Genomic DNA, 57,671 nt, shown 5'->3' on the forward strand with positions numbered 1-57,671 from the left:
CCGCGTTCTCGACGGCCTCGGCGCCCGAGTTGAACAGCGCGGACTTCTTGGCGTGGTCGCCCGGGGTCAGCTCGGCCAGCGCCTCGCAGACCTCCACGTAACCCTCGTACGGCGTCACCATGAAACAGGTGTGGGTGAAGTCCTGGAGCTGCGCGGACGCGCGGCGCACGACGGCCTCGGCGGAGGCGCCGACCGAGGTCACGGCGATGCCGGAGCCGAAGTCGATCAGGCGGTTGCCGTCGACGTCCTCGATGATGCCGCCGCCGGCCCGCTTGGTGAAGACGGGCAGCGTCGAGCCGACGCCACCGGCGACCGTGTCGAGACGGCGGGCCTGAAGCTCCTGCGACTTCGGGCCGGGGATGGCGGTGACGACGCGCCGCTCCTGCGGGACAGCGTTCATGCGGGGCTCCTGGGGGTGTTCTGGACGCACTTGCGGGTTTCCTCCGCAGGCTAGGCGCGGCGGAGGGGGAGAGGCATGCGCCGATCGGGAGTGGTGGCGGGTGTGTCGTTGTCCGGGATGGACATGACGGCTCCGGTTCCGCACGGCGGCCCGCCCCCGCGCGGGTCGGCCGGCCCTCGGCCGTACGGGTGGTCGAATCCCCTCCGGGGACGGCCGGGCCCACTAGATTGACGGTGGCACAGACGCGGCGACCTGGCTGGTCAGGGGGCAGGGGTTCATGGAGACCGACGGCACGTACGAGTCACGCGACACCAAGGGGGGCGCGGTCCCGCGCCCGGCGGCGCCGCCGACCGACGGCCGGGCCGGCCACCCCGACGGGCCCGCACCCGGACCGGCTTCGCCGGCGGACGGCCGGGGCGCGCGGCCCGGCGTCCCCGCGCACGTGCCGGCTCCGCCGCACGTGCCCGCTCCGCCGCACGTGCCCGCTCCGCCGCACGTGCCCGCTCCGCCGCACGTGCCGCCGCGGCCGACGGGTGCTCCGGGTGCCCCTGGTGCTTCCGGAGCTTCCGGAGCTTCCGGAGAGCCCGGTGCTCCCGGGGCGGCGGCTCCGGGTGCGGCGGCTTCCGGAGCGCCCGGTGGCGGAGGGGCCGCGGGCGGGGGCACCGCCACCTCGGGTTCCGCCCCCGGCGCCCCCGTCGTCGCCTGGCTGGACGCCCCGCGGCCCGAGGCCGCGCCCGGGATCTGGCGGTTCCGGCACGTGCCGCCGCCGCCGCCCCGGGAGGCGCGGAAGCTCGCGCCCGTCACGGTGGCCGGGCTGCTGATCCCGCTCGTCGTGGGGCTGCTGCTCTGGTCCGCCTGGCGGCGCGGCGTCGTCCCCTACGAGTGGATCCCGCTCGCCACCTTCACCCCCGCCGACTGGTGGTACGCCGGGGGCACCTCGCCCCGGGACTGGCACGGCGCCGAGGCCCACGTCGTCTACGACGGCGCCTTCTTCGCCGTCCTGCTCTACGCGATGGCCCGCCTCGGAGCCTGGGCCGAACTCGCCCGCCACCTCCTCGCCGACCGCCGCCCGCCCGCGCGCGCCGCGCTCACCGCCGGCGCCGCGCTGATCGCCCTGACGTTCGTCTGGCCGGACGCCTTCCCCGGCGTCGGCTGGGACCCGCTGCCGGTCGTCGCGCCCCTGCTCTCCCTCGTCGTGCTCATCGGCGGCGGGTACGACGTCCTCGCCTCGCCCGTCCTCGTCTACACCCTGTACGCCCTGATCACGGCCGCCGTGCTCTGGCCCTTCGCGCGCCTGGGCGGCTGGCCCGGCCTGGTCCGCGAGCGGCTGGGGGCCCGCGCCGCCGCCACGACGGGCGGCACCCCGGCGCCCCTCGACCCGGCGGCGCCCGCCCCCCTCTCGCAGTGGCCCGAACTGCGGGCCGCCGGGGAGCGGCGGGCGGCGGACCTGCTCGCCGCCGAGCTGTCCGCCGGACGCATGAACGACGTGGACTGCGCCCGGATCCGCCGGAGCCTGGAGCGGGGGCGGACGCACGAGGGCGGACTCGCCCCCTTCGTCGACACCGTGCTCCGGCAGGGCGCCGCGGCCGGGGCGCACCCCTCCGGCGACCGCGACCTGCCGGGCCGCGCCGCCACCCACGACCTCCTCGTCGGGCAGGTCCGCATCGGCCGCTGCGCGGCCGAGGAGCGGAACCCGGCCGCCTACCGGGGCGCGGGCCTCGCCCTCGAACCGGCCGCGCTCGCCACCTCCCTGCTGGTCGTGGGCCCCTCCGGCGCCGGGAAGACCACCCGCCTGACCGGGCCGGTCGTCGAGTCCCTCACCCTGCAGGCCCTCACCGGCGCCTGCGCGGTCGTCGCCGTGGGCACGGCGGACGCGCCGCTCGGCCCGGACGCCGCGTACGACGTCGTGGTCCGCCCGGGCGACCCGGCCTCGCCGTACGACCTCGACCTCTACGCCGGCCTCGCCGACCCCGACGAGGCGGCGGCGCTGCTCGCGGAGGGCCTGGTGGGCGACGTCGAGAACCTCGACGCCCGACGGGCCGCCACCGTCCTCGCCCAGCTCATCGGCCCCTACCGGGCGGCGCACGGCCGCTTCCCGTCCGTGCCGGTGCTCCGCGAACTCCTCGAAGCCGGCCCGCAGACGCTGACGGCGCTCCTCGACCGGCTCCCCGCCGACGCGGCGGCGATGCGCCGCGAGCTGGAGGCCCGCATCCGGCAGGCCGGCACCGCCGCCGACGCCGGGCCGCTCCTCGCGGACCGCCTGTCGCTGCTCGACCGGCCGGCCTTCGCCGAGTTCTTCGGCGCCGACGGGAGCGACGTTCGGCCCTTCTCGCTGAAGTCCGTCGTCCACCACCCGCTGCGGGTCCGGATCAAGCTGCCCGAGCGCGGCCACGAGGAGGCCTCGCGGCTCCTCGCCCGGCTGGTCCTCGCCCAGTTCCTGGCGGCGGCCCGGACCGGCGCCAAGCGCCCGCACTTCGTCTCCCTCGTCCTCGACGACGCCACCGGGGCGCTCACCACGGGCACCGTCCGCGCCCTCCAGCGGCTGCGCCCGCACCACGCGGGCGTGGTCCTCGGGCTCCGTACCCTCGGCGAGGTGCCCGAGGCGCTGCACGGCCCGCTGCTCGGCGCCGTCGGCTGCCGGGTGGCGCTCTCCGGCATCACCACCTGGGACGGCCGGGGCTTCGCCGAGACCTGGGGCAAGGAGTGGGTGGAGACCACCGAGGTGGCGCACCACACGGTCTTCGCCGACCAGCCGATGACCCGGTTCATCCACGCCCTGCGCAAGAAGGTCACCGGCAAGGCCGTCACCACCGACGCCGTCACGACCCGGAAGGTCGAGCGCGAGCGGTGGTCCGCCTCCGAGCTCGCGCACTCCGTGCCGCCCGGCCACGCCGTGGTGTCCCTGACCACGGCCCGGGGCGCGCACACCCCGCCGGTCCTGGTGGACCTGCGCGGCTGAGCGGGGCCGACCCGCGCCCCCGGCCCGTGCGGGGCCGACCCGCGTCACGACCGCCGACCGGGTCGTGCCCGCCGTCCGTGCGGGGCCGAACCGCGCTGTGCCCCCCGTCCGTGCGGCCGGGCCGTCTCACTCCTCGCACCCCCGAGCGGGCCGTCGGCGGCCCTGGCACAATCGGGGGCGCCGCTCGGCTGAACGGCGCCTCCCCGCTTCCGTGCGCGGCTCCCCCCGCGCGCGGTCCTCGCTCAAAGGTCCGACGGTCTCCCCATGCCGCCCACCCTCGCCTCGCTCGTCCAGCACTCCGCCCTCAAGCTCGTCGTCCGCGCGGGTGAGGACCGCCTCGACACCCCCGTCCGCTGGGCCCACGTCAGCGAGCTCGCCGACCCCGTCCCGTACATGGAGGGCGGCGAACTCCTCCTCACGACCGCGCTCACGCTCGACGCGGAGGACCTGGAGGCGATGCGCCGCTATGTGCGGCGGCTGCTCGGTGCCGGGGTGGTCGGGCTCGGCTTCGCGGTGGGCGTGAACCACGAGGAGATCCCGCCGGCGCTGCTCGAGGCGGCGCGCGAGGAGCACCTGCCGCTCCTGGAGGTGCCGCGCAGGACCCCGTTCCTGGCCATCAGCAAGGCCGTGTCGGCGGCCATCTCCGCCGACCAGTACCGGGCCGTCACGGCCGGCTTCGAGGCCCAGCGCGAGCTGACCCGCGCCGCGCTCGCCGAGGGCCCGGAGGCCGTCGTCGCCCGGCTGGCCGCGCACGTCGACGGCTGGGCCGCGCTGTACGACGCCTCCGGCGCCGTCGTCGCCGTCTCGCCCGAGTGGGCGGCGCGCCGGGCCGCCCGCCTCACCCCGGACGTGGAGCGGCTCCGCGAGCGGCCCGCGCCCGCCAGCGCGGTCGTCGGCGGTACGGACGACCGCGTCGAGCTCCAGTCGCTCGGCACGGGGCGCCGGGTGCGCGGCGCCCTCGCCGTCGGCACGGGCGCGCCCCTCGGCACGGCCGAGCGGTACGCGGTGCACTCGGCGATCGCCCTGCTCACCCTCACGACGGAACGTTCCCGCTCGCTCCAGGAGGCGGAACAGCGGCTCGGCGCGGCGGTGCTGCGCCTGATGCTCGCGGGCCAGCCGGAGGCCGCCCGCGCGGTGGCCGGAGACCTGTACGGAGGGCTGCTCGACGCCCCCTACCGGTTGCTGGTCGCCGAGGCCGCCGGGGGAGAGCCGGCCGGCGAGCCGCCGCTGCCGGTGCTCGCCGAGGCCCTGGAGGCCGCGGCCGCCCGCGCGGGCGAGGCGGTGCTGAGCGTCGCCGAGAGCGGGCAGCGGCTCGTCGTCCTCGCCGGGGACGGCGGCGCGGTCGTCGCCGCCTGCGAGGGGTACGCGGAGCGGGAGGTGGAGGAGACGGGCGTCGTCGTCGGCCTGTCGGCCCCGGCGGGCCCGAGCGCCGCGGCGGCCGCGTACAAGCAGGCCGAGCAGGCCCTCTCGGTCGCCCGGCGGCGGGGGAAGACGCTCGTCGAGCACGAGGACCTGGCGGCGGGCTCGGTGCTCCCGCTCCTCGCCGACGACGCCGTCCGCGCCTTCGCCGACGGGATGCTGCGGGCGCTGCGGGAGCACGACGCGACCGGCCGCGGCGACCTGGTGGCCTCGCTGCGCGCCTGGCTCTCCCGGCACGGCCAGTGGGACGCGGCGGCGGCCGACCTGGGCGTCCACCGGCACACGCTGCGCTACCGGATGCGCCGGGTGGAGGAGATCCTCGGCCGCTCGCTGGACGACCCGGACGTCCGGATGGAGCTGTGGCTGGCCCTGAAGGCGACGGGCGAGGACGGGCAGTGAGCGGGGCCTCCCCGGGGCTTCGTCCGTCGGACCGGGCCCCGGGGACCTAGTCCGAGCCGCCGCCGTCGTCGTCCCCGCCGCCGCGGCTCACGCTCCGGCGCCGTCCGGCGCGGACCAGCTCGCCGCCCAGCAGGGTCGCGGTGGCCACCGCGCGGACCCAACGGGGGCCGCCGCGCGCCGCCCAGACCACGCAGGCGCAGCCCGCGGCGACGAGGACGACGACACCGATCAGTACGTAAAGGACCATGCTTACCCCCGAGGTCGTGCGGTCCCGGACATCCTCCCACCCGTCCGTCCCGCCCCCGGGAGACTTCCGCCGTCCGAATTCCGCTGGTCCTGCCCGAATTCGGGCAGCTTTCTTGGCTTCGAGGGTGCGCGCTCCCTACTCTCCTGTCCATGACAAGCCCCGCCGCCGATCCGGCCCCCGAGACCCGTCCGGCCGTCCCCGGCCCCCCTGCCGCCGCCGACCCCCGCACCCCCGCCCCCGCCCGCCGGATCACCGGCGCCGTCTGGGCCGCGCTCGGCATCGTGTACGTCGTCTGGGGATCCACCTACCTCGGGATCCGGATCGTCGTCGAGACCCTCCCGCCGTTCCTCTCCGGCGGCGCCCGCTTCGTCACCGCCGGCCTGCTCCTCACCGCGATCGTCGCCTGGCGGCAGGGCCCCGCCGCCCTCCGGGTCACCCGCCGGGAACTCGGCTCCGCCGTCCTCGTCGGCCTGCTCCTGATCCTCGGCGGCAACGGCCTCGTCGTCCTCGCCGAGACCTCCGTCCCCTCCGGCCTCGCCGCCCTCCTCGTCGCCGCCGTCCCCGTCTGGGTCGTCCTGCTCCGCACGGTCTTCGGCGACCGCCCCGGCCCCGGCGCCCACGGCGGCGTCCTGCTCGGCTTCGCCGGCCTCGGCGTCCTCACCGTCCCCGGCCTCAGCGGCGAGGTGAAGATCGGCGGCGTCCTGCTGGTCCTCGTCGCCGCCCTGCTGTGGTCCGTCGGCTCCGTCTCCTCCGCCCGGCTGCCCATGCCCGCCAACCCCTTCACGGCGAGCGCGTACGAGATGCTGGCCGGCGGCCTCGCCGCGCTCGCCCTCGGCCTCCTGCGCGGCGAGCACCACGGCCTCGACCTCGGCGCCGTCTCCGGCCGGTCCTGGGCCGCCCTCGCGTACCTGATCGTCTTCGGCTCGCTCGTCGCCTTCACCGCGTACGCCTGGCTCCTCCAGACCGCCCCCGTCTCCCTCGCCGCCACCTACGCCTACGTGAACCCGGTCGTCGCCGTCCTGCTCGGCGCCCTCGTCCTCGACGAGGCCCTGACCTGGCCGATCCTCCTCGGCGGCGCGATCGTCGTCGGCGGCGTCTGCCTGATCGTCTCGACCGAGCGGCGCGGCTGACGCTCCGGAGCGCGGGCACTGTCGGCCGTCCGCTTCGGCCGAAGCGGACAGAGCCGCCACCCCCACTACTCCATACCGGACAAGCACGCGCCCGGCACCCCGGCCCTAACGTGTCACCAGAGCAACCGCTCGCACCCCGAAACGGAAAGGGCCGGGACGCAATGACGACCACCCACGCCTTCTGGCTCGCCGGCCGCGAGGCCACCGGCGACGCCACCTTCGACGTCACGAACTCGTACGACGGACGTCTGGTCGGCAAGGTCAGCGTGCCCACCGAGGCCCAGGTCGAGGAGGCCGTCGCCGCCGCGCACGCCGTCGTCGACGAGTTCGCCGCGACCCCGGCGCACGTCCGCGCCGCCGCCCTCGACCACGTGTCGAAGCGGCTCGCCGAGCGCACCGAGGAGATCGCCCAGCTGATCTCCGCCGAGAACGGCAAGCCCATCAAGTGGGCCCGCGGCGAGGTCGGCCGCGCCGTCTCCGTCTTCCGTTTCGCCGCCGAGGAGGCCCGCCGCTGGAACGCCGGCGAGGCCCAGCGCCTGGACACCGAGGCCGGCGGCGCGGGCCGCCTCGCCCTGACCCGCCGCATCCCCAAGGGCGTCGTCCTCGGCATCGCGCCGTTCAACTTCCCGCTGAACCTCAGCGCCCACAAGGTCGCCCCGGCCATCGCCGTCGGCGCCCCGATCATCCTCAAGCCGGCTCCGTCGACCCCGATCTCCTCCCTGGTCCTGGGCGAGATCCTGGCCGAGACCGACCTGCCGGCCGGCTCCTGGTCGATCCTGACCGTGCCGAACGACCGCATGCCCGCCCTCGTCCAGGACGAGCGCCTCCCGGTCATCTCCTTCACCGGCTCCGACAAGGTCGGCTACGCCATCCAGCAGTCGGTGCCGCACAAGCACTGCACCCTGGAGCTCGGCGGCAACGCCGCGGCCGTCGTCCTGCCCGACTGGTCCTCCGAGGCCGACCTGGACTGGGCCGCGAGCCGCATCGCGACCTTCTCCAACTACCAGGGCGGCCAGTCCTGCATCTCCGTGCAGCGCGTGATCGCCGACGCCTCGGTCTACGACCGCCTGGTGCCGAAGATCGTCGCCGCCGTCGAGGCGCAGGTCACCGGTGACCCGGCGGACGACGCCACCGACGTCGGCCCGCTGGTCGACGAGGCCGCCGCCCGGCGCGTCGAGTCCTGGGTCGACGAGGCCGTCGCGGCCGGCGCCAAGCTCCTCGCCGGCGGCAAGCGCGAGGGCGCGACCTACGCCCCGACCGTCCTCGCCGACCTCCCGGCCGACGTCACGCTGGCCCGCGCCGAGGTCTTCGGCCCGGTCCTGACCCTCGCCAAGGTCGACGGCGAGGCCGAGGCCTTCGCCGCGGTCAACGACTCGGACTTCGGCCTCCAGGCCGGCGTCTTCACCCGCGACCTGCAGACCGCCTTCCGCGCCCACCGCGCCCTGGAGGTCGGCGGCGTGATCGTCGGCGACGTCCCCTCGTACCGCGCCGACCAGATGCCGTACGGCGGCGCCAAGCGCTCCGGCGTCGGCCGCGAGGGCGTCAAGTACGCGATGGACGACTACACCTACGAGCGCGTGCTCGTCCTGACGGGCCTCGCCCTCTAAGGGGTACGCCCCACCCGGACCAGGCGGTCCGAGCCCACTGTGCGGGGGCTCGGGCCGCCTTTCCGCGTACGGCCTCCGCCCGGGCGACCGGGGCGCCCCACCCGGAGGACGCACCCGGAGGGGATCCCTCCTCTTTCGGTACCCACCGATATCGGGTACGACGGACAGAAGCCCCAGGAGGTGTCCATGTCCGCACCCACCCAGCCGCCCAAGGTCACCGAGCGCGAGGCCCGGCAGGTCGCCGAGGCCGCGCGCGAGCGGGACTGGCACAGACCCAGCTTCGCCAAGGAGCTGTTCCTCGGCCGTTTCCGCCTCGACCTCATCCACCCGCACCCGCTCCCCGCCGCCGAGGACGTCCGGCGCGGAGAGGCCTTCCTCGCCGCCCTCCGCACCTTCTGCGAGACCCGGATCGACGGCGCCCGCATCGAGCGCGAGGCCCGCATCCCCGACGAGACGATCACCGGACTCAAGGAGATCGGCGCCCTCGGGATGAAGATCGACCCGAAGTACGGCGGGCTCGGCCTCACCCAGCTGTACTACAACCGCGCCCTCGCCCTCGTCGGCTCCGCCAGCCCCGCCGTCGGCGCCCTGCTCTCCGCGCATCAGTCGATCGGCGTACCGCAGCCGCTGAAACTCTTCGGCACCCAGGAGCAGAAGGACGCCTTCCTGCCCCGGCTCGCCCGCACCGACCTCTCCGCCTTCCTGCTCACCGAGCCCGACGTCGGCTCCGACCCGGCGCGGCTCGCCACCACCGCCGTGCCCGAGGGGGACGCGTACGTCCTCGACGGCGTGAAGCTCTGGACCACCAACGGCGTCGTCGCCGACCTGCTCGTCGTCATGGCCCGCGTCCCCGTCTCCGAAGGACACCCCGGAGGCATCACCGCCTTCGTCGTCGAGGCCGACGCGCCCGGCATCACCGTCGAGCACCGCAACGCCTTCATGGGCCTGCGCGGCCTGGAGAACGGCGTCACCCGCTTCCACCGCGTCCGGGTCCCCGCCGGCAACCGCATCGGCCCCGAGGGAGCCGGCCTCAAGATCGCCCTCACCACCCTCAACACCGGCCGCCTCTCCCTCCCCGCCGCCTGCGCGGGCGCCGCCAAGTGGTGCCTGAAGATCGCCCGCGAGTGGTCCGGCGTCCGCGAGCAGTGGGGCAGGCCCGTCGGCCGCCACGAGGCCGTCGGCACCAAGATCTCCTTCATCGCGGCCACCGCCTTCGCCCTGGAGGCCGTCGTCGACCTCGCCTCCCAGATGGCCGACGAGAACCGCAACGACATCCGCATCGAGGCCGCCCTCGCCAAGCTGTACGGATCCGAGAAGGCCTGGCTCATCGCCGACGAACTCGTCCAGATCCGGGGCGGCCGAGGCTACGAGACCGCCGAATCCCTCGCCGCCCGCGGCGAACGGGCCGTCCCCGCCGAGCAGTTGCTCCGCGACCTCCGCATCAACCGCATCTTCGAGGGCTCCACCGAGATCATGCACCTGCTGATCGCCCGCGAGGCCGTCGACGCCCACCTCTCCGTCGCCGGCGACCTCATCGACCCCGACAAGACCCTCGCCGACAAGGCGAGGGCCGGCGCCCGGGCCGGCGGTTTCTACGCCCGCTGGCTGCCGGGGCTCGTCACCGGACCGGGGCAGCGGCCGGGGGCGTACGGCGAGTTCGGCGCCCTCGCGGGCCACCTCCGGTACGTCGAGCGGACCTCCCGCAAGCTCGCCCGGTCCACCTTCTACGCGATGTCCCGCTGGCAGGGCCGCATGGAGCTCAAGCAGGCCTTCCTCGGGCGGATCGTCGACATCGGCGCGGAGCTCTTCGCGATGAGCGCGGCGTGCGTACGGGCCGAGCTCCTCCGCACCACGACCGACCACGGCCGGGAGGCCCGGCAACTCGCCGACGCCTTCTGCCGACAGGCCCGCCTCCGCGTCGAGGAGCTCTTCGACCGCCTCTGGTCCAACACGGACGACCTCGACCGGCGGATCGTCGACGCGGTCCTCGACGGGGCCTACACCTGGCTGGAGGAGGGCGTCATCGACCCGAGCGGCCCGGGTCCCTGGATCGCGGACACCGCGCCGGGCCCCTCCTCGGAAACGAACGTCCACCGCAAACTCCCCTGACCCCCGCTGCGGGCTGCGCCCCCCGCCCACCCCCGTTGTGGGCTGCGCCCGCCGGTCCCCGTTGTGGGCAGTCGTTCCGCTGGGGCGGAACGGGTGGGCACAACGGAACGGCGCCCTTGCCGGGCCGAGGCTCCCGCGCCCTGACCCGCACCACGTGGTGCGCCGCGCGAAGTGGTGCGGGTCCAGGCGCGGAACGCGGAGGCGCCGCCAGGGGCGCCGTCCCGTGTGCCCGCCCTCCCCCAAGCTCTCGGCTCCGCTCGAGCAGGGGGGACCCCCTCGCCCAGCGGGACGATTGCCCACACGGGCGGGGGCGGGGGCACCGCCCCATAAGGCGCGGGCCCATGCGGAGGCGACGGGTGGGCACCGCCCGGACGGTGGGGGCGCCGGCCCCGGGGTCCACGTGGCGGACCGGGTCGCCGTCCGGGCGGGGCGCGCGGCAGGATGGCCCCGTGACCGTCATCGACATCCCCGGCTCCAAGTCCGTCACCGCCCGCGCGCTCTTCCTCGCCGCCGCCGCGGAGGGCACCACCACCCTCCTGCGCCCGCTCGTCTCCGACGACACCGAAGGCTTCGCCGAGGGCCTCACCGCCCTCGGCCACGGCGTCCGCCGCGAGCCGGACGCCTGGCACATCGAGGGCCGCCCCGCCGGCCCGGGGGTCGCGGAGGCCGACGTGTACTGCCGGGACGGCGCCACCACCGCCCGCTTCCTGCCGACCCTCGCCGCCGCCGGCCACGGCACGTACCGCTTCGACGCCTCCGCGCAGATGCGACGACGGCCCCTCGGCCCCCTGACGACCGCGTTGCGCACCCTGGGCGTCGATCTGCGGCACGGGGAGAGGGAGGGCCACCACCCGCTCACCGTCCACGCCGCCGGCGTGAAGGGCGGCGCGCTCACCCTCGACGCCGGGCAGTCCTCCCAGTACCTGACCGCCCTGCTCATGCTGGGCCCGCTCACCGCCGAGGGCCTCGACATCACCGCCACGGACCTCGTCTCGGAGCCGTACGTCGAGATCACGCTCGCGATGATGCGGGCCTTCGGGGCCGAGGTCCGGCAGGAAGGCCGCACCTACCGGGTCGCCCCCACCGGGTACCGCGCGCGGACGTACGGCATCGAGCCCGACGCCTCCACCGCGAGCTACTTCTTCGCCGCGGCCGCCCTCCGACCCGGCGGCTCCGTCACCGTCCCCGGTCTCGGGACCGGCGCCCTCCAGGGCGACCTGGCCTTCGTCGACGTGCTGCGCCGGATGGGCGCCGACGTCGAGGTCACGGACACCGCCACCACCGTCCGCTCCACCGGCACCCTGCGCGGCCTCACCGTCAACATGCGGGACATCTCGGACACGATGCCGACCCTCGCCGCGATCGCGCCGTTCGCCGACGGGCCCGTCCGCATCGAGGACGTCGCCAACACCCGGGTCAAGGAGTGCGACCGCCTCGACGCCTGCGCCGAGAACCTCCGCCGCCTCGGCGTCACCGTCACCACCGGCCCCGACTGGATCGAGATCCGGCCGGGCACCCCCGCCGGGCCCGTAGAGATCGCCACCCACGGCGACCACCGGATCGTCATGTCCTTCGCGGTCACCGCCCTGCGCACCCCCGGGATCACCTTCGACGACCCCGGTTGCGTGAAGAAGACCTTCCCCGACTTCCACCGGGCCTTCGGGGCGTTCGCACGCACCCCGTGAAGGCCGCACGGTCTTTGCGGCGAGAATGGGGGGCATGAGCGACCGCCCCTCTCCTCTCGCCGACCCGCACATCGCCTTCGACGTCTCCGAAGGACGCCGGGACATCGTCGTCCTCGGCTCGACCGGGTCCATCGGCACCCAGGCCATCGACCTGGTGCTGCGCAACCCCGACCGCTTCCGGGTCACCGCCCTGGCCGCCTCCGGCGGTCGGATCGGGCTGCTCGCCGAGCAGGCGCACCGGCTCCGGGTCGCCGCGGTCGCCGTGGCCCGCGAGGAGGCGCTGCCCGAGCTCCGGGAGGCGCTGAGGGCGCTGTACGGCTCCGAGCCCCTGCCCGAGCTGCTGACGGGCCCGGACGCCGCCACGCGGCTGGCCGCGTCGCCGTGCCACACCGTCCTCAACGGCATCACCGGCTCCATCGGCCTCGCGCCGACCCTCGCCGCCCTCGAAGCGGGCCGCACCCTCGCCCTCGCCAACAAGGAGTCGCTGATCGTCGGCGGCCCCCTGGTGAAGGCGCTCGCCAAGCCCGGGCAGATCATCCCGGTCGACTCCGAGCACGCGGCCCTCTTCCAGGCGCTCGCCGCCGGCACCCGCGCCGACGTCCGCAAGCTGGTCGTCACGGCCTCCGGCGGCCCCTTCCGGGGGCGTACGCGCGAGCAGCTGGCCCACGTCACCCGCGAGGACGCGCTCGCCCACCCCACCTGGGCCATGGGCCCGGTGATCACGGTGAACAGCGCGACCCTGGTGAACAAGGGCCTGGAGGTCATCGAGGCCCACCTGCTCTACGACATCCCCTTCGACCGCATCGAGGTCGTCGTCCACCCGCAGTCGTACGTCCACTCGATGGTCGAGTTCACGGACGGCTCCACGCTCGCCCAGGCCACCCCCCCGGACATGCGCGGCCCGATCGCCATCGGCATCGGCTGGCCCGAGCGGGTCCCGGACGCGGCCCCCGCCTTCGACTGGACCAAGGCCTCCACCTGGGAGTTCTTCCCGCTCGACACCGAGGCCTTCCCGTCCGTCGGCCTGGCCCGGCACGTGGGCGAGCTGGGCGGCACCGCCCCCGCCGTCTTCAACGCCGCGAACGAGGAGTGCGTCGAGGCGTTTCTCGCCGGACGGCTGCCGTTCAACGGAATCATGGATACGGTCACTGCGGTCGTCACGGAGCACGGCACCCCCGCCCGGGGAACCTCACTGACCGTGTCGGACGTCCTCGAAGCGGAGACCTGGGCACGGGCCCGGGCCCGAGAGCTCGCAGCGAAGGCAACAGCGGAGGCCCGCGCATGACCGAAATGCTCCTGTACGCCCTGGGCATCGTGCTGTTCGCCCTCGGCCTCCTCGTGTCCATCGCGTGGCACGAACTCGGCCACCTCTCCACGGCCAAGCTCTTCGGCATCCGCGTGCCGCAGTACATGGTCGGCTTCGGTCCCACCATCTGGTCGAGGAAGCGCGGCGAGACCGAGTACGGCATCAAGGCCATCCCGGCCGGCGGCTACATCCGCATGATCGGCATGTTCCCGCCGGGCACGGACGGCAGGATCGAGGCCCGCTCCACCTCGCCCTGGCGCTCCATGATCGAGGACGCCCGCGAGGCCTCGTACGAGGAGATCGAGCCGGGCGACGAGACGCGGCTCTTCTACACGCGCAAGCCGTGGAAGCGCGTGATCGTGATGTTCGCCGGACCGTTCATGAACCTGGTCCTGGCGGCGGTGCTGTTCTTCGGCTCGATGATGACGCTGGGGATCGCCGGCCCGACGACCGAGGTCGCGGGCGTCCAGAAGTGCGTCATCGAGCTCAGCGAGAAGCGCGAGAAGTGCGCGGCGGGGGACCCCGTCTCCCCGGCGTTCGCGGCCGGCCTCGAGGACGGGGACAGGATCCTCGCCCTGAACGGGAAGGCGGTGGGCGACTGGGACGCCCTCTCCGACGGCATCCGCGCCGCCGGCGCCGGCCCCGCCACGCTCACCGTCGAGCGGAACGGGCAGCGGACCGAGCTGCACCCCACCCTCGTCTCCAACGAGGTCGAGAAGAAGGACGCCGACGGCAACGCCGTCCGGCCCGTCCAGTACGTCAAGGCCGGCTACCTCGGCTTCCAGCCGAAGTCCGAGGTCGCGCCGCTCAGCTTCGGCGAGACCACCGAGCGGATGACCGACCTCCTGGAGAACGGCGTCCACTCGGTCGTCGCCCTCCCCGGCAAGATCCCCGGCCTCTGGGACGCCACCTTCGGGGACGGCAAGCGCGCCGAGGACTCGCCCGTCGGCGTCCTCGGCGCCGCCCGGATCACCGGCGAACTGATGACCGTCGAGGCCCCGCCGACGACGATCCTCGTCACGTTCATGAACCTGCTCGTGTACTTCAACGTCTCGCTGTTCCTGTTCAACATGCTCCCGCTGCTGCCGCTCGACGGCGGTCACATCGCGGGCGCCCTGTGGGAGTCCGTCCGCCGCCACACGGCCCGGATCTTCAGGCGCCCCGACCCGGGCCCGTTCGACGTGGCCAAGCTGATGCCCGCCGCCTACGTGGTGGCCGGCGTCTTCGTCTGCTTCACGCTGCTCGTCCTCGCCGCCGACATCGTCAATCCGGTGAAACTGACGTAGCGCCCAGGGGGGCCGCACCCGGTGGTGTCCGGCCCCCCGCTCCCGGGGCGGTAACCTCGGAACCCTGAGCCCGCCGACGCACAACCTTGAGGTTGCACTTCAGATGACCGCGATTTCTCTCGGTATCCCGACCGTTCCGACCCGGCTCGCCGAGCGGCGCAAGAGCCGCCAGATCCAGGTCGGCAGCGTGGCCGTCGGCGGTGACGCGCCCGTCTCCGTCCAGTCGATGACGACGACCCGCACCTCCGACATCGGCGCCACGCTCCAGCAGATCGCCGAGCTGACCGCCTCCGGCTGTCAGATCGTCCGCGTGGCCTGCCCCACCCAGGACGACGCCGACGCGCTCGCCACGATCGCCCGGAAGTCCTCCATCCCGGTCATCGCCGACATCCACTTCCAGCCGAAGTACGTCTTCGCCGCGATCGACGCCGGCTGCGCCGCCGTCCGCGTCAACCCGGGCAACATCAAGCAGTTCGACGACAAGGTCAAGGAGATCGCCAAGGCGGCGAACGACGCGGGCACCCCGATCCGCATCGGCGTCAACGCCGGCTCGCTCGACGCCCGCCTGCTGAAGAAGTACGGCAAGGCCACCCCCGAGGCGCTCGTCGAGTCCGCCCTCTGGGAGGCCTCCCTCTTCGAGGAGCACGACTTCCGCGACATCAAGATCTCGGTCAAGCACAACGACCCGGTCGTCATGGTCGAGGCCTACCGCCAGCTCGCCGCCCAGTGCGACTACCCGCTGCACCTCGGCGTCACCGAGGCGGGCCCGGCCTTCCAGGGCACCATCAAGTCGGCCGTCGCCTTCGGCGCCCTGCTCTCCCAGGGCATCGGCGACACCATCCGCGTCTCGCTCTCCGCGCCGCCGGTCGAGGAGATCAAGGTCGGCATCCAGATCCTGGAGTCGCTGAACCTGCGCCAGCGCCGCCTGGAGATCGTCTCCTGCCCGTCCTGCGGCCGCGCCCAGGTCGACGTCTACAAGCTCGCCGAGGAGGTCACCGCCGGCCTCGACGGCATGACCGTCCCGCTGCGCGTCGCCGTCATGGGCTGCGTCGTCAACGGCCCCGGCGAGGCCCGCGAGGCCGACCTCGGCGTCGCCTCCGGCAACGGCAAGGGCCAGATCTTCGTCAAGGGCGAGGTCATCAAGACCGTCCCCGAGTCGAAGATCGTCGAGACCCTCATCGAAGAGGCCCTCAAGATCGCCGAGCAGATGGAGAAGGACGGCGTCGCCAGCGGCGAGCCGACGGTCGCCATCGCCGGCTGACCCCTTCCGGCGCCCTTGCCGGAACCACGCGCGAAGCCCCTCCGCCCCTCCCGGCGGAGGGGCTTCGCGCGTGCGGGGACGGCCGCCCCGGGACCGGCGGGCACGGTCGGCCCGTTCCCCCCGCTCCGGCGTCCCGGAGGCGAACCGAGCCCCGCAAAGGAGCACGGGGGTACAGTGCGGAGACCAGCAGACCCGTCCCGTGAGGCCCCCTCGTGCTGACAGAGACCACCACTCGGGTCCTCGAACCCGCCGACCTCGGCGCCGCCCTCGCCGTCCTGGAGAGCGCCCCCGTCGAGAACGCCTTCGTGGCCGCCCGCGTCCAGGTCGCCGGACTCGACCCCTGGCGCCTCGGCGGCGAGATGTGGGGCTGGTACACCGAGGGCAGACTGCGCTCGCTCTGCTACTCCGGCGCCAACCTGGTCCCCATCTGCGCCACCCCCCAGGCCGTCCGCGCCTTCGCCGACCGGGCCCGCAGGATCGGCCGCCGCTGCTCCTCGATCGTCGGCCCCGCCGAGGCCACCGGCGAGCTGTGGCGGCTCCTGGAGCCCAGCTGGGGCCCCGCGAGGGACGTCAGGGCCCGCCAGCCGCTGATGGTCGCCGAGGAGCCCTCCACCACGGTCGTGCCCGATCCGCTGGTCCGCCGCGTCCGCAAGGACGAGATGGAGGCGATCATGCCCGCCTGCGTGGCCATGTTCACCGAGGAGGTCGGCATCTCCCCGCTCGCCAACGACGGCGGGCTGCTCTACCAGGCCCGCGTCGCCGAACTCGTCGGCTCCGGCCGCTCCTTCGCCCGCATCGAGGACGGCAAGGTCGTCTTCAAGGCCGAGATCGGCGCCGCCACCCGCCAGGCCTGCCAGATCCAGGGCGTCTGGGTCGCCCCCGAACACCGCGGCAAGGGCCTCTCCGAGACGGGCATGGCCGCCGTCCTCCGGTACGCCCTGGCCGACGTCGCCCCCGTCGTCAGCCTGTACGTCAACGACTACAACACCCCGGCGAGGGCCGCGTACCGCCGCGTCGGCTTCCGCGAGACCGGCGCCTTCATGAGCGTCCTGTTCTGACGCGCTGTCCCGGGACGGGCGGGCACTTGTAGGGTGCGCCGCATGGATGACGCAGAGATCGAGATCGGTCCGGTCAATCTCGCCGCCAGGGTGGACGAGGCCCTCGCCGTGCAGGCCGTCGCCTTCGGCCTGGACGCGGGCGAGGTCGCCGTACGCCGCCACATCGTGCTGCGCCACCTGCTCAGTCCCGGCGCCCGCGCCTACGGGGCCACCACCCCCGAAGGACGGCTCGTCGGCTTCGTGTACGGGATGCCCAACGACCGCGCCCACTGGTGGTCCACCGTCGTCGAGACGTACCTGCGGGCCACCGGCACCACCGACTGGCTCGACGACTCCTTCGTCATCACCGAACTCCACGTCCACCCCGACTTCCAGGGCCGGGGCGTCGGCCGCGAGCTGATCACCACCATCACCGACACCGCCGCCGAGCCGCGCTCGATCCTCTCCGCGATCGACACCGACAGCCCCGCCCGCGGCCTCTACCGGGCCCTCGGCTACGTCGACCTCGCCCGCCAGGTCCACTTCCCGAGCGCCCCCCGCCCGTACGCCGTCATGGGCGCCCCCCTGCCGCTCAGGCGCCGGAACTGATTTCACCTGCCAGGGGCGGCCCGGCTAACCTCGGGGCCATCACCTCCCCCAAGCTCGCGGCTACGCCCGAGCAGGGGGGACCCCCTTGTCCCTTCAGGAGTACGAGAACCATGGCCAACGCACCGGTCCAGCGCATGTCCCAGTTGATGGCGAAGACGCTGCGCGACGACCCGGCGGACGCCGAGGTCCTCAGCCACAAGCTCCTCGTCCGCGCCGGCTACGTCCGCCGCACCGCCGCCGGCATCTGGAGCTGGCTGCCCCTGGGCAAGAAGGTCCTCTCCAACGTCGAGCGGATCGTCCGCGAGGAGATGGACGCCATCGGCGCCCAGGAGGTCTCCCTGCCCGCCCTGCTGCCCCGCGAGCCCTACGAGGCCACCGGCCGCTGGGACGAGTACGGCGCCGAGCTCTTCCGCCTCCAGGACCGCAAGGGCGGCGACTACCTCCTCGGGCCCACCCACGAGGAGATCTTCACCCTCCTGGTCAAGGACCAGTGCTCGTCCTACAAGGACCTGCCGGTCACCCTGTACCAGATCCAGACCAAGTTCCGCGACGAGGCCCGCCCCCGCGCCGGCATCCTGCGCGGCCGCGAGTTCCTCATGAAGGACTCGTACTCCTTCGACACCGAGGACGAGGGCCTCACCCGGTCCTACGCCCTGCACCGCCAGGCCTACCAGCGGATCTTCGAGCGCCTGGGCCTCGACTACCGCATCGTCGCCGCCACCGCCGGCGCCATGGGCGGCTCGAAGTCCGAGGAGTTCCTCGCCCCCGCCGAGGCCGGCGAGGACACCTTCGCCGACTGCCCGAACTGCGACTTCGCGGCCAACACCGAAGCGGTGTACCAGACGGTGAAGCCGGTCGACGGCTCGGCCGTCCCGGCCACCGAGGAGGTCCCCACCCCCGACACCCCGACGATCGAGACCCTCGCGGCCTCCCTCGGCGTGCCGGCCTCCGCCACCCTGAAGAACCTCCTCGTGAAGGTCGACGGCGAGATCGTCGCGATCGGCGTCCCCGGCGACCGCGAGGTCGACATGGACAAGGTCGAGGAACACTTCGGCCCGACGGCCACGGTCGAGATGGTGACGGAGGAGGACTTCGCGCAGCGCACCGACCTCGTCCGCGGCTACGTCGGCCCCCAGGGCCTGGAGAAGGTCACCTACATCGCCGACCCCCGCGTGGCGCCCGGCACCTCCTGGATCACGGGCGCCAACAAGGAGGGCACGCACACGAAGAACGTCGTCGCGGGCCGTGACTTCGAGGTCTCCGAGTACGTCGACGTCGTCGTCGTCCAGGAGGGCGACCCGTGCCCCAAGTGCGGCACCGGCCTCAGGCTGGACCGCGCCATCGAGATCGGCCACATCTTCCAGCTGGGCCGCAAGTACGCCGACGCCCTCAAGCTCGACGTCCTCGGCCAGAACGGCAAGCCCGTCCGCGTGACCATGGGCTCGTACGGCGTCGGCGTCTCCCGCGCGGTCGCGGCCCTCGCGGAGCAGACCGCCGACGAGAAGGGCCTGTGCTGGCCCTCCGAGGTCGCCCCCGCCGACGTCCACGTGGTGGCGGCGGGCAAGGCGCTCCAGACGGAACTGGCCCTGGAGGTCTCGGAGAAGCTCTCCGCGGCCGGCCTCCGTGTCCTGGTCGACGACCGCGCGGGCGTCTCCCCGGGCGTCAAGTTCACCGACGCGGAGCTCATGGGCGTCCCGAAGATCCTCGTCGCGGGCCGGCGCTCGGGCGAGGGCGTGGTGGAACTCAAGGACCGCCGCACGGGGGAGCGCGAGGAGCTGACGATCGCCGAGGCCCTCACCCGCCTCACGTCCTGACACCCCGCACCCGGCGGGGCGGTGCCCCGGCCCCCCCCGCCGTGTGGGCGCGCCTCGCGGGGCGGTGCCCCCGCCCCCGCCCGTGTGGGCAATCGTCCCGCTGGGCGGGACGGGTGGGCACACGGGACGGCGCCCTTCAGCGGCGCCTCCGCGTTCCGCGCCTGGACCCGCACGACATTGCGCGATGCACCTCGGGTGCGGGTCAGGGCGCAGGAGCCTGGGCCCGGCAAGGGGCGCCGTCCGTTGTGCCCACCCTCCCCCAAGCTCTCGGCTCCGCTCGAGCAGGGGGGACCCCCTTCGCCCCAGCGGAACGATTGCCCACAACGGGGGTGGGCGGGGTACCGGCCCGGCGGAGCGAACGCCCGTGACGGGAGTCAGGGCGGCGGTTCTCGGTGGGCGGGTTCCACCGAGGAGCCCGTCAGGTCCTCGACCGCCTCCTCCGCCGCCGCCCGCCCCTTCAGGTACGCCTCGCTCAACGGCGGCACCGGCGCCGCCGGCGACGCCGCCTGCTCCAGCTGTTCCCCCTCCGCCGCCCCCGGCGTCGCCCGCTCCAGGAACCGCAGCAGTTCCACCGGAATCGGCAGGACCAGCGTCGAGTTCTTCTCCGCGGACACCGCCATCACCGTCTGCAGCAGCCGCAGCTGCAGCGCCGCCGGCTGGTCGGACATCACGCCCGCCGCCTCCGCCAGCTTCTTCGAGGCCTGGAGTTCCGCGTCCGCGTTGATCACCCGCGCCCGACGTTCCCGGTCCGCCTCCGCCTGCCGGGCCATGGAGCGCTTCATCGTCTCGGGCAGGGAGACGTCCTTGATCTCGACGCGGTCGATGGCGACGCCCCACCCCATCGCCGGACTGTCGAGCATGAGTTCCAGGCCCTGGTTGAGCTTCTCCCGGTTGGACAGCAGGTCGTCGAGGTCGCTCTTGCCGATGATGGACCGGAGCGAGGTCTGCGCCATCTGGGAGACCGCGAACTTGTAGTCCTCGACCCGGACCAGCGCGTCGGCCGCGTCGACGACCTTGAAGTAGACGACCGCGTCGACCCGCACCGTCACGTTGTCCCGGGTGATGCCCTCCTGCGCGGGCACGGGCATGGTGACGATCTGCATGTTCACCTTGTGCAGGCGGTCGACGAGCGGAACGATCATCGTGAAGCCGGGGGAGCGGATGTCGTCGCGCAGCCGACCGAAGCGGAAGACGACGCCGCGCTCGTACTGCTTGACCACGCGCGCCGCCGCGCCCGCGTACACCGCGACCGCCGCACCCGCGCCGGCCACCGCCACCAGCAGCTCTTGGATCATCACGGCCCCCTGGATCGAGCCGAACAGTACACAAAGGGTATTCCCCTAGAGCCAGCTCGCGAACTCGAGAAGCAGTTCGGCGTCCTGCCGCCGCCCCGCCGTCAGCGCCCGCGTCCCCGACTCGACCGCGCGGAACAGGCTCCAGCCGCGCAGCCGCTCCCGGTCCAGGTCCAGGGAGTCCGCCAGCTTGTTGACCCGCCGCCGGGCCGCCGAGGCCCCCGAGGAGGCGGCCACCAGGTCCTCGACCCGGTCCCGTACGAGCCGGGCGAGGTCGTAGGCCCGCTCGCCCACCAGCGGCTCGGGGCCGACGGCCAGCCAGGGCGCCCGGTCACCGGCGAGGACCTTGCCCTGCCGGAAGTTCCCGTGCAGCAGCACCGTCTCCGCGTCGCCCCCGGCCAGCTCCTCGCGGGCCGCGAGCGCCGCCGCGGTCAGTTCCGCGGTCGCCGGGTCCGCGCGGTACGGCTCCATCACCGCCGCCTGCCGTGCCGTCCGCTCCGCCACCGTCTCGAAACCGTGCCCCGCCGACGGCTCGACCCAGAGCCTGCGCACGGTGCCGGCCGCCTCCAGGAGCGCCTTCGCCTCCGGCAGGGAGCGCAGCGAGACCTCGGGGTGGAGCCGTTCGAGGACGAGCGCGTCCTGTCCGGCCCCGTCGAGGAGCTGGACCGCGCCCCAGCCGTTCCAGTGCGCCAGCGCGTCCCGCTCCAGGTCCGGCCGGGTGAACGGCGGCGCGACCTTGAGCGCGGCGGGGGAGCCGTCGGAGCGCCGGACGAGCACGACCAGGCTGCTCCGTCCGCCGGGGGCCATCACCCGCTCGGCGTCCAGGGACGCCCGGGCGAGCGCCCGCTCGGCGAGCTCCGGCAGCTCCCCGAGCCACTCGGCCGCCTCGGCGTCCCCGTACGTCTCACCGAGCGTCCTGGCCAGTCGCTGCGGCGGTTCGAAACCCATGCGTACGTTGTTCCTTCGGTCGGGGCGGGCCTACACCCGCTCGGCGAGCCCAGGAAAGGTTACGTCGCTGCCGCGCCATCGGACGGCGCGCACGGCGGCCTCCCGGAGCGCGGCGGCCGCCTCTCCGCGCGCGTGGCCCCCGGTGGCCCGGACGAGGTCGGAGTACACCCCGGCCACCCGGTCCTCCAGGACCGCCGCGAGCCGCACCGCGCCGGCCGGGTCCGCGACCCGGAACGGCAGCTCGTACGCGGCCTCCGCCGCCACCGGCGTCCCGCCGAGGTCCCGCACGGCCCGGCGCAGCGCGTCCCGCCGCGCCCGGTGCGCCTCGTACGCGGCGGTGGCCTCGGCCCGCCGCCCGGTGCCGATCCGGCCGCCGACGACCCCGTACCCGTACACCGCGGCGTGCTCGGCGGCCAGCGCGGCCTGGGCCGCGTCGAGGGCGCTCATGCCGGTGCTCCTTCGGTCAGCAGGTAGGCGTGGGCGGCGCCGGCCGCCGCGACGGAGGCGAGCAGCCGGGCGTACTCGGGCGGAGCGGTGAGCAGCGCGGCCATGTGGCCGTCGGAGGCGGCGCGCTCGGCTGCGGCGAGCTCCCCGAGGGCGGCCCGGGGCTCGGCCGCCACCCGAACGGGTGCGGCGGGGGCCGTGGACTTCCCGGAGGCCGAAGCGGAGGCGGACGGGGAGACGGACGGCGGGGCGCCGTCGGCGGCGGGGGCTGCCGGGGAGGGGGCCGCGGGCGTCGTCGCCGCGACGGGTTCCACCGTCGTGCCGCCCTCGCCGAGGGCCTTCGCGTGGGCCGCCACCGCGCGCCGCAGCGGGGCCAGCCGGGGGGCCAGGGCGGGGTGGGCGGCGAGCGTCGCGTCGTAACGTCCCAGCAGGCCGCGCGCGGCGGTCACCGACCGCAGCCGCAGGGCCGCCTCGGCGCGCGCCACCCGTTCGGCCTCCAGCTCGGCGGCGCTCGGCCGCCGGGCCTGCCCGCCGGGGGAGGAGGTGCAGCCCGCGAGGGCGGCCGCGCCCGCCGTCGCGCCCGCCACGAGGAGCGCGCGTCTGCCCGTCGTCGTCACGCCTTCTCCCTCGGCTTCCGTCCGTCGTCGAAGATCGTCGAGATCACCGCAGGCGAGCGTACCCGCGGGCCCCGGGGCGATGGACGGCAACACCCTCCCGGACCGGATACCCTTTGGTCTGACACGCGACGAACCCACAACAGCACACGCGGCCGAGGAGTCACCCGGATGAGCACCACCCAGAGCGACAGGCTGCGCGGACTCGTGGAGCCGCTCGTCGCCGCGAAGGACCTGGATCTGGAAGAGATCGAGGTGTCCCGGGCCGGCCGCCGCGGACTGCTGCGGATCGTCGTCGACTCGGACGAGGGCGTGGAGCTGGACGTCTGCGCCGAGCTGAGCCGTGAGATCTCCGAGAAGCTCGACGAGACCGACGCGATGGGCGACGCCGAGTACGTCCTCGAGGTCAGCTCCCCCGGCGCCGAGCGCCCCCTCACCGAGCACCGCCACTACGTGCGCGCCACCGGCCGCCTGGTGAAGCTGACGCTCGCCGAGGGCGGGGACCTGGTCACGCGCGTCCTGGCCGTGGACGAGGAGGGCCTCGACACGGAGGTTCCGGGCGTGAAGGGGCGCAAGCCCACCGCCCGCCGGGTCGCTTTCGCCGACATCGTCAAGGCGCGTGTCGAGATCGAGTTCAACCGCAAGGACAAGAAGGAAGAGGAGGCGTAGCCGTGGACATCGACGTGAAGCTCCTGAAGGGCTTGGCACAGGAGAAGGAAATCTCCTTCGAGATGCTGGTCGAGGCGATCGAGTCGGCCCTCCTCATCGCGTACCACCGCACTCCCGACGCCCGCCGCCACGCGCGCGTGGAGCTGAACCGGGCCACCGGCCACGTGACGGTGTGGGCGAAGGAGGACCCCTCCGACCTGGAGGAGGGGCAGGAGCCCAAGGACTTCGACGACACCCCGTCGGACTTCGGCCGGATCGCGGCGAGCACCGCCCGCCAGGTCATCCAGCAGCGGCTGCGGGACGCCGAGAACGACGTGACCTTCGGCGAGTACGCGCGCCGCGAGGGCGACGTCGTCGCCGGTGTGGTGCAGCAGGGCAAGGACCCGAAGAACGTCCTCGTCAAGCTGGACGACAAACTGGAGGCCATCCTTCCGGTGCAGGAGCAGGTGCCGGGCGAGGAGTACACGCACGGTCTGCGACTGCGCACGTACGTCGTCCGGGTGGCGAAGGGCGTCCGCGGCCCGTCCGTCACGCTCTCGCGCACGCACCCCAACCTGGTGAAGAAGCTCTTCGCCCTGGAGGTGCCGGAGATCGCCGACGGCTCGGTCGAGATCGCGGCCATCGCCCGTGAGGCCGGTCACCGCACCAAGATCGCCGTCCGTTCCACCCGTTCGGGCCTGAACCCCAAGGGCGCCTGCATCGGCCCGATGGGCAGCCGCGTCCGCAACGTGATGGCGGAGCTGCTCGGCGAGAAGATCGACATCGTCGACTGGTCGGACGACCCGGCCGAGATGGTGGCGAACGCGCTCTCCCCGGCGCGGGTCTCCAAGGTCGAGGTCGTCGACCTCGCCGCCCGCTCCGCCCGGGTGACGGTGCCGGACTACCAGCTGTCGCTGGCCATCGGCAAGGAGGGCCAGAACGCCCGCCTCGCCGCGCGGCTCACCGGCTGGCGGATCGACATCCGTCCGGACACGGAGCCGGCCGAGCCGGGGGCCTGAGACCGTTTTTGGACAACGACTGTTCGATTCTTGCCCCGAACGGGTGGGGTCGGTGCGGGGAGGTAGACTTAGTAGTGTCTGGCCGGACGCATGCCCGCGCGTGCCCTGAGCGAACCTGTGTGGGATGCCGGGAGCGAGCGGCCAAGAGCGATCTGCTGCGGATCGTGGTGAACAAGGACGAGTGCGTTCCTGATCATCGCGGTACGCTGCCCGGCCGGGGTGCGTACCTGCACCCCGCCGTGGTCTGTCTCGACCTGGCGGTCCGCCGCCGAGCTTTCCCGAGGGCCCTCAAGGTCCAGGGACCGCTCGACACCGCGGCGCTCCGTCGTCACGTCGAGCAGGCGGCACCGCAATGAACAAGAAGTACGGCACGGAGAACCGTGCGGTCAGGTACCTCGCGAGTTGGAAGTAGGTCGAGATTGCGATGAGCACTCGATGAGTACGCGATGAGTACGCCCATGAAGTAGCGACGGTCCGGCGGTAACCGGACCTCACAAAGGAGCAAAGTGGCTAAGGTCCGGGTATACGAACTCGCCAAGGAGTTCGGCGTGGAGAGCAAGGTCGTCATGGCCAAGCTCCAAGAACTCGGTGAATTCGTCCGTTCGGCGTCCTCGACGATCGAGGCGCCGGTCGTGCGCAAGTTGACTGACGCTTTGCAGGGTCCCGGCGGCAACGCCGGCAAGACCGCTGCCAAGCCCGGCGCGCCCCGCAAGGCGACGCCGTCCCCCGCCGCGCCGAAGCCGGCGCCGGCCGCTGCCGCGCCGTCCCCGGCGCAGGCGGCCCGTCCCGCCGCCCCGAAGCCTGGCGCGCCCACCCCGGCGCCCAAGCCCGCGGCGGCCGAGAAGCCCGCGACGCCGGCCCCCGCCGGCCCGCGTCCCACCCCGGGTCCGAAGCCCGCGGCCGCGCCGAAGCCGGCGCCGGCCTCCCCGGCTCCGACGACCCCGGAGTTCACCGCGCCCCCGTCGGCTCCCGCCGCCGGTCAGCAGCGTCCCGCCGGCGCGACCCCGGGCCCCCGCCCGGCCGCCCGTCCGGGCCAGCAGGCGCCCCGCCCGCAGGGCCAGGGTGCTCCGCGCCCCGGCGGCCAGCAGGCCCCCCGTCCGGGCGGTGCCCGTCCGGCCGGTCCCCGTCCGGGCAACAACCCCTTCACCTCGGGCGGCTCCACCGGAATGGCGCGCCCGCAGTCGCCCCGTCCGGGTGGCGGCGCTCCCCGTCCCGGCGGCCCCGGTGCCGTTCCGGGCGCCCCGCGTCCGCAGGGCGGCCCCGGCGGCGCTCCGCGTCCGCAGGGTCAGGGCGGCGCCCGTCCCACCCCCGGTGGCATGCCCCGTCCGCAGGCTCCCCGTCCGGGCGGCGCGCCCGGCGGCAACCGTCCGAACCCGGGCATGATGCCGCAGCGTCCCGCTGCCGGCCCGCGTCCCGGCCCCGGCGGCCGTGGCCCCGGTGGCCCCGGCGGTCGTCCGGGCGGTCCCGGCGGTGGCGGCGGCGGTCGTCCCGGCTTCGCCGGTCGTCCGGCCGGTCCCGGCGGTGGCGGCGGCGGCTTCGCCGGTCGTCCCGGCGGTCCCGGTGGCGGCGGCGGTCGTCCGGGTGGTCCCGGCGGCGGTGGCGGCGGCTTCGGCGGTCGTCCCGGCGGCTTCGGCGGCCGTCCCGGCGGCCCGGGTGGCCGTGGTGGCACGCAGGGCGCCTTCGGTCGTCCCGGCGGTCCCGCGCGTCGCGGTCGCAAGTCGAAGCGTCAGAGGCGCCAGGAGTACGAGGCCATGCAGGCCCCGTCCGTGGGCGGCGTGATGCTGCCCCGCGGCAACGGCGACACCATTCGCCTGTCGCGCGGTGCGTCCCTCACCGACTTCGCCGAGAAGATCGGCGCCAACCCGGCGTCGCTCGTCGCGGTCATGATGAACCTCGGCGAGATGGTCACGGCGACGCAGTCCGTCTCCGACGACACGCTGCAGATGCTCGGCGACGAGATGAACTACCAGGTTCAGATCGTCAGCCCGGAGGAGGAGGACCGCGAGCTCCTCGAGTCCTTCGACATCGAGTTCGGCGAGGACGAGGGCGGCGAAGAGGCCCTGGTCTCCCGTCCGCCGGTCGTGACCGTCATGGGTCACGTCGACCACGGAAAGACCCGACTCCTCGACGCGATCCGCAAGACCAACGTGGTCGCGGGCGAGGCCGGTGGCATCACCCAGCACATCGGTGCCTACCAGGTCGGCACCGAGGTCAACGGCGAAGAGCGTCGCATCACCTTCATCGACACCCCGGGTCACGAGGCGTTCACCGCCATGCGTGCCCGTGGTGCGAAGTCGACCGACATCGCGATCCTCGTGGTCGCGGCCAACGACGGCGTCATGCCGCAGACGATCGAGGCGCTCAACCACGCCAAGGCCGCCGGCGTCCCGATCGTCGTCGCGGTCAACAAGATCGACGTCGAGGGTGCCGACCCGACCAAGGTCCGCGGTCAGCTGACCGAGTTCGGTCTGGTGGCCGAGGAGTACGGCGGCGACACGATGTTCGTCGACATCTCCGCCAAGCAGGGTCTGCACATCGACTCCCTGCTGGAGGCCGTCGTCCTCACCGCCGACGCCTCGCTCGACCTGCGGGCCAACCCGAACCAGGACGCGCAGGGCATCGCGATCGAGTCCCACCTCGACCGCGGTCGCGGCGCGGTCTCGACCGTCCTGGTCCAGCGCGGAACGCTGCGCATCGGCGACACCGTGGTGGTCGGCGACGCGTACGGCCGTGTCCGGGCGATGCTCGACGACAAGGGCAACAACGTCGAGGAGGCGACCCCGTCGACTCCCGTCCTCGTCCTGGGTCTCACCAACGTCCCGGGCGCCGGCGACAACCTCCTGGTCGTCGACGAGGACCGCACGGCCCGTCAGATCGCCGAGAAGCGCGCTGCGCGTGAGCGCAACGCCGCCTTCGCCAAGCGCGTCCGCCGGGTGTCCCTCGAGGACCTCGACAAGGTGCTCAAGGCCGGTCTCGTCCAGGAACTCAACCTCATCATCAAGGGCGACGCGTCCGGTGCGGTCGAGGCCCTCGAGGCCTCGCTGCTCCAGCTCGACGTCGGCGAAGAGGTCGACATCCGCGTCCTGCACCGCGGTGTGGGTGCGGTCACCGAGTCGGACATCGACCTGGCCATGGGCTCCGACGCCATCGTCATCGGCTACAACGTCCGTGCGGCCGGCCGTGCCGCGCAGATGGCGGAGCGCGAGGGCGTCGACGTCCGGTACTACTCGGTCATCTACCAGGCGATCGAGGAGATCGAGGCGGCCCTGAAGGGTCTCCTCAAGCCGGAGTACGAAGAGGTCGAGCTCGGTACGGCGGAGATCCGCGAGGTCTTCCGCTCGTCCAAGCTGGGCAACATCGCCGGTGTCCTCATCCGCTCCGGCGAGGTCAAGCGCAACACCAAGGCGCGCCTCGTCCGCGACGGCAAGGTCATCGCCGAGGACCTCACGATCCACGGTCTGCGCCGCTTCAAGGACGACGTCACCGAGATCCGCGAAGGCTTCGAGGGCGGTATCAACCTCGGAAACTTCAACGACATCAAGATCGACGACGTCATCGCGACGTACGAGATGCGCGAGAAGCCGCGCGCGTAACGCGTAGGGCTGCGTCCGGGGCCGGTCGGCGGAAGATATTTCCGTCGATCGGCCCCGGCCGTTCCGTGTACGGTTCTGATGTCCCTGCCGAGCGACGGCCCGGCAGGCCACCGAACCCGAACCGGCGGGACATCCGGCACCACATGTACGTGGGGACCCTGTCCTTCGACCTGCTCCTCGGCGACGTTCATTCGTTGAAGGAGAAACGCTCCGTCGTCCGGCCCATCGTCGCCGAGCTCCAGCGCAAGTTCTCCGTGAGCGCGGCAGAGGTGGGCGACCAGGACCTCCATCGCAGGGCCCGGCTGGGCGTCGCGCTGGTGTCCGGGGACCCGGGGTTCGTATCGGACGTGCTCGACCGCTGTGAGCGGCTCGTCGCCGCACGGCCGGAGGTGGAACTCCTTTCGGTGCGCCGAAGGCTCCACACTGATGAAGACTGATTTGAGCAAGGCAAAGAAGGAGAAGGACCAGTGGCCGACAACGCGCGGGCGAAGAAGCTGGCGGACCTCATCCGGGAGGTGGTCGCCGAGAAGCTGCAGCGCGGCATCAAGGACCCCCGCCTGGGTACGCACGTGACCATCACGGACACCCGCGTCACCGGTGACCTTCGGGAGGCCACGGTCTTCTACACGGTCTACGGCGACGACGAGGACCGCGCGAGCGCCGCGGCCGGCCTGGAGAGCGCCAAGGGCATCCTCCGTTCGGCCGTGGGCCGGGCGGCGGGGACCAAGTTCACCCCGACCCTGACCTTCGTGGCCGACGCCCTCCCGGAGAACGCGCGGACGATCGAGGACCTCCTCGACAAGGCGCGGGCCTCGGACGCCCAGGTGCGTCAGGCCTCCTCGGGCGCGACCTTCGCGGGCGAGGCCGACCCCTACAAGAAGCCGGGCGAGGACGAAGCCGCCGAATGAGCACCTCGGGAAAGACGCCCGACGGGCTTGTCATCGTCGACAAGCCGTCGGGCTTCACTTCGCACGACGTCGTGGCCAAGATGCGCGGGATCGCCAAGACCCGGCGCGTCGGCCACGCCGGCACGCTCGACCCCATGGCCACGGGCGTCCTCGTCCTCGGCGTGGAGCGGGCGACCAAGCTCCTCGGTCACCTCGCGCTGACCGAGAAGGAGTACCTGGGCACCATCCGCCTGGGCCAGACGACGATCACCGACGACGCCGAGGGCGAGATCACGGCGTCGGTCGACGCTTCGAAGGTCACCCGGGAGCAGATCGACGCGGGCGTCGCCGAGCTGACCGGCGCCATCATGCAGGTGCCGTCGAAGGTCTCCGCGATCAAGATCGACGGCAAGCGGTCGTACGCGCGCGTGCGCGGCGGCGAGGAGTTCGAGATCCCGGCCCGTCCGGTCACCGTCTCCTCCTTCCGGGTGTACGACGTGCGGGACGACACCGCCGAGGACGGCACGCCCGTCATCGACCTGGTCGTCTCGGTGGTCTGCTCCTCCGGTACGTACATCCGGGCGCTCGCCCGGGACCTCGGCGCCGGGCTCGGCGTCGGCGGCCACCTGACCGCGCTGCGGCGCACCCGGGTCGGCCCGTACAAGCTGGACTCGGCCCGGACCCTGGACCAGCTCCAGGAGGAGCTGACGGTCATGCCGGTCGCCGACGCGGCCGCGGCCGCCTTCCCGCGCTGGGAGGTCGACGAGAAGCGGGCCGGGCTGCTGCTCAACGGCGTCCGCCTGGAGATGCCGGAGTACCCGAAGGGTCCCGTCGCGGTCTTCGGGCCCCGGGGGAAGCTGCTCGCGCTCGTCGAGGAGCAGCGCGGCAAGGCCAAGAGCCTCGCCGTCTTCGGCTGAGTCGACCGAGCCGACGGATCTCGGCACGGGGCGGGCACGCGCGCGTGCCCGCCCCGTGCCTTTCCCCCCTCGTTTCCCCCGGGGAGTGTCTGTCCCGCGGAGCCGCCGAAATTCACCCCATCGGGGAGGCGCTCGATGCGAACGGGGGAGCGTCGGGGGGCGCGTTTCCCGACGAGCGCCTTCGGACGATCACCGGCCGCCTACCGTCGACACCATGGGACGCGGGGACGGGGCGACGCTGGTACGGATCTGCGATCCGGCGGGCCGGCCACGCGGCACGGGTTTCCTCGCCGACCACCACGGGACGGTCGTCACCAGCCACGAAGCCGTCGATGGACTCAGCCGCGTCGTCCTGCACGCCCCCGGCGACCGGACCTGCCTCGCCGGGGCCGAGGCCGTCACCCCCCTGCCCGAGAGCGGCCTCGCGCTCGTACGGACCGAAGGGCTCGGCGGCCGCCCGCTGCCGCTCGCGACCCGGCCCGAGATCGAACCCGGCACCTACGTGCGGATCGCCGCCCAGGGCTGGCGCGAGGCCCGCGTCCTCGGCCCCGCCGCCGTCACGTACACCGCCGTCGACCGCTTCCACGCCCTCGCCGACGCCCTCGAACTCGCCATCGGCACCGAGGGCGCCGAGGCGCTCCGCCGCGGCGGACAGGCCGCCGGCGGCCCCGTCCTCGACACCGTCACCGGCACCGTCCTCGCCGTCCTCGGCACCGCCTTGCACGGCGACCGCCGGGCCGCCGGATACGCGGTGCCGCTCCGGCCCGCCGGCCCCCTCACCGCGCTGCTCCGGCGCAACGCGGCCACCGTCCCCGCCTACGGACCCGACCTCAACCTCGCCGCGATCCTGGAACTCACCGCCACCTCCACCGGGCCCGCGCGGGACCCCGACCCCTGGCCCGAACCCGTCGAACGGCCCCACTGCGTCCGCGAGTTCGCCCGCTTCACGGCCGGCGACGTCCCCGTCCTCGCCCTCGTCGGCGCCCCCGGCACCGGCCGCACCACCGCCCTCGCCGCACTCTGCGCCCGGCGTGCCCGGGGCGTCGCACCCGCCCCCACCGTCCGACTGCGCGGGGCCGACCTGCGCGCCGAGGACCGCTCGCTCGCCGACGCCGTCGACCGCGCCCTCCACCGGGCCGGCCGGATCGTCGCCGCCTCCGGGGCGTCCGGCGACACCACGACCGCCACCCCGGAGCGGGCCGCCGCCCTCGCCCGGGACGCGGGCCGCCCGCTCCTCGTCGTCCTCGACGGCCCCGAGGAGATGCCCCCGCTCCTCGCCCACCGGCTCGCCGACTGGACGACGGCCACGGAACGCTGGCTCCGCACCCACGGGGCCCATCTGATCACCGCCTGCCGCCCGGAACACTGGGAACAGGCGGGCACGCTGTACACCCCGGGCGCCCTGCACCGACCGGCGGCGGAGTCGGGCGGACGGCACCGGTTCGCGGCGGAGCCGGGCGGACGGCCGTCCGGTCCGGGACCGGCCGCGCTCGCGACTCCGGCCGCGAGCGGCGGTGGCACGCCCCCGGCGGTGTTCCTCGGGCCGTACTCCGAGACGGAGGCCCGCGCCGTACGGGAGGGGTACGGGATCGGGGAGGCGGACCTCGCCGCGGCGGACGCCCGGCACCCGCTCGCCCTGCGGCTGCTCGCCGAGGTGCGGGCGGCGCTGCCGGGGGAGGTGCCGGGGCGGCCCGGGCGCGAGGAGATCTTCACCGCCCACCTGGACCTGGTGTGCCTGCGGGCCGCCGTCCGGATCGCCGCGGGCTCCCGGCCGCTCGTCCGCGGGACGGCCGTCCGCAGGCTCGCCGCGCGCGTGACCGGCCGGGTGCACGAGGCGGCCCGACGGTGCCTCGGGCCCGGTCACGGCGTCCTGGACCGGGCCTCCTTCGAGGAGCTGTTCCCCTGGCGGGAGGGCTGGGCCCCGGCCGTCCTCACCGAGGGACTGCTCGTCCCCGCGGGCTCCGGTTACCGCTTCGCCCACGAAGAACTCGCCGACTGGATCCAGGCCGCCCACCTGGACCTGGACGCGGCCCTGCACGCCCTGGTCCACCGTCACCACGAGAAGCCGGCCGGAAAGCCGGGCCGCACGCCCGGGGCGGGCGGCCCGTCCGACGGGACCGGCCCCCTCGTCGGGGCCCCGCCGCCGGGCGTCGAGACGGACGCGGGCGGGGTCCTGCCCGTTCCCCGGCACCGGATCGGGCCCGTCCTCCAGGCGTTGCTGCTGCTGGACCGGGAACGGGGGCCCGCCGGGCTCGGGCCACGGCTCGCCGCGCTCGCCGAGGCGCTCGGACGGTTCGCCCGGGAGGGGGAGACCGGGGGCGGCGAGAGCCGGGACGGGGAGACCGGGGACGGGGCCTGGTGGGCCGCGCGGCTCCTCGGGGAGGGCGTGCGGCGCCTGCCGGACCCGCGTCCGTACCTGCCCGTCCTGCGGCTGCTCGCCGACCTGATCGGGGCCCGCCCGGACCGGCACCCGGTCTTCGCCCCCTTCGGGACGGCCTTCTGGCTGGACCTGCCGCTCGGCGAGGACGAGCGGATCGACCTGCTGCGCCGGCTCGCCCCCTCCGACCCGCCCGCCGGGGACCGGAGCCTCGACGCCGTCGCCGCGATGCTGGCCGCCGATCCCCGGGGCGTCCAGCCGCTCCTCTGCCGCTGGTTCGGCGACGACCGCCCCGCCGTCGCCACCGCCGCCCGAACCCTCCTGCACGCCCACCGCGGGCTCGCCGTCGACGACCTCTGCGAGGCGCTCGTCGCCACCGCCCACCCCCACGCCGACGGCCTCCTCGCCGCCCTCGCCGAGGACGAGCCCTCCGCGCTCTGCCGGGCCGTCGACCGTTGGGCCCACGACGACGGGCGCCCGGAACGGCGCGTCGCGGCCGCCGCGTACGGACACCTGGTCGCCGGGCACGTCACCACCTCCGCCGACCGCGAGCTCCTCCGCTACGCCGCCCTCGCCCTGCTCGCCCGCCCCGGCGACCGGACCCTGCACGGCGCCGCCCTCGGCCTCCTCGTCCGCGACCCGCACAGCCGCTCCCGCCACCTGCCCCGTGCCCTCGCCGAGCCCCGGGTGCCCGCGGACGCCCTCGCCGAGGCCCTCGCGACCCACCCCGAAGAGGTCCTCGCCGCCTTCCGGACCAGGCTGCAGGGCACCGGCGAGACACCGGCCGCCGCCCTGCGGGCCCTCGCGGAGATCGACACGCCCGCCCTCGCCCGCCGGATCGCCGCCCTCGTCCGCGACTACGCCGCCCGCCACCCCGACGGCGCCCCCCTCGTCGCCGCCTTCGTCGACCGCCGCCTCGAGGACGGCCCGGTGGCCAGGGCGGTCCTCTTCCCGCTGGTCACGGGCCTCGTCCGGGGCCGCCCCGCGTCGCTCCGGCGCGCCCTCGCCCCCGTCCTCGCCGCCCCCGGCACCGGGGCCTCCCGCCATCTGCGGACCGAACTGCTCGACGTACTCCTGGAGCACGAGCGGTACGAGGCCGAGATCGGGGAGCTCGCCGTCCTGGAGGCGCTCCTGCGGGCCGCCGCGGAGGGTGCGGAGCTGCGCACCGTCCCGCGCACCCGGGCGCTCGCCCACCGGGTCGGCGCGCTGTGCGTCCGTACCCCCGAAGGCGCCCGGCGGCTCGACCGGGCCCTGGCCGGAGCCGTCCGCGACCTGCCCGTCTTCGCCGCGCTCCTCGCCGCCTGGACGGTCGACGCCCCCGCCGACTGGGCCCCGCTGCTCGGCCCGGAGACCGTCCGGGCGCTGCGGAGCCCCGGCACTGCCATGCCGATGCGTACCGACGGCCGTGGACATGGCAGTCTTAGACCTGCGTAAAGGCGAACAGGGCGAACAGGCGGACGAGGAGCGGTCACAGTGCAGCGCTGGCGTGGCTTGGAGGACATCCCCCAGGACTGGGGGCGCAGCGTCGTCACCATCGGCTCCTACGACGGGGTGCACCGCGGACACCAGCTGATCATCGGACGTGCCGTCGAGCGCGCCCGGGAGCTGGGCGTCCCCTCCGTCGTCGTCACCTTCGACCCGCACCCCTCCGAGGTCGTGCGGCCCGGCAGCCACCCGCCGCTGCTCGCCCCGCACCACCGGCGCGCGGAGCTGATCGAGGAGCTCGGCGTGGACGCGGTGCTGGTGCTGCCGTTCACCGCGGAGTTCTCCCAGCTGTCCCCGGCCGACTTCATCGTCAAGGTGCTCGTCGACAAGCTGCACGCGAAGGCCGTCATCGAGGGCCCCAACTTCCGCTTCGGGCACCGGGCCGCCGGCAACGTCGAGTTCCTGACCGAGCTCGGCGCCACGTACGACTACGAGGTCGAGGTCGTCGACCTGTACGTCAGCGGGGCCGCCGGCGGCGGCGAGCCCTTCTCCTCCACCCTCACCCGTCGCCTCGTCGCCGAGGGCGACGTGGTGGGGGCGGCCGAGATCCTCGGGCGCCCGCACCGGGTCGAGGGCATCGTCGTCCGCGGCGCGCAGCGCGGCCGTGAGCTCGGCTTCCCGACGGCCAACGTCGAGACCCTGCCGCACACGGCGATCCCGGCGGACGGCGTCTACGCGGGCTGGCTGACGGCGGCGGGGGAGCGGATGCCGGCGGCGATCTCGGTCGGCACGAACCCGCAGTTCGACGGCACGGAGCGGACGGTCGAGGCGTACGCGATCGACCGCGAGGGGCTCGACCTGTACGGGCTGCACGTGGCCGTGGACTTCCTGGCGTACGTCCGCGGCATGCTCAAGTTCGACACGCTGGACGACCTGCTCCAGGCGATGGCGGGGGACGTGAAGCGGTGCCGTGAGCTGACGGAGGAGCACGACCGGGGCTGACCGGACCCTCCGCCCCGCGACCGCGCCCGGCGGGGGTGCGCTTCCGCCATCCGCCGTGTGGGCAATCGTCCCGCTCGAGCAGGGGGACCCCCTCGTCCAGCGGAACGATTGCCCACAACGGGGGGCGCAGTCCACAACGGGTCCCGGCGGGCGCTGCCCGCAGCGGGACGGGTGCCGCCCGCGCCAGGGGCGGCTCAGGTGTTTCGTGCGGTCCAGTGGCACGCCACCGCCCGCCCCCCGCCACCCCCCAGGACCGGCAGGTCCTCGCCCCGGCAGCGGTCCGCGACCGCCGTCGCCTCGCCCGAGGCGAGGAGCTGGCAGCGGGCGTGGAAGCGGCAGCCGGACGGGATGCGGGACGGGTCCGGCGGCTCGCCGGTCAGCACCACCGGGGCGCCCTCCGACTCCGGAAGCACCGACAACAGTGCCCGCGTGTAGGGGTGCTGAGGATCCGTCAGGACGGACTCCACCGTGCCGGTCTCCACGACCCGGCCCAGGTACATCACCGCCACCCGGTCCGCGATGTTCCACGCGAGGCCCAGGTCGTGCGTCACCACGAGCGCGGACAGGCCCAGTTCGTCGCGGAGCCGCAGCAGCAGCGCCAGGATCTCGCCCCGCACGGACGCGTCCAGGGACGCCACCGGCTCGTCGGCGACGATCAGTTCGGGCTCCAGGACGAGCGCGCCCGCGATGACCACGCGCTGCCGCTGGCCACCGGACAGCTCGTGCGGGTACCGGAGGAAGAACCGCTCCGGGGGGCGGAGGCCCGCCCGCGCGAGGGCCTCGCCGACGGCCGCCCGCTCGTCCCCCGCGTACCCGTGGATCCGCAGTCCCTCCGCCACCGCGTCGTACACGGTGTGCCGGGGGTTCAGCGAACCGCTCGGGTCCTGGAGGACCAGCTGCGCCCGCTTCCGGTAGGCCCGGAGCGCCCCGGAGGAGTACGCGAGCGGCTGCCCGTCGAAGGCGACCGCCCCGGACGTGGGCCGGACCAGGCCGAGCAGGGAGCGGGCCAGCGTCGTCTTGCCGCAGCCGGACTCGCCGACCAGGGCCACGATCTCGCCGGCGCCGATGTCCAGGTCCACGCCGTCCACCGCGCGCGCGGGCGGCGCGCCCCGCCGCCCGGGGAAGGTGACGTGCAGTCCGCGCGCCGACAGGAGGCTCATGACGTGCTCCCCACGTGTACGCAGGCGGCCCGGCGTCCCGCGCCCGCCGCCCGCAGTTCCTGGTCGTGCTCCGCGCAGGCGTCCACCGCCACCGGGCAGCGCGGACGGAAGGCGCAGCCGCCGGGCAGGTCGCCCGGGTCCGGCGGGTCGCCCGGCAGGCCGCGCGGCGCCCGCCGGGACGCCGGGTCGCCGATGCGCGGGAACGCCGAGGACAGCGCCCGCCCGTACGGGTGCTCGGCCGCCTCGTACACCGCCCGCGCGGGCCCCTCCTCGACGACCCGTCCCGCGTACATCACGGCGAGCCGGTCGCAGGTGTCGGCGAGGACCGCCAGGTCGTGACTGATCATCAGGAGGCTGATGGACTGCTCGGCGACGAGCCGCTCGATCAGCCGCAGGATCTGCGCCTGGATCATCACGTCGAGCGCGGTCGTCGGCTCGTCCGCGACGATCAGACGCGGATCGCAGGCCAGCGCCATCGCGATCATCACGCGCTGCCGCTGCCCGCCGGACAGCTCGTGCGGATGGGCGGCGGCCCGGGCCGCCGGAAGCCCGACGTGTTCGAGCAGCTCGCCGACCCGCCTGCGGGCCGCCGCCGGGGTCGCCCGACCGTGCACGAGCAGCGGCTCGGCGATCTGGTCCCCGATCCGGTGCACCGCGTTCAGCGAGTGCATCGCGCCCTGGAAGACGATCGACGCGCCCGCCCAGCGCACGGCCCGCAGCCGCCCCCACGACATGGCGAGGACGTCGTCGCCGTCGAGCAGGATCTCGCCCTCGATCCGTGCCGAGGCCGGAAGCAGCCGCAGCAGCGCGAGCGCGAGCGTGGACTTGCCGCACCCCGACTCGCCGGCCACGCCCAGCTTGGTGCCCGGCTCCAGGGTCAGGTCGACCCCGCGCACGGCGGGCACGGCGGTCGCGCCGGAGCCGTACGTCACCTTGAGGCCCCGCACCTCCAGGAGGCTCATCGCCCCACCCCCAGCTTCGGGTTCAGTACGGATTCCACGGCCCGGCCGCACAGCGTGAACGCGAGCGCGACCAGGGCGATCGCGATCCCCGGCGGGGCCAGGTACCACCAGTGCCCGGAGGAGACGGCGCCCGCCTCCCGGGCGTCCTGGAGCATCCCGCCCCACGACACCACCGTCGGGTCGCCGAGGCCGAGGAAGGCGAGGGTCGCCTCGGTGAGGATGGCCGTCGAGATGCCGAGGGTGGTCTGCGCGAGGACCAGCGGCATCACGTTCGGCAGCACGTGCCGGGTCATGACGTGCCGGTGGCCGCCGCCGAGCGCGGTCGCCCGCTCGATGTACGGACGGGACTCCACCGCGATCGTCTGCGCCCGCACCAGGCGGGCGGTGGTGGGCCAGGAGGTCACGCCGATCGCCAGGACCACCGTCCACATCGACCGGGACATGACGGTGGCGAGGACGATCGCGAGCACCAGCGTCGGCATCACCAGGAACCAGTCGGTGATCCGCATGACGACGGTCGAGAACCAGCCGCCGTAGTGCCCGGCGATGACGCCCACCAGGGTCCCGATGGCGACCGAGAGGACCGCCGCGAGCAGGCCGACGAGCAGCGAGATCCGGGCCCCCCAGATCAGCAGGCCGAGCAGCGAGCGCCCGAACTGGTCGGTGCCGAGCGGGAACTCGGCGCTCGGCGGCTCCAGGGCCGTGCCCGGCGCCCGGGTCACCGACTGCACGTCGGAGCCGACGACCAGCGGGGCGGCGAGCGCGAGCAGGGCGATCAGGGCGAGGCCGGCGAGACCGTGGAGACCGGCCCGGTGCGTGCGGTAGCCGCGCCAGAAGCGGGCCGCCGTGTGCCGTCGGCGCTCCCATGCGAGGGAAGTCGTCGGAGAGGTCATCGGCCCACCCGGGGGTCGAGCAGCGGATAGAGCAGGTCGGCGATCAGGTTCATCAGGATCATCGCTCCGGCGAAGACCACGAACAGGCCCTGCACGAGCGGCAGATCGGGCACGCTCAGCGCCTGGTAGAAGAGGCCGCCGAGCCCCGGCCAGGAGAACACCGTCTCCACCAGGATCGAACCGGCCGCCACGTGGCCCAGGTTGATGAAGATCATCGTCACGGTCGGCAGGAGCGCGTTCGGCACGGCGTGCCGGCGGCGCACGGCGTCGTCCCGCAGCCCCTTCGCCCGTGCCGTCGTCAGGTAGTCGCCGCCCATCTCGTCGAGGAGCGAGGAGCGCATCACGAGCAGCGTCTGCGCGTAGCCGACCGCGACGAGCGTGACCACCGGCAGGACCAGGTGGTGGGCGACGTCCAGGACGTACGCGAAACCGGTCTCGCCCGTGCCCGACTCCATGCCGCCGGTCGGGAAGAGCCCCGGGACCGGCCCCATGCCGACCGAGAAGACGATGATGAGGAGCAGCCCGAGCCAGAAGGAGGGCACGGACCACAGGGTCAGCGCGATGCCGGTGTTCAGCCTGTCGCCGAGACCGCCGTGCCGCCAGGCCGAGCGGGTGCCCAGCCACAGGCCGAGCGCCGAGTAGATCACCACGGCGACCCCGGTGAGCAGCAGCGTCGCCGGGAGCTTCTCCGCGATGAGGTCCCCGACGGGGGCGCGGAACTGGAACGAGGTGCCGAGGTCGCCGCTCAGCGCCTTGGCGCAGTAGTCGGTGAACTGCTGCCACAGCGGCAGGTCGAGACCGAACTGCCGCCTCAGCGTGGCGAGTTGCTCGGACGAGGTGGGCAGGCCGTGGGTCATCGCCTTCACCGGGTCACCGGGGATGATCCGGAAGAGGAAGAAGCTGGTGACCAGGACGGCGAGGAGCGAGACGAGCGCGCCGCCCAGCTTCCCCGCCGCGTGGCGGAGGTAGCCGAGGGAGGAACCGGTGCGGGGTGCGCCGTCCGTGACGCGGGCCTTCTCGGCCCGCGTCACGTCGGCGGGGGTGCTTGCCGTCGTCACGTACTACTCGCGGTCGTCGGCGGTGGAGCGGCGGCGCAGTCCGAGGAGGACGCCGACGCCGACGACGACCACCGCGGCCACGGCGATGCCGATGACCACCCCGGTGGACGAGCCGCCGTCGGAGTCCTCGGACCGGGCCGCGGGCACGGCCGACCACCAGCTCCAGTAGCCGTCCTGGCCCCACAGGTTCCCGGCGGCCTCGGGCATGGTCGTGATGGACCTGATCTGGTCCGTGCGGTACGCCTCCAGGGCGTTCGGGTAGGCCATGACGTTCATGTACCCCGTGTCGTACAGCCGGGACTGCATCCGCTTCACCAGATCCGCCCGCTTGGCGGCGTCGTACTCCACCGCCTGCCGCGCGTAGAGCCCGTCGAACTCCTCGTCGCAGATGAAGTTGTCGGTGGCGCCGGAGTCCTTCGGGGTCGCCGGGAGCGTGCCGCAGGTGTGGATGGAGAGGACGTAGTCCGGGTCGGGGTTGACCGACCAGCCGTCGAAGGCGAGGTCGTAGTCGCCCTTGACCCAGGGGTCGGAGACGCTGTCCAGGCACTCGACCTCCAGGCCGATGCCGAGCTTGCCCCACCACTCCTGGAGGTACTTGCCGACCGCCTTGTCGTTCGGGTCGGTGGCGTGGCAGAGGATCCGGAAGTCCAGCGGCCTGCCGTCCTTGCCGACCCGCTTGCCGGCGGCGTTCTTCCGGTAGCCGGCGGCGTCGAGGACCTTCTCGGCCCGCGCCGGGTCGTAGGCCCGCTCCTGCGCGGCCCCCGGCTTCCAGAAGTACGAGCCGAAGCGAGGCGGGATGTACCCCTCGCCCTCGACGGCGTGGCCCTGGAAGACCTTGTCGACGAGGGTCGCGCGGTCGACGGCGAGGAAGAGCGCCTTGCGGACCTCGGGGTCGAGCAGCGCCTTGTGCCCGTTGCCGAAGGTCTTCCCGTCCCGGGCCTTGGCGCCCGGGTTGGTGGCGAGGGCGTAGAAGCGGCGGCCGGGAGCGTCGTTGACCTTGATGTTCTTCTGGGTCCTCAGCGCGGCCGCCTGGGCGGGCGTCAGGTTCGGCACGAAGGACACCTCGCCCTTCTGCAGGGCGGCGACGGCGGCGTCCCCGTCCTTGTAGTACTTGAAGACCAGCTCGTCGAACCGGGGGGCGCCCCGCCAGAACTTCTTGTTCGGCTTGAGCCTGACGTACTGGTCGACCTTGAAGTCCGTGATGACGAAGGGGCCGTTCCCGACGATCGGGAACTCCTTGTCGTTGTTGAACTTCGAGAAGTCGGTGACCTTCTCCCAGACGTGCTTCGGCACGATCGGCACGTCGAGGGCCGTCATCGTCGCCTGCGGCTTCTTCAGCCGGATGACGAGGGTCTCCGGGTCGGGGGCGGTGACCTGCGCGAAGTTCGCGGTGAAGCTGCCGTTGGCGGTGGCGGCGTTCGGGTCGGTCATCATCGTGCGGAAGGTCCAGGCCGCGTCCTCGGCGGTGGCCCGCTGCCCGTCGGACCAGGTCGAGTCCTTGCGGATCGTGTACGTCCACGTCAGCTTGTCGGGCGAGGACTTCCAGGCGGTCGCCAGGCCCGGCACCGTGTGGGCGTCCTTCGGGTCGTAGTTCGTGAGGTACTCGTACGCCAGCCGGTGGATGCTGGTCGAGGTGAGCTTCTGGGCCAGGAACGGGCTCAGCGAGTCGATGCTCTGCGAGACGGCGACCGTGAGGGTGGTGCCGCCGGACTTCTCGTCCTCCGCCTGCGCGGTGCCGGGAACGACGGCGAGGGAGCCGGCGACGACACCGGTGGCGAGCAGCAGGCGGAGCGCTCTGCGGGCGGGGGCGGGGCGGGGTGGAACCTTCGTGACCATGACCATGGGACGTGACCTCGCGTCGGAGTTACTGTCGTGGATCTTGGGCTGACGATGGGTGAAGCGAAGGTGTATCAGCGGTGGTCTGCCGTCGTCAACGATCCCTCAAACCCCTTGTGGACTGCGGGAACGCCATGAGGCTCCGTATCGGTGAACCGATACGGAGCCTCATTGGTCTATTCCTGTGACGCCCTACTGCTGAGGGGCTGGCGGTGCCTGTGGAGGACCCTGCGGGTCGGCCTGCGGGGGCAGCGGCTGCCCCGGTCGGCCCTCGTTCCCGTCCTGCGGCTGCTGCCAGGACTGCGGCACCCCCGGCTGACCCGGCTGACCGGGCTGCGGCGGGTGGGGCGCGCCCGCCGGGGGCCCGTACGGCTGACCGGGGGCGGGCCGGCCGGGGTCGAACTGACCCGGCATCGGGCCGGGCGCCTGTCCGGGCATCTGCCCCGGCATCGGCTGCCCGGGCCGGGGGTGACCCGGCTGGGGCTGCCCCGGCTGGGGGTAGGGCTGCTGACCGGCCTGGGGCTGCGGCTGACCCGGCTGACCGGGCTGCGGCGGGTGGGGCGCGCCCGCCGGGGACCCGTACGGCTGACCGGGGGCCGGCTGGCCGGGCGCGAACTGGCCGGGCGCGAACTGGCCGGACACCTGGCCCGGCATCGGCTGTCCCGGCATCGGCTGACCGGGCTGCGGGTAGCCCTGCGGCGGGTACGGCTGCCCCGGTACGGCCTGACCGGGCATCGGCTGGCCCGGACCCTGCTGACCCGGCATCGGCGGGGCCATGTGCGGGGGCGCGGCGCCCTGGCCGTCCCCGGTCCACAGCCCCTGCGCCTGCTGCGCCCGTACGAAGTCCTCGGCCACCATCGCCGAGAGGTGGAAGTACGCCTCCCGGGTCTTCGGCCGCATCATGTCGAGGTCCACCTCGGCGCCGGCCGCCAGGTGCTCGTCGAAGGGCACGACCACGACACCGCGGCAGCGGGTCTGGAAGTGCTGCACGATGTCCTCGACCTTGATCATCTTGCCGGTCTCGCGGACTCCGGAGATGACCGTGATGGAGCGCTGCACCAGGTCCGCGTAGCCGTGCGCGGAGAGCCAGTCCAGCGTGGTCGAGGCGCTGGAGGCGCCGTCCACGGAGGGCGTGGAGATGATGATCAGCTGATCGGCGAGGTCGAGGACCCCGCGCATGGCGCTGTACAGCAGGCCCGTGCCCGAGTCGGTGAGGATGATCGGGTACTGCTTGCCGAGGACGTCGATCGCGCGCCGGTAGTCCTCGTCGTTGAAGGTCGTCGAGACGGCCGGGTCCACGTCGTTGGCGAGGATCTCCAGACCGGAGGGCGCCTGCGAGGTGAACCGGCGGATGTCCATGTACGAGTTGAGGTACGGGATCGCCTGCACCAGGTCGCGGATGGTCGCCCCGGTCTCGCGCCGCACCCGGCGGCCCAGCGTGCCGGCGTCCGGGTTGGCGTCGATCGCCAGGATCTTGTCCTGCCGCTCGGTGGCGAGGGTCGCGCCGAGCGCGGTGGTCGTCGTGGTCTTGCCGACACCGCCCTTGAGCGAGATGACCGCGATCCGGTAGCAGGAGAGGACCGGCGTCCGGATCAGGTCCAGCTTCCGCTGCCGCTCCGCCTCCTCCTTCCTGCCGCCGAGCTTGAAGCGGTTGGCGGCGCCCGGGTTCCGGCTGGACTTGGGCTTCTGCTTGTTGTTGCGGAGCAGTCGGTCGGAGGAGAGCTCGACGGCCGCGTTGTACCCGAGCGGGGCGCCCGGCACGGACCGCTCCCGCTGGTCGTGCGTCACCGGCGAGGGCCACGCGGCACCGGTCCGCGGATCCACCGGCGGCTGACCGTCGTACGGCGCCTGCGGGGCCTGCGGGGGCACGGCTCCCGGGTGCGGGTATCCGTAGCCGGCCGGCGCCTGCGCCTGCGGCGGGACGCCGCCGGGCACTCCGGGCTGCTGCGGGTAGCCGTAACCGGCCTGCTGCGGAGGCGTCCCGGGCTGCGGGAAGCCGTAACCGCCCTGCGGCGCCGGGGGCTGGGGGGTCTGCGGGGCCTGCGGGTAGCCGTAGGCGCCGGGCGCCTGGGGCTGGGCCTGCGGCGGCACGGGACCGGGGGCGCCGCCGGGCGCGGGTGCCTCGGGGGCGGGCCAGGCGGCGGTGGGCGGCAGCGGCGCGGCCGGCGGCACCGGCTGGGCGCCGGGCGCGGGCTGCGCGGGCCACTGCTGAGCGGGCTCGGGGGCGGCCGGCTGGAAGGACGGGGGCAGCGGGGGCAGCCCGGCCCCGGCCTGCGGTCCCCCGGCGGGGTACGGCGCGGGGTACGGGGTGCCGGGGAAGGACCCCGGAGCGGCGCCGGCCTGCTGCGCGGCGGTGTCGTACGGACCGGGGGCCGCACCGGGACCGAAGCCCTGCGGCGCGTCGGCGGCCGGCTGCGCGGCGGGAAGCGGGGCGGCGGCGGGAGCGGCGGAGGCCTCCGTCGCGCCGCCGGTCCCGGAGCCGGGCTCGGTCTCCGTCCCCGTCTCCGCGGCGGGTGCGGCAGGCTCGTCCTCCGTGCCCGCGGCGTCGTCGGCGGCTTCGGCCCCGGTCGCGTCGGCGGCCTCGCCCTTCTCCACGTCGTCCGGGCCGTCGGCACTCGCAGAGCCGTCCGCGCCGTCCGACGCACCCGACTCGTCCGACGAGCGCGGCGCCTCGGCGGCGTCGGTGCCCGTCGCGCCGGCGGACCCGCCGGGAGCGGCGGGGGATTCCTGGACGGTGTCCGTCGGGCCGCCGGGCTCGACGGACCCCTCGCCCGCGGCGGGCTCCGCCGCCTCGTCGGCGACGGGCGTCGCGGAGTCCCCCGCGGTCTCCGGCCGTTCCGCCGAGCGCTCGGCGATCTCGCGCTGGAGCTGGGCGGGGGAGAAGCGCATGGTGGAGCCGCTCTCGACGTCCCCGCCCCCGAACGAGGCCGCGGGCGCGGCCGCCACCGGCGCGGGCGCCGGGACGGAAGGCGCGGCGGCGGGCGACGGTGCGGCGGCGGGCGACGGTGCGGCGTCGGACACCGGCGCGCCCGGCACCGGCGTGCCGAAGGGCGCCGCCGGCTGCCCGGGCACCGGCGCAGCAGGCGGGAACGACGGCGCGGGAACGCCGGCCGCAGGGGTGCCGGGACCGGGCGTGACGGCCACCGGCGCGGCGGCCGCGGGCGCACCCGGCGCGCCGTACGGAGGCAGCCCCGCCGGAGGCACCGCGCCGCCCGGCTGCACCGGGGCGGGGGTGACGGGCGCGACCGGCTCGACCGCCGGAACAGGAGCGGGAGCCGCCGGCGGTGCGACGTTCCAGCCGGGCTCGAAACCGCCGCCCGCCGGGAGGCCCGGCACGGCGACCGGCGCTCCGCTCGGCGGCGGGGGAGCGACACCGCCCGTCCCCGTACCGCCCGACGCGTTCTGCGTGTACCAGGCGGGCGGGGTGTAGTCGATGGTGAACTCACCCGTCATCTCGGCGGGATCCGCGTCGGACTGATCGTCGGCGGGCGGATTCCAACCCCCGTGGATCTCGTCGCGATCGCCGTTCACTTTGCCTCCTGGTGTGGTCGAGCACCCTTGTGCCGTTGTGGGCGGGGCCCTTCCACCCTAAACGCCGTGGGGCGCGCCGGGGCAGGGCCGACGGCCCCTCCGCGCCCGCCTCCGCGAACCCTTCCGGGCCCCAAGTGGCCCGGCCGCGCCGCAGAGTGAGAACCCCCACCGTTCAAAACGATGCAAAAACGGACGTACGTGAACGGCCCCGTGCCATGGGGCCGCCGCTCGACCGCTCAGTCCATCCGGCGGGCGCCGCCCAACAATCCGGTCTCGGCGTCCGTCGCCTGGGTCATCACGAACTGGCGGTCGTTCGGCGTGCACCAGAGGGTCACCCCGTCGGCGAGCGTGGACAGCGCCTCGTGCTCGTTCCGGGGCAGGCTCATGATGCGGCCGATCTGGGCCGCCTCGTCCGGGGACACCCGCTGGACGCCGACCAGGGAGGACTTCTCCAGGAGGCGGGGCGCGACCGGGCTCAGATAGGGCAGCAGCGTCACCACGGACTGCCAGGGCGCCGACACGACGCGGCCGCGCGGCGGCCGCATGCCGCAGTCGCGCACCACGACCACCGGACTGCCCGCCGAGGCGCCCTGCGGCGGCACCCGGCCCACGTCGTGCAGCGTGATGCACGGCTGCCCGCCGCCCGCCGCCTGCGCCAGGGTCGTCCACGCCTGCGCGCGGCCGGTCTCGACCGCCACCCGGGCGCCGGTCGCGGCCGCCCGCAGGGCCAGCACCTGCGCGGTCCACAGACCGCCGATGAGGGTGACGTCGTACGGGACGGGCCGGTTGATGCCGAGCACGGCCGGGCGGCCCTCGGCGTCCACGCCGATCACCATGCCGTCGTCGCCGACCGGCAGGGCCAGCGCCTCCAGTTGCTCCACGGGGACGGAGTGCCGGTCGCGGCGCGGCCCGACGAGCCCGAAACCGAACCGGGGACGGGAGGTCCGCCCCGTACGCCGGGCGGAAGCCGTGCCCGGGGCGGACGACGTGCCGAAGGAAGCGGTGGACATCAGCGCGCACCCCCCAGCGGAAGCGTCGCCAGGATGCCGGGCACCTGTTCCCGGTCGAGCCGTACCAGCCCCGTCCTCACCCCGCGCGCGGCACGCTCCAGCTCGTGCCGCGCGACCACCAGTTCCTCGTCGCTGCGTCCGGTGATCCGCACGTGCCCGGTCACCGTCACCTCCTGCCGGTCCCCTCCGCTCAGCGTCAGGCTGAACGTCGTCGCGAGCGCGGGCAGCGAGGTCAGCAGGGCCACCAGCTGCGGCATCGACGCGCCCGCGCCGCCGCTCCGGCCGCCCAACTGGGGCCAGCGCCCCACCCAGTACGTCGTGTGCCGCCGGTCGTCCACCCGCCAGGTCCGCGCGGTCTCCTGGGTCCGGCGCCCCTGCGCCTGGCCCCGGCCCGCCTGCGCGATCGCCATCGGGCTGGCACAGCTCGACGTGGCGAGCGCCGAGGTCAGCTCCTGCTCCGTCAGCACGCTCGCCCGGAACCCGGCGCCGGCCAGCCGGCTCGCCAGCTGGTCCGCCGCGCGCACCACGCACTTCTGGGCGCCGGTCATGCCGCCGCCGCGCGCGGCGACCGCCTCCGGGCAGAGCTCGGGGTCGAGCTTGAGCGCGATCCAGGTGATGCGCACCGCGGGCGAACCCGTCTGCGCCTGGAGCGGCCCGTAGTTGCGGGCGGCCATCGACTGCGCGGGCAGGTGCGGGGCGGGCGCCGGCTGCGTGTGCTGCACGATCTGCGCCGACTCCAGCCGGATGCCGTCCACGCTCAGCACGTCCCGGACGAGCCCGACGGGCAGCGGCTTCGCCGCCCGGTCCGGGCGCAGCGCCGTGCCGTCCGACTCGACCCGCAGGACGGCGGTCAGGAAGGTGCCGTCGCCGACCATCCCGACCGGACGCCGGTCGCGGTCGCTGTACGCGTAGGTCCGCAGCGCCGGATCGCACTCCACGAGCGGCGCGAGCCCCGGCTCGGTGCCCTCCGGCACCGTGAGCGACGCGGCCCGGCGCGAGCGGGCGCGCAGCGCGAGGAAGGTGCCGAGCCACTCGGGCAGCGAACGCCGGTGCCGGCGCACCACGGCGAGCAGGACGAGCACGACGGCGAGCACGCCCGCGGGGACGAGCAGCATCGGCTCGACGACCCAGGCGAGGAGCAGCAGCGCCGCCGCCACCTCGATCAGTACGAGCTGTTGCAATCGGAACGAACCGAAGTGTCCCGGACGGGCCTGGAGCCGCGGTGCGACCGCGGGGACGGGACCCGTGGACGGGGGTGTGGAGGCAGCGGCCGCGGCGGGCCGCCTCCGCCTCACGGAAGCCATGATGGAGAATCCCCCTCAATTCGTCCCGATGACCCTGGCCCGCCAGGGCTTTGGCGGCCGGATCACCCTACCCGCCCCACGAACCCCACGGGACAGCAGGCATAGTAGGGGGCCGGTCCGAAGGCCGGGGCCCGGGTGTCACCACCCCGGAGCGCCGCGCGAAGATCGCGCCTGACGAGAATGGGGACTCATGGCATCGCGGCGGGACGAGCTCAACGCGTACACCTTTGCGAAGAAGCGCACGGTGGCGGCATTCCTCCAACCCTCGCCCTCCGGTACGGAGGAGGGGGCGCCGAAGCCGCTGCGCGCGGTCCTCCCCGGCCTGATCGTCTCCGCGCTCGTCGTCGCCGGATTCGGCGCCTGGGGCATGTTCAAGCCCACCGCCCCCAAGGGCTGGGACACCCCCGGCACCCGGGTCATCGTCGGCAAGCAGTCGACCACCCGGTACGTCGTCCTGGAGACCGGCAAGGGCAAGGACAAGAAGACCCTGCTCCACCCCGTCCTCAACCTCGCCTCCGCCCGACTGCTGCTCAACCCCGACCAGTTCCAGGTCATCCAGGTCGACGACAAGAAGCTCGACGAGGGCAAACCGCCGCGCGGGCCCATCCTCGGCATCCCGTACGCCCCCGACCGGCTGCCCGTCGCGGAGGACGCCGGCACGGAGAAGCGCTGGGCCGTCTGCGAGCAGCCCGGCGGAGGCAGGGGCGCCAGCGTCCAGAAGGCGACCTTCCTCCTCGCCCAGCGCGACGCGAAGCGGACCGAGGGCGACAACCAGCTGAAGAACGGGCAGGTCCTGTACGTCAAGGGCCAGAAGGGGAACGCCCAGTTCCTCGTCGACCACACCGGCACCAAGTACCCGGTGAAGTCCGACCGTCCCGGGCTCCTCACCGCCCTCGTCGGCCTCGGCAAGGAGCCGCAGGCCGTCACCGACGACTGGCTCGCCACCCTGAAGACCGGCGACGAGGTCGACTTCCCGCACATCGACGGCACGGTCGGCGACTCCGCCGGCATCCCCGGCAACACCCTCACCGGGACCGAGAACCGGATCGGCATGGTCCTCCTGGCCCAGACCGGCTCCGGCCCGCAGTACTACGTCGTGCTCGCCGGCAAGGTCCAGCCCGTCACCCCCTTCACCGCCTGGCTCCTCATCAACTCCCCGGAGACCGGCAACCTCGACATGGACGGCAAGGCCACCACCGTCGACGCCTCCTCCTTCGTCCCGGACCCCACCGTCTTCCACGCCGGCGTCCGCTGGCCGACGCTGAAGTCCACCCAGGTCAACGCGGCCACCGGCGAGGGCGCCCGCGACACCGTCTGCAGCGTCCTCACCGACGTCGACGAGAAGGGCGACACCACGCTCACCACCTGGGCCGGCCCCGAGTACCCCGCCGACATCACGGCCGGCGGCACCAGCACGTACGTCACCCCCGGCACCGGCCTGCTCTACACCCAGATCCAGGGCAGGCAGAAGACGCCCGACGGCTCCCTCTTCCTCGTCACCGACACCGGCCTGCGGTACGCCGTCCAGGCCAACGGCGACAGCGACTCGGCCCGCTCCGAGATCGGCGCCGGCGAACAGAAGCAGACCGACGGACGACCGGAACCCAGCGACGCCCAGAAGCGTCTCGGCTACGCGAAGGTCATGCCGGTCCTCGTCCCGATGGAATGGTCGGAGTTCCTGTCGAAGGGGCCCCGGCTCGACACCAACAGCGCGCGCCAGCCGCAGGGTTCCTAGGAGGTGACACCGGTGACGACGACGTACCGCACGGCCGCCCTGCTCGCCGCGGGCACCCTCACGGCCCTGCTCGCCGCCCCCGCCGCGGCCGCCCCGGCTCGCCACGACGGCCCGTCCCTCGACGGCAGCGGCGAGTGCACCTTCCCCATGAAGAAGCAGATCGAGGGCATCCCCTGGCCGCTCCAACGGGTCCTCCTCGACGAGCTGTGGCAGGACACCAAGGGCAAGGGCGTCCGGGTCGCGGTCATCGACACCGGGGTCGACGACGTCAACCCGCAGCTGCGCGCCGCCGTCGACGCCGCGTCGGGCAAGGACTACCTCAAGCCCGACAAGGAGAACCCCTCCTTCGGCGACGACAAGCGCGGCAAGACCGACGGCACCGTCGACGAGGTCGGCCACGGCACCAAGGTCGCCGGCATCATCGCCGCCCGCCCCCGCAAGGGCACCGGCTTCGTCGGCCTCGCGCCCGAGGCCACGATCATCCCGATCCGGCAGAACGACGAGAAGAACAGCGGCAAGTCCGACACGATGGCGCAGGCGATCGACCACGCCGTCCTGAAGGGCGCGAAGGTGATCAACATCTCGCAGGACACCACCCAGCCGCTGGGCCCGGAATCGCCCATGGCCAAGGCGGTGGCCCGGGCCGTCGAGAAGGACGTCGTCGTCGTCGCCTCCGCCGGCAACGACGGCATGGACGGGGCCCTCAAGAAGACCTACCCGGCCGCCTTCCCCGGCGTCCTCGCCGTCGCCTCCTCCGACCGGAACAACGAACGCGCCGCCTTCTCCCAGTCCGGCCCCATGGTGGGCGTCGCCGCGCCCGGCGTCGACATCGTCTCCACCGTCCCCGGCGGCGGCCAGTGCGTCGACAACGGCACCAGCTTCTCCGCCCCGTACGTCGCCGGCGTCGCCACCCTGCTCCGCGCCAAGTACCCGAAGTGGAGCGCGGCCCAGATCGTCACCCGGATCGAGCAGACCGCCGTCCGCTCGGTCAACGGGCGCGACGACCACGTCGGTTGGGGCGTGGTCGACCCGGTACGGGCGCTCGCCGACCTCCCCGGGACGCCCGCCTCCTCGCCCGTGCCCGACCCGGGCCCGCCCAGACCGCCGGCTCCCGAGCCGGCCCGTCTGGCGCTGTCGGAGACGCCCCAGGAGCGCTCCGAACGGCTCGCCACCTACACGTTGGGGATCGGAGGCGTCCTGGTGGCCGTGGTCGCCGGGACGGCCACCGTGATCCGCGACAGCCGCCGCAGGAGGGAGGCCCGATGACGCGCGTACCGGTCAAGTATCGGGTCCTTCCTTTGCAGTTGGAACTGCCGCCGTCAATGGCTACAGTGACCGCTGGGGGCACGGCAGTGCGAACCCAGCACGGGGGCGGCATCAGAAGATTCCCGTCCGCATCACGACCGGATGGCCCGACGGCCGGTCCGTCGCAGCCACCGAAGGAAGAAGGGGCAAGATGTCGAAAGACCTGAACGTAACCAGTGCCGAACAGATCAAGCTCGCCGGCCGGATCCAGGACTTCTCCGACGAGCTCCAGTCCCGCATCACCTCCCTCAACGGCGTGGTGGACCGCGTCCAGGCGGGCTGGCAGGGCGCTGCGAGCAAGGAGTACGACCGGGTCCAGAACGACCTGAACCAGCGTCTGCGCAGCATGCGCGCCGAGCTCAGCAAGCTCGAGGAGATCATGCGCATGAGCGCCGACGGGTTCTCGCAGGAGGAGGAGGACCGCATGCGGTCCTTCCGCCAGATGGACAGCGGCTCCGGCGGCGGCGCCTCCGGTGGCCAGAGCGCCATCCTCGGCGTCTGAGCCGTCCGACCCGACCAGTCCTCCGCGCCACTCTCACTTCAGGAGTCATCACCATGACCACTGCGGTCAATTACGACACCGTGACGCAGGCGGCGGCCGACACCCGCCTGACCTCCACCACCCTCACGCAGAAGCTCGACGACCTCATGGCCGAGGTCAACCGCGTCGCCTCCAACTGGGAGGGCGAGGCGAAGATCGCCTACCGCGAGAGCCAGGACCGCCTGACCCGCGACATGGCCGGCATGAACCAGGACCTGGCGCGCATCGCCCAGCTCCTCGACGACTCGGTCGTGGGCTACCAGGACACCGACAAGGGCAACGCGGCTCGCTTCCGCATGATGTGAGTCCGCCGACCCGGGTCCGCGCTCGTCGTGAGACCTGGTGAACACGCGTGAGGGGGTGGCCCGTTCGACGGGCCACCCCCTCACGCGTACCCCTCACCGCAGGTCGAACTCGCCGTCCCTGGCGCCCAGGACGAACGCGTCCCACTCGGCCTTCGTGTACCGCAGCACCGTGTCCTTGTCGAGCGACGAGCGCATCGCCACCGCGCCCTCGGGCAGCCGCGCGATCTCCACGCGCTCCTCGTCCGGGCTCGTCCCCGGCGCGCCCTGCCACTCCACGCCGGAGATGTCGAGCGCGTACAGCTCGTCCTTCTGACGCTGCTTCTCGGCGGCCAGCGCGGCGTCCGCGCTCTCGGCGGCGGTCTCGTGGGCGTCGGTCATCGGCGCAATCCCTTCGCGGTGGTACGGCGGTCCCTCCCACAGTAGTGGGAGGGACCGCTCCGCTCGGGGCCGTTCCGGGAGCTCAGTGCTGTTCCGGCAGCCAGCCCAGCTGCACCAGCGGCGTCCCGCGCTTGCGCGACACGAACGTGCCCCGGCCCGGAGGCATCGGCCGCGCCCGGACGCCGCCCAGGATGTCGCCCTCCTGCGGATCGCCGGAGAGGAGCACGCCCTGCGCGCCCAGCTCCCGCATCCGCTGCATGAACGGCTCGTACATCGCGCGGGAGGCGCCCGCCTGGCTGCGCGCCACGATGAACCGGATGCCGACGTCCCGCGCGAACGGCAGGTTCTCCACCAGAACGGCCAGCGGATTGCCCGAGTTGGTGGCCACCAGCTCGAAGTCGTCCACCAGGACGAACAGTTGCGGACCCGACCACCAGCTGCGGTCGCGCAGCTGCTGCGGCGTGATGTCGGGCTTCGGCGCCCGCTTCGTCATCACCGTGTTGATCGCGTCCATGTGCATCTGCATGGCCGAGGCCATCGGCGCGTACTCCAGGAGGTGCGAGGGCGCCACGGCCTCCAGCATCGTCCGCCGGTAGTCGCCCACCACGATCCGCGCCTGCTCCGGCGAGTACCGCTCGCACAGCTGCTTGGCGATCAGCCGCAGCAGCGCCGTCTTGCCGGACTCGCTCTCGCCGAAGATCAGGAAGAACGGATCCGACTCGAAGTCGACGAACACCGGCTCCAGGTTCGTCTCGTCGATGCCGATCGCGATGCCGTGCTGCGGGTACTCGAAGCCCTTCGGCAGCTGCTCCGCCGGCAGCCTGCGCGGCAGCAGCCGCACCGCCGGCGCCGGGGCCCCGGTCCAGCTCGCCTTCACGGCCTTCACGAACGCCGACGTGCCCTCCGCCAGGTCGGCGGCCGAGCTCGACCCGTCGATCCGCGGGAGCGCCCCCATGAAGTGCAGCTTCTCCGGCACCTGGCCACGGCCCGGCACCCCGGTCGGCACGTTCGCCGCGACCTTGCGGTCGAACTCGGAGTCCATGACGTCCCCGAGCCGCAGTTCCAGCCGGCCCAGCATCTGGTCCTTGAGCGCCGCCCGCACCTCCATGTACCGGGCGGCGGTGATCACCACGTGGATGCCGTAGCCCAGGCCCCGCGCCGCGATGTCGGCGACGATCGGCTCCAGCACGTCGTAGTCGTTGCGGAAGCCGCCCCAGCCGTCCACGATCAGGAACACGTCGCCCCAGGCCTCGCCCGGCAGCTCACCCGCGGCCCGCTTGCGCCGGTAGGTCGCGATCGAGTCGATGGAGTGCGAGCGGAAGAACTCCTCCCGCCGGTTCAGGACGCCCATGACCTCCGCGACCGTCCGGCGCACCCGCTCCGGGTCGAGCCGGGACGCCACCCCGCCGACGTGCGGCAGGTCGGCCAGCGAGACCATGCCGCCGCCGCCGAAGTCCAGGCAGTAGAACTGCACTTCGGCCGGGGTGTGGGTGAGCGCGAAGGAGGAGACCAGCGTCCGCATGATCGTCGACTTGCCGGATTGCGGACCGCCGACCACCATCATGTGGCCGGCCGCGCCCGAGAAGTCCCGGTACAGCACCTCGCGCCGCTGCTCGAAGGGCTTGTCGATGAGGCCGAGCGGCACCGTGAGCCCGCCCTGACGCGTGTACTCCGTCGCCGTGAGCCCCCGGTCCGCCGTCTGCGCGAGCCCCGGAAGCAGCTGGTCGAGCGAGGGCGCCTGGTCGAGCGGCGGCAGCCACACCTGGTGCGCCGGCACCCCCTGGCCCTCCAGTCGCCGCACGATCACGTCGAGGACCGTGTCCGCGAGCGCGTCGTCCTCCTCGGCGCGCTGCGCCGTCAGATAGGCCGGGTCCGGCGCCGCGTACACCACCGGCACCGGCGCCGCCGTGAACAGCGCGGGCCGCCGCTCCACCGGCAGCTGCCCGATCTCGAGGCGCGGCCCGCCCGTCCGGTACGTCCCCGACACGTACGCCGCCTTGAAGCGGGTCATCTCGTCCGTGCCGAACTTCAGATAGCCCGAACCGGGCACCGACGGCAGGTGGTACGCGTCCGGCACGCCGATCGCCGTCCGCGACTCCGCCGCCGAGAAGGTCCGCAGACCGATCCGGTACGACAGGTACGTGTCCAGGCCCCGCAGCTTGCCCTCCTCCAGGCGCTGCGAGGCGAGCAGCAGGTGCACGCCCAGCGAGCGGCCGATGCGGCCGATCTGGATGAACATGTCGATGAAGTCCGGCTTGGCGGTGAGGAGCTCGGAGAACTCGTCGATCACCAGGACCAGCGAGGCCAGCGGCTCCAGCGGGGCCCCCGCCGCCCGCGCCTTCTCGTAGTCGTGGATGTTCGCGTAGTTGCCCGCCGAGCGCAGCAGCTCCTGGCGCCGCTGGAGCTCGCCGCGGATCGCGTCGCCCATGCGGTCGACCAGCGTCAGGTCGTCCGCGAGGTTGGTGATGACCGCCGCCACGTGCGGCATCTGCGACATGCCCGCGAAGGTCGCACCGCCCTTGAAGTCCGCCAGGACGAAGTTCAGCGTCTCCGAGGAGTGCGTCACCGCCAGACCGAGGACCAGCGTGCGCAGCAGCTCCGACTTTCCGGAACCCGTCGCACCGACGCACAGGCCGTGCGGGCCCATGCCCTCCTGCGCCGCCTCCTTCAGGTCCAGCATGACCGGCTGGCCGTCCTCGCCGACACCGATCGGCACCCGGAGCCGCTCGGCCACCGACCGGGGTCGCCAGGTCCGCGTCACGTCCACCGAGGCCGCGTCGCCCAGGTTCAGCAGGTCCGTGAAGTCCAGGTTGGCGAGCAGCGGCTCGTCGTCGTCCCCGCCGCCCGTCCGCAGCGGCGCCAGCTGCCGGGCCAGCGCCTCGGCCGCCGGCAGCGAGATGCCGTCCGGCAGCCCCTCGTACGCGAAGCCGCCGCCCGACTCCAGGCGCAGCCGGCCGGGCCGCACCACCACCGAGAGACCACCGCGCGGCTCGTCGAGCTCACCGGAGACGACCTCCACGATCGTCACGCCCTGGAGGCCCTCGGGCGCCGCGAGCAGCGAGTCCGGCGGCACCATCCCGCCATCCAGGACCACCACCACGTGCGGCTGGTCGAGCACCGGCTGGCTCTCCCGGGAGAACCGCGTCCGCCCCTCCAGCTTCGCGCGGACCAGCTGCTCCAGCTCACCGAGGTCGTCGCCGAACAGCCGCTTCGTGCCCGCCCCGTCGACCTGCCCGGGAACCTGCGTGTGCGGCAGCCACTTCGTCCAGTCCCAGCGCTCCTGCGCCGGCCGCGCCGCCACCACGGCGAGCATCAGGTCCTCGGGGGAGTGCAGCGTCACCAGCTGCGAGACCAGGGCCCGCGCCGCCGCCTGCGCCGACTCCGGGTCGCCCGACACCGTCACGTGGTAGAAGGCCCGCATCGAGACCGCCATCGGCAGCCCGTCCAGCGTGCCGTGCACCGCGAGGAACTGCTGCATCGCCCCCGCGCACAGCGGCTCCAGCTCGTCCACCGGAGCCGTGTCCGGCGCCACCAGGGGAGTCGCCAACTGCTGTGCCCCGAGGCCGATCCGCGCCTGTCCGAAGTCGTGGTCGCCGACCCGGCGCTCCCACACCCGGGACCCCTCGGCCACCACCGACCACAACTGCTCGGGAGCGGGGTGCAGATACAGCTGCGCGTCCCGCTGCTTGCGGGCGGTGCGCCGGACCGTACGCCGGGTCTGCGCGAGGTATTTGAGGTAGTCGCGGCGGACATCGGCCATTTGCCCCTGCGTACCGCGCCGGAATCTGACGAACTGGGCGACGGCCATTCCGGCCGTCGACACCAGCATCAGCGTGCCCATGATCCGCATGATCGGCGACGGCGTCATGAAGAAGAAGACGACCGACGAGCCCATGCCGAGCATCGGCAGGAGCTGCATCAACGCCGACTCCTGCTGTCCCCGCGGAAGTTCCGGCGGAGACTCCAGGACCAGCTCCTCACCGGGCACTTCCGGAGGAAGGGACCTCGGCGGGCGTTTGACGACGATCTGGCTCACCGGCGCATCAATCCCTCGTTGGAGGCGGGCTCGTGGCGGGAGCATCCGCACGCCACCCCTGTCGGCAGTCGAGTGCGCGGACTTCCCCCATGGGACGGCGATCCTACTTGCAGCCCTCACCGGTCGTCCCCGGTAGGGTGGCGCGCGCATCGTGCGCAACCGCGAATCAGGACGGGCGCAACCGCGAACCGGACGGCCGCAACCGCGAATCAGGGGGTCCACACACGTGAGTACGACCGCAACGACCGGCTTCTGCCGCGTCACCGTCGTGGCGCCGGACAGCCGCATCGACGTCGCGCTCCCCGAGGACATCGCCGTCGCCGACGTCTACCCGGAGATCCTGCGCCTCACCGGCCAGACCCAGGCACCGGGCACACCGACCGGCTACCACCTGGTCCGCCGCGACGGATCCGTCCTCGACGGCGCCCGCACCCTCGTCGCCCAGCAGGTCCTCGACGGCGAGGTGCTCTCGCTGCGCCCCTTCGCCCAGTCCCTCCCGCCGGCCGTCTACGACGACGTCTCCGACGCCGTCGCCTCCGCCGTCACCCGCGACCGGCACCTGTGGAGCGACGACCTGCTGCGCGGCGCCGGACTCCTCGGCGGCGTGCTGCTCCTCGTCCTCATGGGCTTCGTCCTCTGGTTCGCCGACCCGGTCCGCCACGACATGCACAGCCTCCCCGGGATCATCGCGGGCGCCGCCGGCCTCCTCCTCACCGCCTTCGCCGGCGTCCGCGCCCGCGTCTACGCGGACCGGGCCACCGCCGTCGCCCTCGGCCTGGGCGCACTGCCGCTGCTCCTCATCGCCGGCTCCGGCATCATCGCCCCCGACGCCGGCCAGGGCCCCGGCCGCCTGCAGTTCCTGCTCGGCTCCGTCACCGTCCTCGTCGTCTCCGTGGCCCTCGTCGCGCTCACCCCCAGCGGCGACGCCCCCTTCGTCGCCGCCACCTTCCTCGCCGGCGTCGGCACCCTCGCCACCTTCCTGATGATCCTCACCGAGACCACCGCCACCGACGCCGCCGCCACCTGCGCCCCCGTCGCCATCGGTCTCGTCGCCTTCCTGCCCGGCCTCTCCGCCCGCTTCGCCCGCCTCCCCATCGGTTACGCCGCCCCGCGCAGCGCCGCCGACGACGACTTCTCCGCCGACCCGCAGCAGGGCGAGGAGGCGCAGCCCGTCGACGGCGAGCGCATCGCGCTCCAGGCCCGCCGCGGCCACGAGATGCTCCTCGGCCTGGTCGGCGGCTGCGCGGCCGTCGTCGTCGGCTCCGCCGCCGTCCTCGGCTTCGCCGGGAACGTCTGGGGCCAGCTCCTCGCCCTCGCCGCCGGCCTCGCGATGCTGCTGCGCGCCCGCCTCTTCCGGTACACCTCGCAGGTCGCCTGCGTCCTCGTCGCCGGCATCGCCGCCATCGCGCTGCTCGTCCTCGGCCTCTCCCTCAACCCGCCGGCCGACCTGGTCAAGGACCTCCTCATGTACGGGGACCGCGGCGGCCTCGACATCCGGACGATCTGGCTCACCGCCGCCGTCGCCGCCGGCGCCTCGCTGATCACCGCGATCGGCCTGATCATCCCGAAGAAGGGCCTCTCGCCCTTCTGGGGCCGCCTCCTCGACCTCGCCGAGGGCTTCGTCCTGCTCTCCCTCGTCCCGCTCTGCCTCGCGGTCCTCGACGTCTTCACCCAGGTCCGCTCCCTCACCAGCAAGTAGGGGGGAGCCGGGGCGCTCGGGCGAGCTGGTACGCTGTGTGACGGCCGTTTGTGTACGCGCTCCCGGAAGCCCTCCCGGGCCCTGGAAGCTGCGCCCATCGGACCTTCGCCCGTCGAGTCACGGAAGCTTCCCCTGAGAAATGGACCAGGGGCACTCGCGGGCGCACGAACACCAAGAGGAGATCCGCGTGGCTCTCGACGCCGCTGTCAAGAAGCAGATCATGGCCGAGTTCGGCACCAAGGAGGGCGACACCGGCTCCCCCGAGGTCCAGGTCGCGATGCTGTCCCGCCGCATCTCGGACCTGACCGAGCACCTCAAGCAGCACAAGCACGACCACCACTCCCGCCGTGGTCTGCTGATCCTGGTCGGCCAGCGCCGCCGCCTGCTGCAGTACCTGGCCAAGAAGGACATCCAGCGCTTCCGTGCGCTGGTCGACCGCCTCGGCATCCGCCGCGGTGCGGCCGGCGGCGCCAAGTAAGACGCCGTGAAGGGAGCGGTTCCCACTTTCAGGGGGCCGCTCCCTTTGCTGTACGTGCACAAAGTGCGCATCGGCACTTAGTCTGGTCGCACAACCCCATACGACGAGCGTGAAGCCGCCGGCCAGCCGCCGGTCCTCGGTAGTGGCCCCCGGAAACGAAGACCCGGGTGCTTCGATCGAAGACCGGCCCGCCCTCCGAGCGCGAGCTTCTCCGCCGCCGTCGCACACCGTCCCCGGCCACACGGGCCGAAGGACGCAAAGACGAACACGTAGGAGAAACCCATAGTGGAGAACGAGACCCACTACGCCGAGGCCGTCATCGACAACGGCGTCTTCGGTACCCGCACCATCCGCTTCGAGACCGGCCGTCTGGCCAAGCAGGCCGCCGGCTCCGCCGTCGCCTACCTGGACGACGACACGATGGTCCTCTCCGCGACCACCGCCTCGAAGCGCCCCAAGGACCAGCTCGACTTCTTCCCCCTGACGGTGGACGTCGAGGAGCGGCAGTACGCGGCCGGCAAGATCCCCGGCTCCTTCTTCCGCCGTGAGGGACGCCCCTCCGAGGACGCCGTCCTCACCTGCCGCCTGATCGACCGGCCGCTGCGCCCCTCCTTCAAGAAGGGCCTGCGCAACGAGATCCAGATCGTCGAGACGATCATGGCGCTCAACCCCGACCACCTGTACGACGTGGTCGCGATCAACGCCGCCTCCGCCTCCACGATCCTGGCGGGCCTGCCCTTCTCCGGCCCCATCGGCGCCACCCGCGTCGCCCTGATCAAGGGCCAGTGGGTCGCCTTCCCGACGCACACCGAGCTCGAGGACGCCGTCTTCGACATGGTCGTCGCCGGTCGCGTCCTGGAGGACGGCGACGTCGCGATCATGATGGTCGAGGCCGAGGCCACCGACAAGACCGTCCAGCTGGTCAAGGACGGCGCCGAGGCGCCGACCGAGGAGGTCGTCGCCGCCGGTCTCGAGGCCGCGAAGCCCTTCATCAAGGTCCTCTGCA

Annotated in this window: 44 protein-coding genes (2 of these 44 only partly in view); 28 read left to right on the top strand and 16 right to left on the bottom strand. The window is 73.8% G+C overall.

The genetic code is table 11. The features are described from left to right. On the bottom strand, positions 1-400 hold the 5' portion of the coding sequence (gabT, locus tag ACZ66Z_RS26905; protein WP_469937931.1) for a 4-aminobutyrate--2-oxoglutarate transaminase. 935 nt of this gene lie to the left of the window's left edge; only the first 400 of its 1,335 coding nucleotides appear in the window; the start codon lies at positions 398-400; its stop codon lies beyond the left edge, outside the window. Positions 401-677: 277 nt separating this feature from the next. Between gabT and ACZ66Z_RS26910 the strand changes: the two genes are divergently transcribed. Together ACZ66Z_RS26910 and ACZ66Z_RS26915 are read left to right on the top strand one after the other, a co-directional pair. Further along, positions 678-3,359 carry an ATP/GTP-binding protein gene (locus ACZ66Z_RS26910; protein WP_469937932.1) on the top strand — a complete coding sequence of 894 codons (2,682 nt, stop codon included), beginning with the start codon at positions 678-680 and terminating at the stop codon, positions 3,357-3,359. Between the two features lie 264 nt (positions 3,360-3,623). Continuing rightward, entirely contained in the window at positions 3,624-5,177 is a 1,554-nt protein-coding gene (locus ACZ66Z_RS26915) for a PucR family transcriptional regulator (RefSeq protein ID WP_469937933.1), read from the top strand. Positions 5,178-5,223: 46 nt separating this feature from the next. Here ACZ66Z_RS26915 and ACZ66Z_RS26920 read toward each other — a convergent pair whose 3' ends face one another. After that, positions 5,224-5,424: a hypothetical protein gene (locus ACZ66Z_RS26920; RefSeq protein ID WP_469937934.1), complete on the bottom strand. Its 201-nt coding sequence runs from the start codon at positions 5,422-5,424 to the stop codon at positions 5,224-5,226. Between the two features lie 149 nt (positions 5,425-5,573). Here ACZ66Z_RS26920 and ACZ66Z_RS26925 point away from each other — a divergent pair, with 149 nt between their 5' ends. The 10 genes from ACZ66Z_RS26925 to ACZ66Z_RS26970 all read left to right on the top strand — a co-directional run bounded on the left by ACZ66Z_RS26925 (position 5,574) and on the right by ACZ66Z_RS26970 (position 19,268). Next, positions 5,574-6,554: an EamA family transporter gene (locus ACZ66Z_RS26925; protein ID WP_469937935.1), complete on the top strand. Its 981-nt coding sequence runs from the start codon at positions 5,574-5,576 to the stop codon at positions 6,552-6,554. Between the two features lie 161 nt (positions 6,555-6,715). Next, on the top strand, positions 6,716-8,161 hold the full coding sequence (locus tag ACZ66Z_RS26930; protein ID WP_469937936.1) for an aldehyde dehydrogenase family protein: 1,446 nt from the start codon (positions 6,716-6,718) through the stop codon (positions 8,159-8,161). A 186-nt stretch (positions 8,162-8,347) separates the two neighbouring features. Continuing rightward, positions 8,348-10,270: an acyl-CoA dehydrogenase family protein gene (locus ACZ66Z_RS26935; RefSeq protein WP_469937937.1), complete on the top strand. Its 1,923-nt coding sequence runs from the start codon at positions 8,348-8,350 to the stop codon at positions 10,268-10,270. A gap of 449 nt (positions 10,271-10,719) precedes the next feature. Continuing rightward, positions 10,720-11,955: a 3-phosphoshikimate 1-carboxyvinyltransferase gene (aroA, locus tag ACZ66Z_RS26940; RefSeq protein ID WP_469937938.1), complete on the top strand. Its 1,236-nt coding sequence runs from the start codon at positions 10,720-10,722 to the stop codon at positions 11,953-11,955. 34 nt (positions 11,956-11,989) lie between these two features. Beyond that, the gene (gene dxr / locus ACZ66Z_RS26945) at positions 11,990-13,240 is read left to right on the top strand and encodes a 1-deoxy-D-xylulose-5-phosphate reductoisomerase (protein ID WP_469937939.1); all 1,251 of its coding nucleotides are present in this window, start codon (positions 11,990-11,992) and stop codon (positions 13,238-13,240) included. Further along, entirely contained in the window at positions 13,237-14,547 is a 1,311-nt protein-coding gene (locus ACZ66Z_RS26950) for a M50 family metallopeptidase (RefSeq protein WP_469937940.1), read from the top strand. Before dxr ends, ACZ66Z_RS26950 begins: the two co-directional genes overlap by 4 nt. 103 nt (positions 14,548-14,650) lie before the next feature. Then, entirely contained in the window at positions 14,651-15,808 is a 1,158-nt protein-coding gene (ispG, locus tag ACZ66Z_RS26955; RefSeq protein WP_469937941.1) for a flavodoxin-dependent (E)-4-hydroxy-3-methylbut-2-enyl-diphosphate synthase, read from the top strand. A 212-nt stretch (positions 15,809-16,020) separates the two neighbouring features. Continuing rightward, on the top strand, positions 16,021-16,866 hold the full coding sequence (locus ACZ66Z_RS26960; RefSeq protein WP_469937942.1) for a GNAT family N-acetyltransferase: 846 nt from the start codon (positions 16,021-16,023) through the stop codon (positions 16,864-16,866). 42 nt (positions 16,867-16,908) lie between these two features. Continuing rightward, positions 16,909-17,454, top strand: coding sequence for a GNAT family N-acetyltransferase (locus ACZ66Z_RS26965; RefSeq protein ID WP_469937943.1), 546 nt, complete (start codon positions 16,909-16,911; stop codon positions 17,452-17,454). Between the two features lie 110 nt (positions 17,455-17,564). Next, a complete protein-coding gene (locus ACZ66Z_RS26970) occupies positions 17,565-19,268 on the top strand; it encodes a proline--tRNA ligase (protein WP_469937944.1) in 1,704 nt (567 codons plus the stop codon). 374 nt (positions 19,269-19,642) lie between these two features. On the opposite strand, the gene ACZ66Z_RS26975 is transcribed toward ACZ66Z_RS26970, so the two are convergent. Genes ACZ66Z_RS26975 through ACZ66Z_RS26990 form a run of 4 tightly spaced genes read right to left on the bottom strand, consistent with a single transcriptional unit; the run spans position 19,643 to position 22,569 of the window. Beyond that, positions 19,643-20,563 (bottom strand): slipin family protein, encoded by a 921-nt coding sequence (locus tag ACZ66Z_RS26975; protein ID WP_469937945.1) that lies wholly within the window; start codon positions 20,561-20,563, stop codon positions 19,643-19,645. Between the two features lie 45 nt (positions 20,564-20,608). Then, the gene (locus tag ACZ66Z_RS26980; protein ID WP_469937946.1) at positions 20,609-21,508 is read right to left on the bottom strand and encodes an aminoglycoside phosphotransferase family protein; all 900 of its coding nucleotides are present in this window, start codon (positions 21,506-21,508) and stop codon (positions 20,609-20,611) included. Between the two features lie 30 nt (positions 21,509-21,538). Continuing rightward, positions 21,539-21,955, bottom strand: a complete 417-nt coding sequence (locus tag ACZ66Z_RS26985; protein WP_469937947.1) for a ferritin-like domain-containing protein — start codon at positions 21,953-21,955, stop codon at positions 21,539-21,541. After that, positions 21,952-22,569, bottom strand: a complete 618-nt coding sequence (locus ACZ66Z_RS26990; RefSeq protein ID WP_469937948.1) for a hypothetical protein — start codon at positions 22,567-22,569, stop codon at positions 21,952-21,954. The genes ACZ66Z_RS26985 and ACZ66Z_RS26990 overlap by 4 nt, the downstream gene beginning before the upstream one ends. A 168-nt stretch (positions 22,570-22,737) precedes the next feature. Between ACZ66Z_RS26990 and rimP the strand changes: the two genes are divergently transcribed. The 9 genes from rimP (at position 22,738) to ACZ66Z_RS27035 (ending at position 34,434) form a co-directional block, all read left to right on the top strand. Further along, positions 22,738-23,235 (top strand): ribosome maturation factor RimP, encoded by a 498-nt coding sequence (gene rimP / locus ACZ66Z_RS26995; RefSeq protein WP_469937949.1) that lies wholly within the window; start codon positions 22,738-22,740, stop codon positions 23,233-23,235. Positions 23,236-23,237: 2 nt separating this feature from the next. After that, positions 23,238-24,233 carry a transcription termination factor NusA gene (gene nusA, locus ACZ66Z_RS27000; protein ID WP_467116756.1) on the top strand — a complete coding sequence of 332 codons (996 nt, stop codon included), beginning with the start codon at positions 23,238-23,240 and terminating at the stop codon, positions 24,231-24,233. Positions 24,234-24,307: 74 nt separating this feature from the next. Then, a complete protein-coding gene (locus tag ACZ66Z_RS27005; RefSeq protein WP_469937950.1) occupies positions 24,308-24,589 on the top strand; it encodes a YlxR family protein in 282 nt (93 codons plus the stop codon). A gap of 150 nt (positions 24,590-24,739) precedes the next feature. Next, a complete protein-coding gene (gene infB, locus ACZ66Z_RS27010) occupies positions 24,740-27,826 on the top strand; it encodes a translation initiation factor IF-2 (protein WP_469937951.1) in 3,087 nt (1,028 codons plus the stop codon). Positions 27,827-27,969: 143 nt separating this feature from the next. Then, complete coding sequence (locus ACZ66Z_RS27015; RefSeq protein WP_019889861.1) at positions 27,970-28,263, top strand: DUF503 domain-containing protein; 294 nt, start codon at positions 27,970-27,972, stop codon at positions 28,261-28,263. Positions 28,264-28,293: 30 nt separating this feature from the next. Then, positions 28,294-28,734: a 30S ribosome-binding factor RbfA gene (rbfA, locus tag ACZ66Z_RS27020; RefSeq protein WP_469937952.1), complete on the top strand. Its 441-nt coding sequence runs from the start codon at positions 28,294-28,296 to the stop codon at positions 28,732-28,734. Further along, complete coding sequence (gene truB / locus ACZ66Z_RS27025) at positions 28,731-29,630, top strand: tRNA pseudouridine(55) synthase TruB (protein WP_469937953.1); 900 nt, start codon at positions 28,731-28,733, stop codon at positions 29,628-29,630. Before rbfA ends, truB begins: the two co-directional genes overlap by 4 nt. Before the next feature lie 214 nt (positions 29,631-29,844). Beyond that, positions 29,845-33,441: a serine protease gene (locus ACZ66Z_RS27030; RefSeq protein WP_469937954.1), complete on the top strand. Its 3,597-nt coding sequence runs from the start codon at positions 29,845-29,847 to the stop codon at positions 33,439-33,441. A 39-nt stretch (positions 33,442-33,480) separates the two neighbouring features. Further along, positions 33,481-34,434 (top strand): bifunctional riboflavin kinase/FAD synthetase, encoded by a 954-nt coding sequence (locus ACZ66Z_RS27035; RefSeq protein WP_469937955.1) that lies wholly within the window; start codon positions 33,481-33,483, stop codon positions 34,432-34,434. Between the two features lie 194 nt (positions 34,435-34,628). On the opposite strand, the gene ACZ66Z_RS27040 is transcribed toward ACZ66Z_RS27035, so the two are convergent. From ACZ66Z_RS27040 to eccE, 8 genes are all read right to left on the bottom strand, one after another. Beyond that, positions 34,629-35,594 carry an ABC transporter ATP-binding protein gene (locus ACZ66Z_RS27040; protein WP_469937956.1) on the bottom strand — a complete coding sequence of 322 codons (966 nt, stop codon included), beginning with the start codon at positions 35,592-35,594 and terminating at the stop codon, positions 34,629-34,631. Then, positions 35,591-36,556: an ABC transporter ATP-binding protein gene (locus tag ACZ66Z_RS27045; protein WP_469937957.1), complete on the bottom strand. Its 966-nt coding sequence runs from the start codon at positions 36,554-36,556 to the stop codon at positions 35,591-35,593. Before ACZ66Z_RS27045 ends, ACZ66Z_RS27040 begins: the two co-directional genes overlap by 4 nt. Beyond that, positions 36,553-37,449, bottom strand: a complete 897-nt coding sequence (locus tag ACZ66Z_RS27050; protein WP_469937958.1) for an ABC transporter permease — start codon at positions 37,447-37,449, stop codon at positions 36,553-36,555. Before ACZ66Z_RS27050 ends, ACZ66Z_RS27045 begins: the two co-directional genes overlap by 4 nt. Next, a complete protein-coding gene (locus ACZ66Z_RS27055; protein WP_469937959.1) occupies positions 37,446-38,507 on the bottom strand; it encodes an ABC transporter permease in 1,062 nt (353 codons plus the stop codon). The genes ACZ66Z_RS27050 and ACZ66Z_RS27055 overlap by 4 nt, the downstream gene beginning before the upstream one ends. A gap of 3 nt (positions 38,508-38,510) precedes the next feature. Next, positions 38,511-40,343: an ABC transporter substrate-binding protein gene (locus tag ACZ66Z_RS27060; protein WP_469937985.1), complete on the bottom strand. Its 1,833-nt coding sequence runs from the start codon at positions 40,341-40,343 to the stop codon at positions 38,511-38,513. Between the two features lie 192 nt (positions 40,344-40,535). Beyond that, the gene (locus ACZ66Z_RS27065; protein ID WP_469937960.1) at positions 40,536-43,874 is read right to left on the bottom strand and encodes an SCO5717 family growth-regulating ATPase; all 3,339 of its coding nucleotides are present in this window, start codon (positions 43,872-43,874) and stop codon (positions 40,536-40,538) included. A gap of 236 nt (positions 43,875-44,110) precedes the next feature. After that, a complete protein-coding gene (locus tag ACZ66Z_RS27070; protein WP_469937961.1) occupies positions 44,111-44,884 on the bottom strand; it encodes a hypothetical protein in 774 nt (257 codons plus the stop codon). Further along, positions 44,884-46,188, bottom strand: a complete 1,305-nt coding sequence (eccE, locus tag ACZ66Z_RS27075) for a type VII secretion protein EccE (protein ID WP_469937962.1) — start codon at positions 46,186-46,188, stop codon at positions 44,884-44,886. The genes ACZ66Z_RS27070 and eccE overlap by 1 nt, the downstream gene beginning before the upstream one ends. 190 nt (positions 46,189-46,378) lie before the next feature. Between eccE and eccB the strand changes: the two genes are divergently transcribed. The 4 genes from eccB to ACZ66Z_RS27095 all read left to right on the top strand — a co-directional run bounded on the left by eccB (position 46,379) and on the right by ACZ66Z_RS27095 (position 50,074). Then, positions 46,379-47,923: a type VII secretion protein EccB gene (gene eccB / locus ACZ66Z_RS27080; protein WP_469937963.1), complete on the top strand. Its 1,545-nt coding sequence runs from the start codon at positions 46,379-46,381 to the stop codon at positions 47,921-47,923. A gap of 12 nt (positions 47,924-47,935) precedes the next feature. Continuing rightward, complete coding sequence (mycP, locus tag ACZ66Z_RS27085) at positions 47,936-49,189, top strand: type VII secretion-associated serine protease mycosin (RefSeq protein ID WP_469937964.1); 1,254 nt, start codon at positions 47,936-47,938, stop codon at positions 49,187-49,189. Between the two features lie 190 nt (positions 49,190-49,379). Next, on the top strand, positions 49,380-49,730 hold the full coding sequence (locus ACZ66Z_RS27090; protein ID WP_469937965.1) for a WXG100 family type VII secretion target: 351 nt from the start codon (positions 49,380-49,382) through the stop codon (positions 49,728-49,730). A 53-nt stretch (positions 49,731-49,783) separates the two neighbouring features. Beyond that, positions 49,784-50,074, top strand: coding sequence for a WXG100 family type VII secretion target (locus ACZ66Z_RS27095; protein ID WP_469937966.1), 291 nt, complete (start codon positions 49,784-49,786; stop codon positions 50,072-50,074). Between the two features lie 93 nt (positions 50,075-50,167). Here ACZ66Z_RS27095 and ACZ66Z_RS27100 read toward each other — a convergent pair whose 3' ends face one another. Both ACZ66Z_RS27100 and eccCa read right to left on the bottom strand, forming a co-directional pair. Continuing rightward, on the bottom strand, positions 50,168-50,452 hold the full coding sequence (locus ACZ66Z_RS27100; protein WP_469937967.1) for a DUF397 domain-containing protein: 285 nt from the start codon (positions 50,450-50,452) through the stop codon (positions 50,168-50,170). An 82-nt stretch (positions 50,453-50,534) separates the two neighbouring features. Beyond that, positions 50,535-54,488, bottom strand: coding sequence for a type VII secretion protein EccCa (gene eccCa / locus ACZ66Z_RS27105; RefSeq protein ID WP_469937968.1), 3,954 nt, complete (start codon positions 54,486-54,488; stop codon positions 50,535-50,537). A 226-nt stretch (positions 54,489-54,714) separates the two neighbouring features. Here eccCa and eccD point away from each other — a divergent pair, with 226 nt between their 5' ends. The 3 genes from eccD to ACZ66Z_RS27120 all read left to right on the top strand — a co-directional run. Continuing rightward, positions 54,715-56,187 carry a type VII secretion integral membrane protein EccD gene (gene eccD, locus ACZ66Z_RS27110; protein ID WP_469937969.1) on the top strand — a complete coding sequence of 491 codons (1,473 nt, stop codon included), beginning with the start codon at positions 54,715-54,717 and terminating at the stop codon, positions 56,185-56,187. Between the two features lie 187 nt (positions 56,188-56,374). Next, on the top strand, positions 56,375-56,665 hold the full coding sequence (gene rpsO / locus ACZ66Z_RS27115) for a 30S ribosomal protein S15 (protein ID WP_030693282.1): 291 nt from the start codon (positions 56,375-56,377) through the stop codon (positions 56,663-56,665). 285 nt (positions 56,666-56,950) lie between these two features. After that, a protein-coding gene (locus tag ACZ66Z_RS27120; RefSeq protein WP_469937970.1) for a polyribonucleotide nucleotidyltransferase crosses the window boundary here: on the top strand, positions 56,951-57,671 show its beginning. It continues 1,499 nt past the right edge of the window; only the first 721 of its 2,220 coding nucleotides appear in the window; its start codon is at positions 56,951-56,953; its stop codon lies off the right edge, out of view.

This window comes from Streptomyces sp. NPDC107498, from assembly GCF_055582805.1.

Bases quoted from the DNA above. Each gene is read 5' to 3' on its own strand.
- ACZ66Z_RS27050 (WP_469937958.1), bottom strand. From the start codon at position 37,449: ATGACCTCTCCGACGACTTCCCTCGCATGGGAGCGCCGACGGCACACG.
- ACZ66Z_RS26920 (WP_469937934.1), bottom strand. From the start codon at position 5,424: ATGGTCCTTTACGTACTGATCGGTGTCGTCGTCCTCGTCGCCGCGGGC.
- truB (WP_469937953.1), top strand. From the start codon at position 28,731: ATGAGCACCTCGGGAAAGACGCCCGACGGGCTTGTCATCGTCGACAAG.
- ACZ66Z_RS27045 (WP_469937957.1), bottom strand. From the start codon at position 36,556: ATGAGCCTCCTGGAGGTGCGGGGCCTCAAGGTGACGTACGGCTCCGGC.
- rimP (WP_469937949.1), top strand. From the start codon at position 22,738: ATGAGCACCACCCAGAGCGACAGGCTGCGCGGACTCGTGGAGCCGCTC.
- ACZ66Z_RS26950 (WP_469937940.1), top strand. From the start codon at position 13,237: ATGACCGAAATGCTCCTGTACGCCCTGGGCATCGTGCTGTTCGCCCTC.
- ACZ66Z_RS26970 (WP_469937944.1), top strand. From the start codon at position 17,565: ATGGCCAACGCACCGGTCCAGCGCATGTCCCAGTTGATGGCGAAGACG.
- dxr (WP_469937939.1), top strand. From the start codon at position 11,990: ATGAGCGACCGCCCCTCTCCTCTCGCCGACCCGCACATCGCCTTCGAC.
- ACZ66Z_RS26965 (WP_469937943.1), top strand. From the start codon at position 16,909: ATGGATGACGCAGAGATCGAGATCGGTCCGGTCAATCTCGCCGCCAGG.
- ACZ66Z_RS26985 (WP_469937947.1), bottom strand. From the start codon at position 21,955: ATGAGCGCCCTCGACGCGGCCCAGGCCGCGCTGGCCGCCGAGCACGCC.
- ACZ66Z_RS27095 (WP_469937966.1), top strand. From the start codon at position 49,784: ATGACCACTGCGGTCAATTACGACACCGTGACGCAGGCGGCGGCCGAC.
- eccB (WP_469937963.1), top strand. From the start codon at position 46,379: ATGGCATCGCGGCGGGACGAGCTCAACGCGTACACCTTTGCGAAGAAG.
- ACZ66Z_RS27040 (WP_469937956.1), bottom strand. From the start codon at position 35,594: ATGAGCCTCCTGTCGGCGCGCGGACTGCACGTCACCTTCCCCGGGCGG.
- ACZ66Z_RS26975 (WP_469937945.1), bottom strand. From the start codon at position 20,563: ATGATCCAAGAGCTGCTGGTGGCGGTGGCCGGCGCGGGTGCGGCGGTC.
- ACZ66Z_RS27090 (WP_469937965.1), top strand. From the start codon at position 49,380: ATGTCGAAAGACCTGAACGTAACCAGTGCCGAACAGATCAAGCTCGCC.
- eccE (WP_469937962.1), bottom strand. From the start codon at position 46,188: ATGGCTTCCGTGAGGCGGAGGCGGCCCGCCGCGGCCGCTGCCTCCACA.
- ACZ66Z_RS27015 (WP_019889861.1), top strand. From the start codon at position 27,970: ATGTACGTGGGGACCCTGTCCTTCGACCTGCTCCTCGGCGACGTTCAT.
- ispG (WP_469937941.1), top strand. From the start codon at position 14,651: ATGACCGCGATTTCTCTCGGTATCCCGACCGTTCCGACCCGGCTCGCC.
- ACZ66Z_RS26935 (WP_469937937.1), top strand. From the start codon at position 8,348: ATGTCCGCACCCACCCAGCCGCCCAAGGTCACCGAGCGCGAGGCCCGG.
- ACZ66Z_RS26930 (WP_469937936.1), top strand. From the start codon at position 6,716: ATGACGACCACCCACGCCTTCTGGCTCGCCGGCCGCGAGGCCACCGGC.
- ACZ66Z_RS27070 (WP_469937961.1), bottom strand. From the start codon at position 44,884: ATGTCCACCGCTTCCTTCGGCACGTCGTCCGCCCCGGGCACGGCTTCC.
- ACZ66Z_RS26925 (WP_469937935.1), top strand. From the start codon at position 5,574: ATGACAAGCCCCGCCGCCGATCCGGCCCCCGAGACCCGTCCGGCCGTC.
- ACZ66Z_RS27030 (WP_469937954.1), top strand. From the start codon at position 29,845: ATGGGACGCGGGGACGGGGCGACGCTGGTACGGATCTGCGATCCGGCG.
- ACZ66Z_RS27100 (WP_469937967.1), bottom strand. From the start codon at position 50,452: ATGACCGACGCCCACGAGACCGCCGCCGAGAGCGCGGACGCCGCGCTG.
- ACZ66Z_RS26980 (WP_469937946.1), bottom strand. From the start codon at position 21,508: ATGGGTTTCGAACCGCCGCAGCGACTGGCCAGGACGCTCGGTGAGACG.
- ACZ66Z_RS27060 (WP_469937985.1), bottom strand. From the start codon at position 40,343: ATGGTCACGAAGGTTCCACCCCGCCCCGCCCCCGCCCGCAGAGCGCTC.
- ACZ66Z_RS26910 (WP_469937932.1), top strand. From the start codon at position 678: ATGGAGACCGACGGCACGTACGAGTCACGCGACACCAAGGGGGGCGCG.
- ACZ66Z_RS26915 (WP_469937933.1), top strand. From the start codon at position 3,624: ATGCCGCCCACCCTCGCCTCGCTCGTCCAGCACTCCGCCCTCAAGCTC.